The following is a 57671-nucleotide window of genomic DNA, read 5'->3' on the forward strand; positions in this document are numbered from 1 at the left end:
CAACGTTCATCAGCGCTTCCGAACGGCAATCATCCAAAGCGAGAACGGACCTTTCCGCCTGAAGAAGGAACTCGAGGCGATCGGGATTCCCGGCCTCAACGAATTTATCCGCATTTCGCCGCCCCCTGAAGGCTCTCTCAACTTTTTCGAGCCCGGATTCATTCTGGCCGTCAGAGAAATGAAAGAAGAGTTCTGCCCAGATTTGATCGTAATTGATCCATGGACGGCGACCGTTTCCGACGACAAGTCAAAGGATTTCAGAGAGACCATCAACCAACTCAGGTTCGTGATCGGAAACAGTGACAGAAGCCCCGCCATCCTGATCATAGCCCACACACGAAAGCCAAAGAGCGGCGATTTGATTCCACAGGGCAGAAGCTCCATGCACGAGGTCGCAGGGTCCTATGTCCTAACTTCGCACTCACGCTCAGTTTTCAACCTTTTCGCTGCCTACGACGATCCGCAAGACGATCGGGTTATCTTCATCAACTCCAAGAATAACGACGGCGAGATGGCTCCCCGATCGGCATGGCACAGAAAGAACGGCCTCTTTGAACCGTGCCCCAACTTCGACTGGCAAGAGTTCGAGCAGCAGCACGAACGAAAAGGGAGGGCCATGGTAAGCCTATCGGACATTAGAGCGATCTTCGATGGTCCGACAAAGAATATGAGGAAAAGCAAAGCTGTTCCAAAGCTCATGGAACTTACCGGATGTTCAAATTCCGTTGCCTACGAAGCCCTACGGATCGATGGGAAATTCGCCAATCATCTCGAGAAAGTCGGCGATTTCATCTGCCTGAGGCAGCCTTGATTTTTCCGAGTCCGAGCCCCCCTACGGGAACTAGGACTCGGAAAATGAGTCGCTCCGATCTGACGAGGCCCTTCAAAACGTCCCCTAAACGGCATAAGCTATTGACCGATAGGTTCTTGATCGCTATTCACAAACTTGAACAGGAAGCCCCATGAAAATCGCCAAGGCCGTCGAAAGTATCGGAACCATCACTGAACTGAAACGAATTTCGAGCGCTTATGTGATCGATTATCGAAACTTGTCGGATGATGACGTCCGAAAAGCTCTTCTGAAGACTGCACCACAGTACTACTTCGCGACAAATGTTCAGTCGGCTCTCGACAGTCTCTTCTTTCACCAGGACCGGCAACACCGAATACTCTCACGCCTTATCCTAAAGGAAGTCCTGCTTAACGAAGACAATTTCCTAGCGCCCAAAAAGGAAACCGAGGACTCAATAATCAGCTATGAACAGTCGATCGTTGATCGATCAAACGAAGACCTGATTCAAAAGACCAGTCAGCGTTCAAACTCGCTTGAACTCTTCAAGTTCCTGGTAGAAACCGCTTGGGAGAATAACGCTTCGATTTCGATAGATGAAAAAAACCTTCTAGAAAAGGTTCGATCACGCCTCAAAATAACCGAGGGAGAATACCGAATCCTTGAGGCAAAGCTTGGCAAGTTTCCAAAGGAAGGGAACCAACTTCACACGCGATCAGAAATCGAAGAAACAAGGCGTCTGCTCCAGACAAAAGGGATTCTCTTTTCGATTCGCAACACAGACGGAACCGATTTCGACCTTATCCCCGAAGAGATCGCTGAAGTTCTTCGGAGCATTCTGGGAATCCAAATCAAGAGGCACGGATACAGTGAGATGCTTGCCTACAAATTCGTTCGCTCAAAGAAATACTGTCGAGACATTCTCACGAAGTGTGAGATCGATACAGAAAAGAACCTCACCCTTGAAGAGCTACAAAAAGTCATAATCGGGCAAGTTCCGCCAAGCAAGCTTCTCGGAGGTACCTCACCTCGAGACGGGCTAGACATTTCAGACCTCAAGAAATGGTGTTCCGAACTAAATCTCGCGGTTTCAGGGACGAAGCCGGAAATGATAGAACGAATCATCCATTTCTACGATAACCTTCTGCAGAAAGACGATTCAATCGACGACGAACGAGCGCTTTGGTACGAGCATTTCGAACGTTTCGCAGCTCGTGACCTAACATTCCTTCGCGGACAGCAATTGATTGAAAAAGACTTGGAATGCGAATCCCACTTCGAGGACGCGACGGATTTCTTGTTCGAAAAGCGATTGCATCACAAACCTCTAGAACTTATCGGGTCCGCTCATCCGGACGGCATGCTGTCCTATCAAGACAAGATCATCTGCTGGGACAACAAATCGAAAGAGACCCCAGTTCACCTAAAAGATCACCTGAAGCAGTTTGAAGGATACATAAAATCCTCCGAGCGACCCGTGGCTGGCTTCTGGGTAATTGGTCCAGATTTCACCCCTGAATCAAGCCTGCTTGCGATGCAATTCACTGTAGAATCCGGTGTCACTATCACGCTTATCAAGGCAAGCGAACTAAAGAGCATCGCCGAGAGATGGGAGCAGAAATTCGGTTCTTCTTCAGACGAACCATTCCCACTGGGCTATCTAATACAGCCGGGTTACCTAAACTCCGAACTCATTGCCGCATTCTAGGTAGCACAATCTGCCTCTTCCGACTCAAATAATAGCTTCAAAACAGCCGTAGACATTGACTAGAATGACCACACCCGAGGCGCTCGAAAAAATCAATAGAGCAATCGGCACCCTTAAACACCAAATAGAAGCCGACAACACGGCGGGTTTCTATTCAAAGAACCGCCTACTCGAAGACCTATTCCTCCCTATTTTGAGGATCGTACTACACTCTCCTAGTCTTCGTAATCTCAATCAAGAGTCAACGAACTTCCCACACGTGGATCTAGCCGACGATCAGGAAAGGGTCGCTATCCAAGTCACAACCGAGCGAACAGCAAAGAAAGTGACTAGCACCATTGAGGGATTTATTGATTGTAACTATCACAAGCGGTGGAGCCGTTTAGTGTTTCTCGTTCTTTCAAACCCAGACCCCAAATACAATGGTACCTCCAGAAAGAATTGGGCACGATTAATTAGTGGAAAGTTTCAATTTCATCCGGAAACCGATGTCCTTACTCCATCCACACTTTACGCCAATATCGCAGCTCTACTCCCCTCCGAAATCTCACAAATCCAAGAGATCTTCAATCAAAGCATTTTCGGAGAAAATCATATCGATATAAGAGCTCGACTTGAAAGCTCTGCCAATCGCCAACTTAGATATGAAATAGCAACCCGGAAGTATATCCCGGACATCTTTGTCGATACGCCCGCTGTAAAGGAAATTGCCCGCCATTTCACCCATCCCACTCTCTTCTTTCACCGAACCCTCGATTCATTTCGAAGACAAAATATCTTTCACACCCAGGAACTCGCTCGAAAATCTGGTCTCCCAGAAATACAGCTTCCCGATTTCGGCGAATTTGAAAACCTCTCTTCGATTGATGGAGTCGAATTGGCGGCCAAAACTCTCTCGAAGGAGCTTCGCGACCTCCTAGAGCTCTTTGAGAAGTACAAGAAAATTAAGTACAATGCTCCTGATATATTTCCTATTGAAGACCGCTGCCGCAATTTCTACGAACAAAATATCTTCAATCTACAGAACACCGGCAGTAGTTGGGTATATAATCTTAGGGAGTTGCTTGTTGAACTTTCCGTCATAGAAAAGAAAGTGTTCATACTAACCGGACGGGCAGGACAAGGAAAGACAAACTTCGTCTGCGACTTCATCCAGAACTTTCTGATACCTCACGATATTCCCTGCGCATACCTTAGCGGTCGGAGAATCGGCGCCACCTCAGAGAAGGGTATCTCAAGCGAGTTGACGCAAATCACCTTTGGTAGTGCCGCGAAATCATTCTCGGATTGGGCAAGTATCGTAAACAGCTATGCGATTAAGATCAACAAGCCCTTTGTAATCGTTATCGATGGACTGAACGAACATCACCGATTGACCGAATTCGCAGAGCAACTTGAATATTTCATAGATACGATATCCGACTATCCTGCTTTCAGGCTGTTGCTTACCTGTCGATCAGAGTTCTTTCGCCAGCGTTTTGAGCGCCTCACAGAGACTCCGACCGCCGAGAGAGTCTTTTACTTGAGCAAGCGAACGCCAACAGGATGAAGACTTCTTTGAAAAACTGATCTCCGGTTACTTTCGCTACTTCTCAGTTATCGAAGATCGCGTCTCCCAGCACGCGAAAGATTCACTGAGAGGTGACGTACTCCTTCTCCGGTTTTTCTGTGAGGCCTACGGAGCGAGAGACAAAGAGAAGGACTATTCCCAACCAAGGATTTCGAATATTTACCGTGAAGAGATTTTTGAAATTTATCTTGAACGGAAGCTCAAAGCCGCAGGCCCCTATCTTGAGAAGATTACCAAAAGAATTGATCCCCGCGGATCAAGCGCAGAGTTACGCGCTGTTTTAGAACAGATCGTCGGCTCGATGATACAAACCGGAAGCTTCGTAGATATTCCTTTCTCAACTGTCCCAGCGGAGAAGCGAGACGCTCTCTTTGTATTGTTGGATGAAGAGATAATCCTCAGGCGAGATATACCTGACCAAAACGAGGTCTTTCCAGACTCAGACGGCTCGTTGAACTTTACGTTTGATGAGTTTCGGGACTTCCTGATTGCTCAGTATCTTGTCCGAAAGTCCTGGAAGAAGAACGCCTCTGATTTTCAAGCTTTTGTGCAGCTATGCCAGCCCAAAGATTCACAAATCCTCGAGGGTATAAAGAGGTTTCTTTTTTACGCTTCTCGTAAGGCTAATAATCACGAATTTTACCAATACTATCAACATGAACCCTGGTACGCCGATGTCTACAGTGTTGAAGTGTTTAATGTTGATACGTCGTTACTACTTGATGACGACAAAACGCGTGTGACAGATCTACTCAGCGCACTTGAAAAGGAATCGCAGGAGGTAGCACGCAGATTAGCGGTTAGATGGAATTCCAGAGTCTATCCAACGCTTGGCTTAGGACTCTTGATCGACTTCGTTACTTCCTCACCTCCGAGCTTCTACTCCTATTTGCTACTAGAAACTTTTATCGAGAAGGCGCATATTAATGATGGTTCAAGCGTCAAAGCATTTTGTCATTTCATTTCTGATTCTATCCTTCCCGATTTCGACCCCTCTGCCTCCTCAGCTAGTGAATACCTTTTTAAGTTTCTGGTTCTCCTTCTGCCTTGCGGCGGCGGAGAAGATCTGAATAGCGATGCAGGTTTGGTTTACCGCAGTATCCTAGAAAACCATCGAGAGTTTGGGCTTGCATTACTCGAGGGCGCTTTGTCCTATCCTTTTAGTGAGTTACAGCCATATCTTTGGAGATTGTTTTCTGTCGTGGCACCCGAACTTGAATCCGATTGTCCACTGATCGAACGAGCCCGCGAAGAAGAACATCGGCTTCGATCTGAGGAATCAACTACCCGTCGCGAGATCAAACGTTTTCTCTCTCGAATCGGTCGTAAGAAAGTTGATCAGATATGATTATACCGCTTGGTAGCGACGAATCGCAGCGGCGCCCGTATCTCGTTTGCCTGAGTGGACCTGTTGAGATTGCTGAGATGCTCTCACGGGCCAAAGTCAGCGCGGGTTCCTATGCGGGAGCTCTCGTGACCTCATTACACGACGGAATTTTCCGGATGGCTCTCGACTTGCGATATGATTTTCTCCGATACTACTCCGTAGAGTATAGAACGTTTGTCGAGTTCCTACAGAATCGATATACATTTCCGGAAGAGTCTATTCTTCAAGCAGATAGGTTTTTCGCGAAGGAATACCGAATCTACTTCTTTTATCCATATCAATGCTATCTCGAAGAGGAATTTGGCTTTGAACTCCTAAAAAGGATATTTCCGGAGGAATCGAAATGAAAATTCGGGCAGGCTTCGTCACAAACAGTTCTTCCACCTCTTTCTTGATCATTTCCCAGGATGATCTCAATCCCTCAGATTTTCTTTCACTTATGGGCGTCGACAAAGCCTCACCTCTTGTCGACCTCTTCCTTAGGTTGTTTGAGGATTTACTTGAGGGGATATGTTCCAATGTAGACTTTGCCCATGTAGACCCCAATGCTCCTGTGGACAAGTGGTTCTCGCACCGGCCGGAAGGAATGTCTTCTTGGATGATTGAGAAGCTTAAGGACGCCCAACGACGAGGCCTTAAGGCATACTATGGATTCCTAGATAGCGAGTCGGATTCGGTACAGATGTTCTTTTGTACAGACTCATTTGAAGCTGAGAGTGATAAAGTCTATATTAACGCGTTAAATTGCATTTGGTAATGGATTCGGCCCGCTTTATCGTAAAACGTTTTGCCAGCCAAAAGTACACTGCTGTATTCAATCCGAATTCCGGCTTTTTTGCCCGGATTGAAGACGCTAACACGGAAGAACCTTTCTGGTCTCACCACGGGCCTGAGCTCTTGGATATTGCGATCACTAATTGGTGCGACAAAGGCTGCTCATTTTGTTACCGCAAGTCTGATCGACTAGGAACTCACATGGCGTTGTCCGACTTCTATGAGATTCTCAGGCAAGCTAGAGAACTGCACGTCTTCCAGATAGCACTTGGAGGAGGGAATCCCAATCAGCACCCCGATTTTGAGGAGTTCCTGAGGCTATCTCGAGTGGAGTTTGGAATTGTCCCGAATTATACGACAAACGGACGCGGTCTCTCTGGAAGCGTCGTTCAAAGCACCGCGGATTATTGTGGAGCCGTAGCCGTGAGTGCATACCCTCCATACACGGAGACTTCGGAAGCTGTGTCCTTGCTGACGGAGCATGGGATTAGCACGAATATCCACTTTTTGCTGACGAGTAAGTCGATTGATACAGCGATCGAATGGCTGCAAGACCCGCCTGAATTTTTAGAGAAAGCGAATGCGATTGTCTTCCTTAACTACAAACCTATCGGTAGAAATCCAGATACGAACTTGCTTTTGAATCGGAGCCCAAAGCTTTCGGAGTTCTTTGAGTCGGCGACCAGCAAGCGCTATCCGTTTAGGATAGGTTTTGATACTTGCTGTATTACGGGTCTAGCACGGCTTGGAAAATCTCCCGAAGTGTGCCTAGAAGGCTGCGATGCCGGTCGATTTTCGTTATTCATTTCTGAGACGCTGGAGGTCTACCCATGTTCTTTTATGGTTGAGACACAGAACAAGGGAGTTTCGCTTAGAAATAGCTCCATGGCGGATATCTGGCGGCAACACAGATCTCTTGTAGAATTCCGTAGTAAGCACAGGGGATCTGGATGTTCGACTTGCTCGACACCGAAACTCTGCCTCTCCGGGTGTCCTCTTTTTCCGGAAATGAACCTTTGTCCTGAGAATTGTTGCAATAGTTGAGCGTGAATTGCCTTGCTTCTGACTATCTGATTTGGCGATCGCCCCGGTCCATTTTTGGGGGAGCGCCTCAAGCCTCATTGTTTCGGATTCATTTTGTGGTGGCGGAATTCGTACTTTCAAGAAAGGTCGTCGGTCGTACTAAGTAACCCGGAGAGTAACCCAACCGAGAAATTTGGGCTAATTCAGGATGATTCCAGAAGTAACAGATTCCCAGCAAATCGTTGATCGACATAACGCAACGAACTTGGGTAAACTCAGGAATATTCCGGAAAGACAGCTGGTTCAAATTAGGAAACCGCGGTTCTATCCATTGAACTATGGGGACTTCCGATTTGGGCTGAACGAAAGGACATTTCGAATCATCCGCCGTCTCGGGTCAAGAGCGAGAATTCTGGTGAAGGGATGGAAGAACCACCTAAAGGGAGAGTTCACGGATACGTCCAGTTCAACTCACCGACGAGGGTGCTCAGAAAGAGGCCATTCACCAAATGGCAAATACCTATCCGTCGGAATGAAACTCCGCAACTGATCGCCTATCGAACCCCTACTCCAGAGCCGCCAATTCGTCGCGGAGCATCTGTACGAGCGGCCGAACGGTATCCGCTGAGAAGTCAAACTTACATCCTGCTGCTTCGAACAGTTCGGGCAACGGACGTGAACCACCTAGTGCTAAAGCGTCGCGATACCGCCCCACTGCGTCGACACGATCTTTCCTTGAATTCGCCCACACCTGCATAGCGCCGAGTTGTGCGATTCCGTATTCCACACCGTAAAACGGATAGGAAAATATGTGCAACATACGATGCCAAGCAAACCGCCTCACACCTTCGCAGCCATCCCAAGAAACATCGCCGCCAAATCGTTTTGCGATACGGATCCACGCATTGCCGCGTTGTTTCTGCGTGTGATTCTTGTGTGTATAGACCCAATGCTGAAACGCATCGATCCTAGCAACTACAGGTAATATCGCGACTATGGACTGAAGATTTCTGATCTGCGCGCGTTTTGCATCGGCCTCCCCGTAAAATGCATCAAGGTAATCGCCGCCGAGAAGTTCCATTGCCATTGAAGCAACCTCACAGAATTCGATCGGTACTTGCCTATATTTGTAAATGTCCTCGCCACGGGCGGCCAGGACGTGAAAGGCGTGACCGGCTTCGTGCAATAGCGTGCTCACGTCACGCTGCATCCCGACTGCGTTCATGAAGATGAACGGCATACGCGCCTCGCTCAAGGTTGATTGATAGCCACCCGGCCTCTTCCGTTTCCGACTTTCGAGGTCCAGCGTTTTTCTCTCACGCATCAGCCGGAAATATTCCCCTAGCTCTTCATCGACCTTATCGAATATCTTCTGAGCGCCATCGAGCAATTCGTTGACAGTCTCAAACGGTCGCAACGGCACCTGATTCAACGGATCAACGGACATGTCCCAAGGGCGCATTGTTTCTAGGCCCAATTGCTCCTTCCGCTTCGCCTGCAAATCCTTCAACAGTGGAACGAATTCACCTTCTACCGCATCGTGAAACGCTTCGCAATCTTCAGGCGTGTAGTCGAAGCGTCGACGCAATTTAAAGGCGTAATCGCGGAAATTGCGAAACCCTGCGTTCGCCGCAATTTCCTGCCGTAGCCGAATCAGGTTGTCGAATATGTCCTCGAATTCTTCCTTCTCTTGCAAGGAACGTTTTGCTGTCAACTCCCAAGCCTCCTGTCGAACCACCCGATCCGGTTCCTCTAGAAAGCGAGCCATTTGCATCACTGTTCTTTCCTCACCCCGAAACTCAACCGTAAGAGCGCTCAGATTCTTCTGATACTGTTGACTCTGTTTTGACTCCTCTGTTTCCAGCGGCACATTCTCTTCTCGAAATAGTTCCACCGATTGAACAATATCGCGATCATAGACGAAGTATCGCTTCCGCGGTAATTCGCTTCGGCTCGGGTGATTAAGAAATGCCTTTTGGAGCCGGAATTGCCGCGACTTCAGCTGTGGCTCGATTTCAACTAGGAAGTGCAGATAGGCTTTCTCGGCATCTGTATCGTCCGTGTGGCAACTCATCGCGATGTAGCGAATAGTCGATTCCTGAGCCAATGCCGCGGACAGTTCGCCCGTGTCGAGAATCCACTGTTCCAGTGCGGCCACGTCGCTGGCGTCACTGAGGCGCTGTTCCAGTTGGTCGAATAACGGTTCGATCTGTGACCATTGACCCAGGTCAACGTCGCTGGGAACGAATTCTCTGGGCTTGAACGGATCCAGTTTCCCAAACGGCAACAGACTCATGTAGTCTAGGCTGTCAAGAATTCGAGAGAAGCGGAAGATCATTCTGTCCCACCGTTCGCATCTACTGAGATTGAGAACCTTCCGAAAACCGATCCCCATCTTGCATCAGAATCCTCTCAGATTGATTCGGTTTGGAAGTCAGAATCCGGACCTTAGGACTGCTATCGGTTTTCGATTGGTATTCAGGAACTAATTGCCGCGAAAAATTCGTTTGGATTCGACGATCTACTTCGAGCGGAATCGGCGTCGTTGCTTCCAGAGTGTAACCGACAGAGTAACCCAGCCGAGAAATTTGGGACAATTCAGGATGATTCCAGAAATAACAGATTCCCAGCAAATCGTTGATCGACATACCGCAGCGAACTCAGGTAGACTCAGGAACATTCCGGAAAAACAGCTGGTCCAAATTAGGAAACCGCGGTTCTATCCATTGAACTATGGGGACCCTGCCATCCAAGAGGAAGGGGCATTTCTGGGGAATCCCGGGTCTTCAGTCAAGGTTGGGGTCGGTGGCTTCTCAACCGAACGACGGTCGGGTCCGTTTGGGCTTCAGACAGTGAACCAACATCTGTAGACGATCCGATCCAAACCCGCTGTATGCCAAAATCCTGGGGCCGGCCCCTCTATGCCGTCCTTCCAATCGTCACGAAGGTTCCTGAAGCCGCGCACAAAGAAGCCATCGGATAACCTGTCCCCCGAAAGCTGGACATCGCAATTGTTAGTCTGGCCAAGTTCGATCGGGCACCTAGAAAGGCGTCCGAAAGCATCCAAAGGACCCGGCAGGTGAAATTGGGTCAATACGGAGAGGTAAAGTCACTCTCCTGATTGTCGTGAGGCAGTGCACTCCACGCCCATTCCGGAAGATCACGCAGTTGCTCCTCAGTCCCCTAGCAACACCCATGCGCAACCACTCCTCAACCACTTCTTCAAGACGGAGTGACGACTCTCGATGCGGGCTTGGCGAACCGTCTGGCAACACGCGAGAGCACTAAATAGGGTCAGCGTTTTACTTTTGCGTATTGACCCCTTTCCGCCGCCCAGAATTGCAGCCTGTGAGCCTAGCAAAGGAATTCATGGCTAGTTCAGCTTCGAACCATTTGGTCATTCGATAGTTACGCAGTTACGAGCAGTCCCCAACTTTGATGAATTCGTAGCCAACTTGCTCTAAAATGCGAGCCCAGACCTAAACAAACCTAAAAAAAACAGGCTTTATTTTTAAATAGTCGTCGCAATTTTGTACTAATTTGTTTTTCTTTTTCACAAATTAAAAAAATCAGGTGATTTTTTTGAAATTGTCGGAGAAACTAAAAGCAGATGATTTTTCTGTCGTACGAATCTGAATGAAAGCCACAGACCTGAAAGAAACAGCTGCTGGAAAGGCTGTGCAGACAATCCGCGGATTTCTGGCATTTGTACCAGCCCAATTGCCCCCAAACCTTAGCTTCGACGCCGAAACCGTGATGCGGCTCTCAGAGGCTGATACCGCACTTGCTGAGTTATCGGGACTGGGGCGAATCTTGCCAAATCCACACCTGCTTATCGCCCCCTTGATTCGCCGAGAAGCGGTTCTCTCCTCAAGAATCGAAGGAACCCAAACGAGTTTCGAACAGCTACTCGAAGCGGAGGCCAGTGATGAAAATCCCAAACCGGACGACAAGAACACAGATTTGCGCGAAGTTCGCAATTACGTCCTCGCATTGGAGTATGGCCTAAAACGCCTACCCGAGCTTCCTTTGTCACTACGTATGGTCAGGGAGTTGCATGAAAAACTGATGCAAAACGTCAGAGGTGACACGGCGACCCCTGGACAATTCAGGCGGGATCAGAACTGGATTGGCGCCCCAGGAAGCACACCTGCTTCGGCCCGTTACGTTCCACCACCGGCAGATGAAATGGACACGCTGCTGAACAACTGGGAAAGCTACCTGCACGATCGCGACACTTTACCAGTGCTGGTCCAATGTGCGATTATGCATCAACAGTTTGAAGCGCTTCACCCTTTTCTTGACGGAAACGGACGAGTCGGACGGTTGCTCATTACCTTGTTCTTGGTCGAGCGAGGTCGGTTGAGTCAACCATTGTTGTATCTGTCGGACTTCTTCGAGCGGAATCGCACGGCATACTACGATCAACTGCTTAGGGTCAGCACAGAAGGCGCTTGGATCGACTGGATCAGATACTTTCTGGTAGGCGTAAGGGACACTTCAATCGATTCATCGACCCGCGCCAAAAGACTTCTCGAAATGCGCGAAAACTTGAGGCAGGAAGTCCCCGAAGCCTCGCTGCTTGTCGATCAACTGTTCGTCAACCCATTTACCACAAACCAACGCGCCGCCAAGGCCATGGGAGTGACCGTTCCTACAGCTACGAAAGCCATAAAGAAGCTCGAATCAATCGGGTACCTTGTCGAGACATCAGGCCGGCAGTGGGGGAAGACCTACCTCGCTAAGCAGATTATGGATGCCCTAAACGAGCCCGTGCGAAAGGACTGATAGATCTAGCACGAGATTATTTCGTGCCGACGCTAGAGTGTAATCATGAGTGTCACCCTATAGCAAAACTCCAGGTGACTCCGGGGAATGTGAGAGGCCCGTTTTTGGTCGCGGAGTCGCGGATACTGAACTAAGGACTATGGCTGACTCCTCGGGATGGCTCAGGCCGATTGGGCAGCACCAGTTTAGGAAACCGCGGTTCTATCCATTGAACTATGGGGACCCTGCCTCTTGCGGGCGTAGCGGACATTTCGGGCCAATCCGGATCTTGGGTCAAGATCCGGATTGGCCAATAGACACGGCGGAACGTCTTCAGCCAGATAACGACTCAAGCCCGGACAGGAAAACACGGTCCCGCTCATCAGGGTAATCAAAACCAAGGGCCGCCCCCTTTGTTCCCTGCGCGGGCTTGCAGAGCCCGACGCAGTCTGCAAGAAACCACCCTGCAGAATGCCCCGGTTCCGGTCTTCCTCCGGTCTCCCGTCGCCCGGGCCTTCCAGAAAGCCAACATCAACCGGCGGAAACTGTCTGACTCTCTCCGGGCCAACTGATCGGGTCCAACCAGGCCCTCTCCGTTTTGAACATCGGTGGGCAGGATAAAGGCCTATGCCGGAAATACTCAGAGCCCCTGAACTCTCCGCAGATGACATCCCCGAACTGGATGCTCTGTTCAGGATCTGTTTCGGTGGCATGGCGTTCACAGCCGGTCCACCCGCCGACCTCAGGGCCATCCACAGGGTCGGCTCACGGATCGCTGCTTATGCTGCCGTCTCCCTTCGGCGAATAGCTCTGCAAGGATGTCAACGCGAGACGGCTATCCTCGGTCTGGTGTGTGTTGATCCGCAATTCCGCGGCAGGAAATTGGGCCATGAGGTCATTGCTGCACTGCAGGCAGCCATTCCCCTGCCCTTCATGCTCAACTGCGGAGCGCCTCTGGTCAGTTACTACAATGCCATCGGATATCGCAAGATATCAGACCGGGCTTCCTATACCCGATCGGGCGGCGTGGTGATCGACAATGATCCAGTCATGCTCAATCCGAACGGTCAGCAAGCCGCAGCCGTCATGCAATCAGCCCCCGTCTACCTTGGTAGGGACTTTTGAGAATCTGAAGGCGATCCAACAGGACGCGAGCCACTCAGCTTTGACGCGGAGGTCACCACTTGGCGTGCCTTCGAAATGCTCCGCCGGAAGATTGCCCGGGGAGGCATGCCGATTGCGATGCTGCCTGCGCCGGCGTTTCGGCGATCTCGGCAGGAGAGCATCGACTTATGACGATTGGCCCTTTTCCTGAATCCTATGAAGCAATGGCAACTCGGCCGGCAACCCGGCTGGCAAAACCTTCAGCTCGTCGAATGCCCTGAGCCCTCGCCCGGCCCGGGCGAGGTGTTGGTGCGGCTGCGGGCAGCGAGCCTGAACTACCGCGACCTGATTGTGGCAAATGAGCAGGAACGGTTCACGCCCGGCCGCGTGCCCCTGTCCGACGGCGCGGGCGAAGTCGCGGCTGTCGGCGCGGGCGTCACCCAATGGAGAGTCGGCGACCGGGTGGCCGGGACCTTTTTCCGCGACTGGCAGGGCGGTCGTTTCTCGATGAGCTATCACCAGGCGGCGCTGGGCGGTTCGGTGGACGGCGTGCTGCGCGAGGTGGCGGTTCTTCCACAGCACGGTCTGGTCCGGCTGCCCATCGACTACAGCTACGAGGAAGGGGCGTGTCTGCCGTGCGCCGGGTTGACTGCGTGGACAGCGCTGATGACAAGGGGACAATTTCAGCCGGGTGACACTGCGCTGCTTCTTGGAACAGGCGGCGTTTCAATCTGGGGACTGCAGATCGTTGTCGCTGCCGGTGGACGCGCCATCATCACCTCCTCCAGCGACGAAAAACTCAAACGCGCCGCCACGCTCGGAGCGTGGGCGACGGTGAACTACCGGACCCATCCCGATTGGGAAAAGGAAATCCACCGCCTCACCGCAAAGCGCGGCGTGGACCATGTGCTGGAAGTTGGCGGACCACAAACGCTGGGCCAGTCGCTCGCCTGCGTTGCCGCCGGTGGTCACGTCGGACAAATCGGTGTGCTGACCGGTTTCGACGCCGCGCCCACCACGCTGTTCCCGCTCGTCGCCAAGAATGCCACCATGAGCGGCATTTACGTCGGCTCGCGGGAAGCCTTTGATCAGTTCATCCGCTTTCTCGAGGCCACGCGGATCAAACCCGTCATGGACCGCGTATTCGATTTCGCCGACGCCCGGGCCGCCTACGAACACATGAAGAGCGGCGCACACTTCGGGAAGGTCGTGATTGCCGTCCAATGATGTCCGGGAGGGGAACCTTGCATGCGAATCGAAAGAGCACGGCCAATCGAAAACGGCAACGGGGTCGTTTCCTTGCGGGCCCTTCGCGCAGAATTGTCCTGGATCGACAGGCAGCGCCGGTTCCTGGAGGCTACGGATGAAACTCCAAATGCCCGATCATACAACCCAGACCCAATGACTTCCACCGCACCCAAGACATGAACCTGCGACCAATCATCACCTTACTGGCAGCGATTGCTGGAGGATCGTTCGCCCTTGCCGAGGCCCCCGCCATTTCCGCTTACAAGGCGGAACTCATTGCGTTGGACAAAGTCTGGATCGACGCTGAGGTTAACCGCGATCCGGCTGCGCTGGAGCAGATCCTGGACGAACAATTCCTCGCCACGTTCCCATCGGGCAAAACCATCGACCGATCCGCCTATATCGACTGGATCATGACGAGTGAGATCGAGCCCTTCGAGGTGACCCAGGACGAAATCCGGCTGCATGGAGACACGGCCCTGGTAATCGACAGCACCCTCGATCGTCTGACGAAATTCACCTACGTTGCGGTCAGAAAAGAAGGAAAATGGCGGGTGATCTCGGAGACCTTTACCCATTCGTCACCGCCAGAGTGACTGGTGTGAGCGGCGGTCTCCCGAGAACGGAGCGATCCCCTTGACTCGTCGAAAGTGAGCCGGAGCCCATCCCTGGACCCAAGGCCGCCCCTGCCATCGAGCCGGCGATGTCTTCCATTCTGAAGGCTGTCCTGCCCGGGACCGTGATTCATAGACAAAAAGCGTCCTGCCCCCCTTCGGCCGGACCTCGGATTCGAACGGGATCACCAGGAATCCGGCCGTCAGTTGCAAGACTTGCGGCATCACGCAGGCTGACAGGTGACCTGCAATCCAGCCGTGCCGGATGCCGCTTCCGTTCACCGGCCCCTACCGGAGGAGGATTCTATCCGGAAACCCGACGTCCCCGGGCGATGCGTCAACCCCGGGGCGGCGCTACGCGCCACGCAAGGAGGACCGAAAAGGGGTCAATACGCAGAGGTAGAATCGCGACAGAGAAGGTTGATACGCAACGTTGAGACCCGGGCCCACGAAGTCATATCTTTCTCGGACTGACGGGTTCAAGGATAGGTGAGCCGTAAAAACCTACGCCAATAGCCCTTTTGAAACAGACGAATCTGGTGCGCAGCTCAACCCGGACGGTCCTCCGGCGGGTTCACCGAATCGGCTTTCCACAGCATTGATCAACGGCCGCTTCCACCCTACGATGTGGCATAGCTGTCACGGAGATTACGATTTTGCATCGCGGATGGGAACCATGAAAAATGTCCGCTACAAGGGAAACGCTGTCTCTTTCACCGAGTACGGCAGGCCGAGCGGATTCCCTGTAATTATCCAGCATGGCTTGATCGCCAGCATCGAGGACGGCCACCTGTTCCAACCTCTGGTTGACGCCGGCTTGAGACTTCTTTGTGTGGCCCGTCCCGGATACGGAAGCTCGACTGCATTTGCCCTTCGCAACATTGCTGAGTGGGCTGCGGTGACCGAGTTCCTTGTCACTGCGCTCTCTATGAAGCACTTCGACATTCTTGCCATGTCATCAGGCGCTCCCTACGGATATGCCATCGCGAACGGCCTCCGGTCCAGAACAAGGAATCTCTTCATCTTCAGCGGCACGCCCGCACTCTACAACGAAGAGGTCCGGGCCATCTGGCCGTATCCTCTCGACGGCGACCGCACACTACCGGAATTGCAGCAACTGGCCCATGAGCTGTTCTTCCCGGGTGTGTCGGAAGACACCACGGTGGCCAAAGACGTCCGCGACTCCATGAGGAACAATTGCTTCGGTCCGGCACTGGACCTCTTCTACGTGGACAGGACTGGGGGTTTTCGCTGTCGAGCATCGAGGTCCCGGTCACCATGCGGCATAGCCGGGAAGACCACGAGGTGCCGTATGCGTCAGCAGAGATAACCGCCGGGTTGCTTCGCGACTGCGAACTGAAACCCGACCACGGAGGGCACTTCTCTGCCGAGGATCTGGAACGCTTCATCCGCAACAGAATGCTGCCACTCTGCTGAGTCGGCCCACCATGGTCGGATACGCGGGTGACTCCGGGGAAAAAGGGAGCGAAATAAAACCCGCAAGGGGCCGTCAACGCGAAATATTGAGTTCCGCTCTTTCTGACTCTACTGATATTCTGATCGACCGATCTTCGCGGACCGAACCGGACGCTTCAAGCGAATGGGATCCGCTACTTTGGGAAAAATGCGCCACTCCCTGCGATGTTTTCAGAAGAGCGCCAATCCGGCTTCCAATTCAATTGAGCGGTGCCTTCGCCGGGATCGGTATCATCCGCTTGGATATTGAGCCGGAAACTCGGCCAGGGACCTCCGGCCAGATCTTCGAGCGCCGCCAGGGGGGTTGGAAATCTCCGCCGCATGGCCGTTCTCATTCTCGCGGCAGGCATAGCGAGTGCCCTCAGGCGTCAAGGAAGGGGTCACTCGATTCTCAAGGTCCGCGGTATGGACCCATCAGACCATGAAGTCTGGACGTGTCAATTTGACCCTTTTACGATTGACCCCTTTCACAAAAACCTGCTCAACGGAAGACAGAAAATGAAACCACCCCTACCCCTACTTCTCGCGCTCAGCACCGGAGCCCTCTCCCTCTTCATGACGGGCTGCACCTGCAAGGATTCAGCAGACTCCGAGGCGCTTCTGGCGGCAGACCTGCAGTTCCATGAAGACCTGGCCATGTATGTGACTACCTGGGACCAGATCCTCAACGAGGGGAGAATCGACCTCATCGATGAGGATCATTTCACCCCAGGTATCACCTTGGTCGCCAGCCCGGAGAACATTGTCGGGATCGAGGCCTTCAAGGAATACTACCAGAACTTTCTGACAGGCTTCTCAGACATCGAGTTCACCGTCGATGACGCTTTCGGGCAGGGCGACAAGATAGTCAAACATTGGACGTTCAAGGGAATCCATACAGGGGATTTCTTTGGCATTCCGGCCACCGGGAATCCGGTCATCCTTGAAGGTGTGACCCTGGTGAGGATGAAGGACGGCAGGATCGACCGTGAGCAGGACTTTTTCGACAATCTCGAATTTCTGCAGCAACTTGGGATTATCCCAAGAGAGTAGAACTGAAGAGAAGGAAACCGGCGGGCTCCTGAAGGGGTCACCTCTGCCTCTATCTTCAGTCCATGAAGCGGGGAGAAACTGAAAACTGAACGCCGCCTCAACTTCGCCGTGCTCCTCCTCCATTGCTCAAGATAACTCCGGCTATCCCTGTTGCTCATGTGTTCTGTTGCCACTGATGCCTTCGTCGCCGACGACGGCCCTGTTTACGAGCTGAGAAGCTATACGGCGCTTCCTGGCAAGTTGCCCGATGTCATCGCCCTGAGTCCGATTGCCCGCGCTCTTTTTGCAAAATACGGCGTGGTCGGTGTTGGCTACTTTGTCCCGGTGGAACAGAAGAACGGGGACAGGTTCGTTTACATCCTGAAGCATGCCAGCCGGGAGGCTGCCGCCGCTTCCTGGAAGGCGTTTCGGGCTGATCCGGAGTGGATCGCCGCCCAAGTGGCGAGCGGTTGGCCCGAGAATGTCATCAATGCGTGGGAGTCGACCTTCCTCGCCGCCACGGACTACTCGCCCGCGGAGATTCCCGCCCTGAGTGCCAGCCACGTCTATGAGCTCCGCACCTACACCTGCAATGAGGGCAAGCTCGACGACCTCGACGCCCGTTTCCGCGATCACACGATGAAGCTGTTTTCGAAGCACGGCATGACCAACGTCCTCTACACGCACCCGACGGATGAAGACAAAGGGGCCGGGCGCACGCTCGTGTATCTGCTTGCCCATGACAGCGTGGACGCCGCCAAGGCCTCCTTCGATGCCTTCCGCCAGGACCCCGACTGGGTCACGGCCCGGAACGCCTCCGAGGCCAACGGAAAGCTCCTGGTCGACGGTGGAGTGAAGACTGTCTTCCTTGAGCCGTTGCCCTTTTCGCCGCTGCAGTAGAGCCCTCTGAAAGGGGTCACTGTTCCATAGTCCATCTTCCCGGCGGATTTCGACTGTTGATCATGACCCCCGTTTCACGATCTTCTTGTTGCTCATGTTTGATTCTCCGAAAGAAGACTCTTCCATGTTCGAGAAGACACCCATGCCGGGTGCACTCAGGACGGCTACCGGCCAAGCGGACCAACAAGGGATGCGTGAGTGCTTGACCTGCGTTGATGGCCTGAACCAATAGGAGGTAAAGGATGACGAGAACACTGATCCACAACGGCACGCTCATTGATGGCCGAGGCGGGAATCCATTGCCGAACGCAGCCGTCCTCATCGAGGAGGGTCGGATTGTTGCAGTGGACGATGTCGAGTCCCTGAAACTGAAGGACGATCCGGATAATAAGATCGATGCGAGAGGTGGGTTCATCCTGCCGGGCCTGATAGACACGCACGTGCATCTTACCCTCGAGGACTTCAACCTCGCCCGAGCGATGGCAACGCCTTTCTCACTGCGGTTCTACAATTCAGTGATCTACATGCGCCGGACGCTCGATGCCGGTATCACCTCTGTCCGGGATGCGGCCGGTGCCGACGCGGGTCTGAAGCAGGCGGTTGAAACAGGGGTCGTCGCGGGCCCCCGCGTGCAGATCAGCACAGCGGCGTTGACCATAACCGGAGGACACGTGGATTTCTGGATGAGGTCGGGCAACGAGTTCCAACTCCTTCCGGCCTACCCGGGGTTTCCCGATGGTCGCTGCGACGGGGTAGATGGCGTGCGCAAAAAGGTTCGCGAAGTGCTGCGTGCGGGTGCGGATGTCGTCAAAATCTGCACCACCGGCGGCGTCATGAGCCCAACCGATCATCCTGACTTCACCCAGTTTTCCCCAGAGGAGATCGAGGTGGTTGTGCAGGAGGCCGCCTACCGTCGCGGCACCAAGGTCATGGCCCATGCACAGGGCGTTGAGGGCATCAAGAACGCGGTGCGGGCGGGGGTTCACTCCATTGAACACGGAGTCTATCTTGATAATGAGGCGATCCAGCTCATGCTCCAACACGGCACCTTCCTGGTGCCGACCCTGCTGGCGCCACTCGCCGTGATCGAGACTGGAGAACAGCGTGGAATGCCCGATCACGCCATCCACAAGGCCCGTGAGGTTCTCAACGCCCATAAAGACAGCATCAGTCGCGCGCACAAAGCCGGCGTCAGGATCGCCATGGGAACCGACGCCGGTGTCATGCCCCATGGCACCAACCTGCGCGAACTGGGCCTGATGGTCGACGTGGGTATGACGCCAATGGAGGCGATTGTCGCCACGACCAGGACCGCAGCCGAATGCCTCGGTTGGCAAGACCGGGTCGGTACGGTGGAGGTCGGCAAGCTGGCGGATATCGTCATCGCAAAGAAGGATCCGCTGCAGGACATTCGCTCACTTGAGGATCAGGACAATATCGTGTTGGTGATGAAAGGCGGAGACGTGGTGAAAGACAGAGGCACCCATCCCCGCTGAATGCGGCCCGGAGCACCTGTCCTGACAAGACGCCCAATTCAGGCTCCAAAAACATCCGGGGGCGTCCCAAAAATCAAAGATCAAGGGGCTGTTGCCCAAAGCAGGACGAGCCTTGTTGTGGAGGCCCGGGAGTCTCCGGCAGGGCGCTTGGATCGGTGAATCCCTGAAGGGCTTTGCCGATCCAAGGAACGCGGCTGGGAACCCGTGCAACCGCAACCCTATCGGGCTGAGGCCATCCTGATTGGGTCAACAGCCCCTCAAGGACCGACCCTTTCACCCGCTTCAATGACCCGGACAATCGATGGACTCGACTTCGGTTCGTCTTGGCTCAAGACATGAATTTGCGAACCATTTTTGCGGCAATGGCAATGATTACCGGCGGATCGCTTTCCTCTTCCAAGATTCCCCCTGCTTCCGGAGCCGAGGCGGAACTTATCGCCCTGGACAAAGCGTGGATCGACGCCGAAGTGAACCGTGACCAGGCCACACTGGAGCAAATCCTGGACGAGCGGTTCCTCGCGACGTTCTCTTCCGGCAAGACCATCGATCGGACCGCCTACATCGCCTGGATCATGGAGAGTGAGATCGAGCCGTTCGAGGTGCTCCACGACGAGATCCGGGTGCATGGCGACACGGCACTTGTCATCGACAGTACCCTCGATCGTCTGACGAAACTCACATATGTCGCGGTCAAGAAGGAAGGACAATGGCGCGTGATCTCGCAGACCTTTACCCATTCGGCGCCACCAGAGTGAGTGGTGCGAGCAACGGGTGCATCCTGAAAGGGTCACCACTTCAGAATACACTTCAGTCAGTCGGAATACCGGCCCAAACGGGGATCAACAGCCCGACCCGGTATAAGCTATTGAGAAATCGACGCATCGAATGCCCAAACATACCGTAATCAATCCCGGTGATCTGAATTGGAGGAAATCCAATCTGATGATGGTTCCCAACGCGGACTTCCTCGAGCGGACCGGAAGCGCGAACCTGGGGGCACGTTTGTGGAAGCTGCCACCGAGGAGTGCCAACACCCTGCACAATCACATCACTGCCGAAGAGTTCTACTTTGTCCTCGAAGGCGTCGGTCGAATCCGGATCGACGGCGAGGTCTTGACCATCGAGAAGCACGGCGGCGTTCATGTGATGCCCGATCAGCTCCGCCAGATCTTCAACGACTCCGATTCGGAGGTTCTGTGGCTGATCATCGGCGGGCCGGAGAAGGAACTTGCGAAAGGTGAAGTATTCGACCCGGGCAAGTTCTACCCGACCGACCCGAAGGCGTTGCCGCAAGAGCTGGATGGATACGTCTGGCCACCCGAAGAAGGCTGAACGGGCCAAGGAAGGTTGACGCCTCTCGAACCGGGGTTCTTGCCCCGGAATCGACTTTGCCGCGGGCATTAATTCTTCATCCCTGATTGATATTGATACGGGTCACCCTACTTGACAATATGGGTGTATGGGTCTATTGTCGCGAGATGAAGACGACCCTGGATATCTCGGACAACCTCCTTCTTCGCGCGAAGGCATTGGCTCGAAGGAGAGGGACCACCCTGCGGAGCCTGACTGAGCAGGGATTGACCCGTATCCTCGACGAGGAGCCCAACCAAACATCTGCAAAGATCCAACCGGTGACCTTCAGGGGCAGGGGGCTGTCTCCTGAGTTCGAGGGCGCCGGTTGGCAACGGATTCGTGACGCCGCCTACGAAGAGTGCTGAACCATGATCGCCGTTGACACCAATATCCTGATCTATGCGCTGCGCGAGGATTCGTCGTTCCACGATTCGGCACTGGGCAGCCTGGTCGGTCTCGTCCGATCCGGAGACCGTTGGTCGATCCCCTGGCCCTGCGTGCACGAATTCATCTCGATTGCCACGCACCCGCGCATCTATTCCCCTCCCACCCCGCTCAAGATCAGCCTGAATGCCCTTGACGCCTGGTTGGGTTCAACCAATTGCGAGCTCCTCGCGGAAGGACCCGGTTACTGGGATACTCTCCAGCAAATTGCAGAAAAGGCAGACTGCCGGGGATCGATGATCCACGATGCGCGGATCGCGGCCCTCTGCCTACATCATGGGGTCGACGAGTTGTGGAGTGTCGATCGGGATTTCTCCCGCTTCCCCACGCTCAAGCTGCACAATCCTCTGCAATCATGACCGGATCAGAGTGAGCCCGAAACCTCCCTCTCGGAATCCGAAGCAATATGAGGTCTGAATGGCACTTGAGGGAACTTGAACCCGGCGACCAGGATTTCCTGTGGGAAATGCTTTATGTCGCATTGTGGGATGCTCCGGGCATGCCAAGGAGACCACGCAGTATCCTGAAAGACCCGAGGATAATGCGCCTTGTTGAGAACTGGGGGCGACCGGACGACTTCGGGCTGGTGACCGTCGATCGGAATTCCGGCGAACATGCCGGAGCCATCTGGTCCCGACTGGACAGATTCGATGGTCTCGAAGACTACGGCTGCAGCTATCCCTGCCTTGGTATTGCGGTAGCTGAGCCCTATCAGGGCAGCGGCGTGGGAACCCTCCTGATGAGCCGGTTTATCGAAGATCTGCGGGATCGGGTAAGCGGACTCAGATTGGGGGTCAATCCGGAGAACTCCCGCGCCCTGCGGCTTTATGAGAAATCCGGCTTCGTCCAGTATGCCGTCGGAGCTGGCGATTACCCCCAGATGAAGCTGACGTTCAGGCAGTCATGACGGGGCCATCCTGGCGCAGCTGGTCAGCCAGCGATCTCCTGTGCCTGCCCTCCCAATGCATGATGACCTCCTGGAGCAACTCTGACGGAGTCAAGTCTCTGCGGATCGAACGGTGAAACCGAGCCCGTGATCGCAAGTTGCACGGAGCTTGGATACTGAAAGAAGCACCCCAGCTCATGCATCTATCTGCCCTGACCGACTTCCCGGATGATGCCCTCAAGATCTATCATCCGAGCACCATGCGCCTGATGATGGCCCGGCTGAAGAAAGCCGGGGTGTCCCGGGTCTACATGCAGTACTACGGCAATCGCGACTACGGGCATTTCTGGGACCACCACGCACCGACTTTTCGAGGCACGGTGGAAACCGCCAACAACATGCCCGAGTTCAGCCGGTTTTTTGTGGAGGCCGCAAGGGCCAATGGCCTGGAACCCGTCGCGGTGATGCGTCCGCAGGAACAGGGAGTCTGGCTGACCTTTTCGCCCTATTACGAGGAAGCCCGGGTCCACCCGGGCATACCCCACACCGGCGGGAAGATCATGGTCGCATCGAAGTTCCTGCTGGAAAATCCGGACCTCAGAATCAAGCGAAGGACCTGGGACATCGACCGGGATGCGGTCAACAAGACGATCGCCTCCATCAGACTCTACAAGCAGAACCGGATTCCCAGCCGCATCCGGAAGGAAGACATCACCCTCTATGTCTCTCCCGACAATGCCAACTACAGCAAGTATGATGGGGATTTCAGCGTGGCTCGTTCGATTGAGATCGCGGCGAAAGACGTCATCACTTCGACATTTGAGATCGATTACCCCACGGTAACGATCACCCGGACCGGTGACCCCATCGAGGTCATCATCCTGAACGGTTTGTCGATTGACGAAAGGTATGTTGCGGTGGCCGTCAGCTGCGAAGGCCCGGTAGAAAAAGACGTGTCATTCACGAACACGCCGATGAATGCCATCGCGATCTTCGATGAGAACGGAGACAGGATCTGTTCTTCGCCCGGTTCAGCGGTCTGGAAGACGCCCACCGGGGAACCTCACCTGAAAGCAGGTTTCAATTTCGATGACGGCTTCGGGGAACACTGGCCGGTAACCCTGGACCCGACCGGGTCCACAGGCAACATTGCCGTCGCCAAAGGGAAGGACGAATATGCTCACGCGGCTCTGTGCGTCTGTGAGCCCAAGGTCCAAGCCTATTGGCTCGAGTGGCTGGAAAGGGCGCTGGATGACGGCTATGACATGATCGGCAACCGCATCGAGTGCCACTCTGTCCATGTGGACGAGCCCTTCGCCTACGGCTACAACGACTGCATCAAGGCGGAGTATTTCAGGCGCTATGGTCCGTGCAGTGAGGAGGAGATGGAACTCTCCGGGATCTCGAAGATCCGTGGCGACGCCTATACTGACCTTTTCAAGGAAGGCGCCCGACGGGTTCGAATGAGGGGCAGGAAGGTCTATCTCACCCTCAATCTGGAGATGCTTTTCAACCCGGTACCCTTCGCCCGTCACTGCGCCTATCCGATGAATGTCGAGTGGCAATGGGAGCGTTGGCTTGAGGAGATCAGGCCGGACGAAATCAATATCCGCATTTACCTCACCTCGATACGGTTCCTGCTCGAGGACCCCCAATGCAGGCACTTCATCGAGACTGCGCAGAAGTATGGCGTGCCGCTGACTCTTGAGAGATACGGCTACTGGGACTTCGCCGCCGAATTCGAGACGATCCGAAAGACGGGAATCTTCTCCCGGATGACTCTCTATGAGACCAACGACGTTATTCAGAGCGATGGCCAGGGAGGGATCGTCGAGGTCAAACCCGAGTTGCTTGAGAAGCTCGCGACCTTGGCGGAACAACCCGATTGATGAGTTGGCATCCTCAGGCAAGATCCCCGCGGCAAGAATCTTCGAACGACTCCAGTTGGGGAACGGTGATCGATCCGGTGTTGAACCTCGCCTCCAATCGAGACTTCGCCAGCATTCCCTAGCCGCTGTCTTTCGCGAACTGGAAAAGGAAACATGGAACCATGAGGCTGCAATTATTGGGAACAGCCGGCGGCGACTTTCGCCGCGTCGATGATCTCGAGGACGGTTTCGGGCATCTGCCGCGGGTTCGGGAACTGGGTGGAAGGAATCTGCGCCGGCCCGCCCAGGCCGTCATCTTTCCGGATGTCCTGATCGACTATCACGATGGCAACCAGCTGGAAAAGTTCGGCATCGCACCGCAGTCGATCCGGCACCTCTTTCTCACTCACAACCACTGGGATCACTTCAGGCCGACCCGCATCCTGGAGTTTGCCGACGCCCTCCCGCATCAGCTCCAGGTTTACGGGGAGCACGGCGTGATTGAAGCATTGAAGTTCGCGGATACCTACCACCTTGACCGCGGGACCGGCAGATTCACCGTCCGTGAGTCACGCTCCAACATCGGCTACCACAAACTGGTCCCGCACCGGAAATGTACCGTCGGGGACACCGCGGTCACCGCCGTCCATGCCAATCACAATATCGACAAATCCGAGAACATGATCATGGACAACCTGAGCCTCAACTATGTGTTTGAGCGCGACGGGAAAACGATCTTCTACGGATTGGATTCGTCCTACCCGCTGCCCCTCACGGTGGACTACCTCCGTCGGTTCCGCGTCGATGTGGCGATCATGGATGCCACCTTCGGACGGAAGCCCATCGACGTTGTCCTGTCCGGTCACCTGAATTTCGATATGCTGGGGGAGACGATCCGGCAATTCCGGGAGGCCGGGATCTTTCATAAGGAGACACGGGTAATCGCGTCCCATATTTCCCTCGCCTTTGTTGAACCGCACGACGATCTGGAAGGCGAGGTCGCCGAATTGGGCTTCGCTCTCGGTTTCGATGGCATGGAGCTGGAGATGTGACGGGTTCGACCCGGAGCGGCGTTGATTCATCTCTGCCTCACCGGGGATACCCCGGACTGATTCAGCCATAGGCGCCAATCCCATGGAGGCCGAGGAGGCGCCTGCGCCGGGGGTTGGCGCGGGCAATGATCTCCTCGGGCATGCGGTAATTGATGAAGGGATAGAACCGTTGGGCGATATAGCGTCTCGCGTAGGGCGCCTGGATGACCCAGCGGATACGGCCGTTGGACGTATTGGGACCACCCTGGTGCCAGATCTGGTCATTCCAGAGCACGGCCGTGCCGGCCTTGCCGCACGCCTTGACCCGGTGCCGACCTTCATAAACCGGAATACCGTCGGCGTCATTGTCGTCAGGTCCGGGTTGACGGCCCGCCCGATGACTTCCGGGAATGAACTCCGTGGGCCCAAGCTCCTCATCCACATCACAAAGGTAGTAGTTGAGGTTGATGTTCAGGGTTGGCGTCGGGATGCGGGGATCCCATGGCACATCGGCCGGTCTTGGAAAACGCACTTCATCGTCCACGTGCCAGAAAGTGATGGTCTTGCCCGGAGAGGTGCGCAGGGCACTGTTGGCGATGAGGTGACAATTCTCCCCGAGGATCGCCTCGATGAGTGGAATGATGTTGGGGTGATCGACGAGCGCTTCGAATTCGGGCCCTCGTTCAAACATCTTCGGCCGCCAGATCTCCTGCATGCCGTAAAGGTCCGCTTCCGGGCAGTGTTCACTGAAGGCACGTTCGACTCCGGCTTTCAGTGCGGCAACCTCCGTCGGTGACAAAACATCCGGCAGGACCAGGAAACCATCACGTTCGAATTGCGACAGCAGCGCTACTGTGGGCTCGATGACATTCATGAGGGCGGTGGGCGAAGAAGCTTCGCGCGGGGAGGGGTGCAGACGGAAGACTCGGGGTGAGACTTCACCGAACTGGATCACTAGGAAACCGGCCGTCAGTTGCAAGACTCGCGGCATCACGCAGGCTGACAGGTGACCTGCAATCCGCCCGCGCTGGGTGCCGTTTCCTTTCAGCGGGCAAACACGTTCCCCTCCGGTGCAAGACCAACAAAGGTCAAAGTGAACGGATCGCGTTCGATGGAAACGACTTGAATGAGGAAATCCTCAATGCCGGCCGATTCGGCCCTCGGAACTCAGAAGATCACGGATCGCCGAAATCATGACGACGCCCTCCGGACTATTCCCCGTTGTCAGCTGACCGATGACCTGCTGAATGAAAGTCTCATCAATGGGGCCGGGAAGATCGTCGACCCATTTCCTCAACGAATCGAGGAGGGCCGCGTGGGTGTGCTTCCACTGGAAATCCGGACCTTCGTTGCCGTCGTAAACGTAGCGATGGCGCAACCACCAACGGATGACGGATTCGACGGCAGAAGCCAACCCGGCGGTAGCCCGGCTGGAATCCGCAGGATCCGTTGACGCGAGGCGCAGGACGCCGATCCGTGCGTCGACAAACAAGGCAAGGATTTCCAAGTAGGTCCCACTCCCTCCCGGCAGACTACGGGCCACCTCGGAGCGCAACCCGCTGCGACGCAATCGACCGGCCAGGTCGGACGGGACATGATCGAAGTCGGCTCGGGCGATGGTCCAGGCGGGCAGGAGCAGGTCCGCATCGCCTCCCAGAAACGCCGCCAGGGCACGCAGCACATCCTCGTCGGATCGGTCAAGCCAACCGGGATCTTCGGCGCAACGCGCGAAGTAAAACAGATTGTGAAGGGCGGTCAGGGGTTGTTGGGCATTGCCCATGATTCCCCTCACGCGGGGAGAGAGCGGTTGTTCCTGACGGATGACCCTGCGGATATCGTCAAACTGGATCACGAAAGCGGGCGGGGTTGGCTCGAACTCGATGATTTCGTAGGTCAGCAGCGTGGAACGATCCAGCAACCCGGCCTCTTCGGTCATTTCGAAGTTGATACGACCGTTGGCATGCCCCTCCCGGATGCTTCGGCCCGGCAACAATTCCCATGGTTCTCCGGGCGGATTGTTCTTCAGGGAGGCGAGAAAAGGTCGGACAAGCTTTCTGAGATCCGGCTTCCAAACCCCCTCGTTTTCCCAATCGGCACCCCAGCCGCTCCATACCCACGGAATGATCTTGGGGCTCTCCCCCGGGCGGGTTTCCTCCAGGATCCGGCGAACCTGACCGAGCATGGCCATGAAATCCTCGGGCTTTGCGCCGGGGTATCCTCCCGGATCCCCGTCGATGAAGACATAGCCGTCCGCATTGTTCAGGCAGACCATCACTTCCCTGAGATGATTCATGCAGACCCTGCGCTCATCCGGGTCATCTAGAAGAAATCGCCGCATGTGCGGATAAAAGACGCGATCGCGACACGGCTGGGCGCGAACCGCATCAGTGCAGGTCAGATTCGCACAGAGGACCAGCCAGCATTCCAGACCAAGGTCATGGGCTTCGTCGACAATGCGCCGAAATCCCAAGAGATAATCGCGATCCGGATTGGAAATCGGCGGCGGGACAATCTCGGCCATGGGCCAGATCATGACACGGTCGAGTCCCAGTTCGCGAAGAACGCGAAACATCCCGACATAGTCCTCCAGTTTCCAGCTGCGGACAGCGAACGGGTAGGCATACTGCCAGCTGGCATGCAGGTAGAAGCCCCGGTGAGTGAAGGTGATCATGGGAAGGATAAGCGACGTTCTTCCCTGAGTCTGTCGAAACCCCCAGCCGATTCACAGTACAATCGCGTAGTCCACCTGAAGGGGTCATTGCTTGACTCTTGACAAATGAGAGCTGGCTTCTCGGGCATTGCTCCAGACCGTGCCAATGGAACCACCCGATAAGATTGCGGAGAACGATCAGGATTCAGCGTTCCTGAATTTCCGGGTCTCGATCGCCTCGATCGGAGAGTCTTGTTCGCCGCCGCCAAAGGGCATCAGTGATTCGACGTAGACCTCGGTCAGAGACTCGATATCATCCTGAGGGAAGTCGCTCATCGCCCGCAGGACGGTCAGGTAAAGCATGCCTTTGCGAACGCCTTCGATCGCAGTCTTGAGGAGTGGCTTGAAGATCGTCAGGGCACTCCGCAGCGCCATGCGCTGCATGAATCCCATGTCCGACTCCTTGATCAACGTCGGAACGACCTGCTTCATGGCCTCGCTGAACGCACTCCTGGGCGGCAGATAAAAGACCCAGTCAAACCGGACGAGTTCGTCTTTTTCCAGGTCCTCCGGCGCGAGAGATCTGAGTTTGGGCTCGAGCCGTTCAGGGTCGAATTCCTCCGCCCAGGCCATCTGATACAACTTGGACCCGATACCTTCCAGGGGCAGAGGAATCGCGTTTACGACCATCTCAAAATCGATATCCGGTCCATCGCCCGAGCCCGTCTCAATATCAACGCCTTCCTCCCAATCCTGGAGCATGTGGGTCAGGCCCGATGAAAGATCTGCCACTTCGGGGTTGAGCTGACCACCGTCGGCCATGGCCAGGAATTGCCGGTAGACTGTCACGGGATGCGGCTCCCCTTTCCTCCCAACGATCACGAGTCCATGACCCGTGGTCCTGTCCATCGTCTCGTAGGCCACGCCAATGACTTCCTTGGCGAACTGTTCGGCATAGCGCCGATCCGACCTCGTCCGGGCATGGATGGAGATCTCCAGCTGTTCACCGTTCACCACAAAGGGCGCCAGTTCGACGTAGGGAAGGAAACTCGAAGTCGCCTCGTCCGATGCGCCCGCGACGCCGACGGACCCCGCCAAGGTCAACAAGAGACCGCACAGGCCACCACGAAAGCGGGTGCCTCTGGGAAGGAGTCCATGGGCCAGTTCGCGTGGTCTGGGATCGGAATTCATGTGGTTGGGAGGGGAAGCTGCCGTTGAACGACGTCCGATGGCATACCGCGGCAAACCGGAAAAGGTTTCAGAATTCGGCAACTTTCAGTCGAACGAGCCCGAATACCGATCCATGATCGGGGCTGAACGGCTTCACGATCAAGCCGTCACCCCGGACTGAAGCTCTCTTTCGCCTGGGAAAAACCGGCGACGAAACCGCAGGGCCACGTGGACAAGACCGATCAAAACCGGAACCTCAACGAGCGGACCGACCACCGCGGCGAAGGCGACACCGGAGTTCAAGCCGAAGACGGCGATGGCGACAGCGATAGCCAGCTCAAAATTGTTCCCCGCCGAGGTAAAGGCGAGGGTCGTCGATCTCGGGTAGTCGGCTCCCAGACTCTTGGCCATGAAGAAACTGATGAAGAACATGAGCCCGAAATAGATGGTCAGGGGGATGGCAATGCGCAGCACATCGAGCGGGAGTTGAACGATCGCATCGCCTTTGAACATGAACATCATGACGATGGTGAAGAGCAGCGCGCCGAGGGTAAGCGGGGAGATACGCGGAATAAACCTATCCTGATACCATGCTTCACCCTTGAGGCGGACGAGCACAATGCGGCTCAGAATCCCTCCTGTGAACGGGATACCGAGATAGATCATGACACTCCAGAAAACGTCAGCCATCTCGATCTGGACGACTTTTCCCTCGAGTCCGAAATAGGGCGGCAGGACCGTGATGAAGACCCACGCGAAGACGCTGTAGAAAAGAATCTGTGCGATGCTGTTGAGCGCGACCAGCCCGGCGGCGTACTCCCGACTGCCCTTGGCAAGTTCGTTCCAGACCAGCACCATCGCGATACAACGGGCGATCCCCACCAGGATCAAACCAACCATGTAGTCGGGGTGATCCCGAAGCAGGAACACCGCGAGGAGAAACATGAGCACCGGCCCGACGACCCAGTTCTGAATCAACGACAATCCCAGGATACGTGTATCCTTGAACACGGCGGGCAATTGGGAGTAACGCACCTTGGCCAAGGGCGGATACATCATGAGAATGAGCCCGATCGCGATGGGCACGTTGGTCGTACCCACGGTCATTGGAGCGAAGAACGCCTCCGGGTCAGAAATGACGAGGCTCCCCAGCGCCACTCCGGTTCCCATGGCGACGAAAATCCACACCGTCAGGTATCGATCAAGAAACGACATTCTGAGGGCGAGGGACTCTTTCATCGAAACAGGATTTCTTTGATCAAGATCGCCGGAAGCAGTCCGGTTGGGAGCTGTGGCCGACCCGCCTTTGGGCATTCCCGCTCGGGTTTCTCATTCAGCCTTCCCGATGCCGGACCTCAAAGCGTCCCGCCGCCCATTGGCATAGGCCTCGAAAGCGCGGCGGATCTCGTCGCGAACCCGCCGGAAAACGGAGAGCTTCTCTTCGTCCGTCCCGGTGGCATGCGCCGGATCGTCGAACGGCCAATGGTGCCGGTTGACTTGTCCCGGAAACACCGGGCAGGCCTGATCGGCGCGTCCACAGACCGTGATCACCGTCTCGATCTTATGACCGAGGAATTCATTCATGTGTTTTGAGTGATGAGCCGAGATGTCGATCCCGATCTCCTTCATCACCGCGATCGCATGAGGATGGACATGGCCGGCGGGATTTGATCCTGCGCTGGCGACCTCGAACAGGTCACCGGCAACCGCGCGCAGAATACCCTCTCCCATGTGCGAGCGACAGGAGTTGCCCGTGCAGAGAACAAGAATCGTGGGTTTCCCGGGATTCATCGTTTGTTGCCTCTGAAGAGAGAGGCAAGACGCGCATCGTTCCGCAATGACAAAGAATCCACAAAATCGTGTATCCGGACCAGTTCCTGGATAGGGCCATCGGTCAGGGCCATGGGAAACAAGACTTTCCTTGTGAATGGTGAAGCCCCATGATGAACCTGATGAAGGACAAACCCGCTTTCCGTCTTCTCACACTGTTTTTGATGGCCGCCCTCACCTGTGGTGCCGCCTGCCGCGGGGAACCTGCCGCAAACGCGACTGAGCCGGTCCCTGTTATCGCTCCGGCGACCCCGGAGGAACCCGTATTGCACTGGCGCGATGTCACCACCTGGGGCGTCGAGGGTCGGGCCTGGACCGACCTTGAACGCGAACGCTGGTTTGACCGATTCCCTGCCGTGGCCGACGGAAAGGTGACCGAGAAAGTCTGGAATCTCAGTCGGGACAGCACCGGGATGATGGTGCGATTCAAGACCGATGCCTCCATGATCTGGGTCGACTACACCCTGCACAGGGAGAAGTTGAACGGATCGAACATGACGCCCGTCGGGGCAAGCGGACTCGACCTCTATGCGCGCGACGAGAACCGGCAATGGCGCTGGGTGGGGGTGGCCCGACCCGGCGGGGAGGTGGTCCGCCAGATGATCATTGAGGGACTGGCCCCGGACTTCCGCGAGTACGCGCTTTATCTGCCACTCTACAATGGCGTCGAGAACCTTTCGATCGGCGTGCCACCCGAAGCGGAATTTCACCCGATGCCGCCTCGCGAGATTGCCCCGATCGTCTTCTACGGCACCTCCATCACCCAAGGCGCCAGTGCATCCCGGCCCGGCATGGTGCATACCGCCATTCTCGGCCGTCGGTTCGACCGGCCGGTGGTCAATCTCGGGTTCTCCGGCAATGGCCGGATGGATGCCGAAGTCGGAGAATTGCTCGTCCTTATCGACGCGGCCGTCTACGTGATTGATTGCCTGCCCAATATGGGGCCGGATTCGGTCCGGGAAAAGTGCATTCCCCTGGTGGAACAACTGCGTGCCGCGCGGCCGGACACGCCGATCATCCTGGTGGAGGATCGGCGTTATACGAACTCATGGATCAGGCCGGACAAGGATCGATTCCACACCAACAATCACGCCGCCCTCCGAGAGTGTTTTGAGAAACTGCAGGCCGGGGGCGTGACGGGGTTGTTCTATATTCCGGGTGATGACCTCCTGGGCGATGACGCCGAGGGCGCCACCGACGGCTCCCATCCGAACGACCTCGGTTTCGTGCGCCAGGCGGCCATCTTCGAGCCGGTCCTGAGAGAGGCACTCGCCGGGCGCTGAACGAATCCCCCGCCACGGCCCATCGGAGGATCGAAAAAGAGCACTCGGCGCGCTCGCCACGGGCCGGGCGAAACGGGTATTCCCTTCCCACCCGCCATGATCCCGACCCCGATCAATACCGCCGAAGCCATCTTTGAGGCCTTCTTCGATGAGAACCTGAGTGGTCTGCCCGAATGGACGATCCACGAAGGGGGAGCCGACGGCCTGTTCGTCCGGCAAACCTGGGCGACGGTGGCCTACGACTGGCAGCGTCCGCCGGAGGACCCGGCCCTTCCCGCCCTCGGCATGAGCCGCCGCTATGATATCGACTGCGCGGACTACGATGTATTGGTATTCTCGCTCGTCACACCGCCAGGCGCGCGGGTCGCGCTGATCGCGCAGACCGATGCCGGCGAGCGGAGGATGTTCAGCACCCCTTTCGAGACACCCAAGCGCGAACTGGACCTCCCGCTCGAAGGCGCCCAACGCCTGCTCGGATTGACCCTGGAGATCCATCCGGACCGCAGCGGGACGACCGGCAGCGCCTGCGGTTGGCTCAACTGGATCGGCCTGCAGCATGAGGCCACGCTCCAGCGTTATCTCCGGCAGTTCGAGCGATTCGATGAACGATGGGAAGGCTACCTGAAGCCCATCTCGTTCGAACCCACTTTTGAGCCGGTTTATAATCTGATCCTGACCCGCGAAGATCTGGCTGAAGCCCGTGCCGACGTCGCCCGGGCAGGTGGCCCGGAATCATCCCCACTCTGGGAATTGGCCGAGGACGCCAGGAAACTCGTTCCGGAGAGGATGATGAGCGACTATGTGAATTTCTGGAACGACACGCGTTTCAATCGAGTCCGGGATACCGGCAAGCTGCTCCTGACCCATGGCGCGAACGCCGCTCAGGCCTCGGTCCTCTTCCGCGATCCCCGACTCGGCTGGCTTGCCGCCCGCTACGCCATCTGCCTGGCTCACTGCACGCGTTGGGATCCCTCCTTCCTCAGCTGGATGACCGGCTGCGCCTGGGAACACCGCGCCTTTGTGCCGAGCCTCGTCATGGCGGACTGTGCGCTCATCCTCGATCTCTGTGGGGAATGGTTCACCGACTACGGCCGGCAGGTCATCCTCCGGCGCCTTGCCGAGGAGGGCACCGGCACCAACAACTACACCGCATGGCGGTGGGAGTATATCTTCTGGTGCAATCAGGCGGCGTGGTTCATGCCGGGCCGCATGCTGGCCTACCTTGTGCTCGAGCGAACCATGCCACTCCAGTGGCTGCCCCATCCCAAACCGGGCAAATCCCGGGTCGCGCCCTATACCGACCTCGCGGTGGCCGAACTCCAGGACAACCTCGCAAAGATTCTTCTCCCGGACGGCGGCTATACCGAGGGTCCGGGCTACTTCACCTTCACCGCCCGCCAGGCTCTCTTCACCTTCTACACCTATGCGCGCGCCCGCGGTCTTGATCCGAAGTCCCTGATCCCTGGAGCCTTCCAAGCCACCGCGCTCATGGCCGAGACACTCGTCAGCACCGCCGACGACTCGCAGATGATCCTGATCTGCGATACCCAGTGCATCCCGCAGGAGGGTGCGGCGTTCCTGGCCTGGCTAATGCCCGATTCTCACTGGGTCACGATATTCAGAAAATCAGTCGCCCGGACCGGTGGCCGGCCCATGACCCTGCTCGCCCAGAAATTCGCCCGCGAGATTCCTGAGAAAGGGCCGGGATTCCAGCCGCTGACCTTCATGCCGGCGATCGGCCAGATGGCTTCGCACCGTCGTTTGGGCAACGAGTGGGTGAAGCTGTTCCTGATGGGAAATCAATCGGGCGCCTCCCACACTCACGAGGACAAGGGGTCCTTCGTACTCGAGTTTGCCGGCGACAGTTTTGCCAGGGATTTCGGCATCTGCGATTACAGCAATCCGCTGGCCGACATGATGAAACACTGCCAGCGCCACAACATGCTCGTGCCCCTCACGACCTCCGGCATCCGCCCGAAACCCGGCAACCCGATCTTCAAGGACATCACGCCGCACGGCCACGGCGACGAAACCTCGTTCCATGCCACCATGGATCTGACCGCCGGATGGGAGGGTTGGTTCACCCGCTGGACGCGCACCTGGGATTCCGAGACTCCGTCCCACCTGACGATCACCGATGACTGGGCGATCGAGAACGGTGAAGGGGTGGTCTTCCACTGGACAACCCCATTGCCCATCACACTCGACGCAGCCCACCGCCGCGCGATCATCCAAGGCCGCCGTGGTCGCGTCATCCTGTCCTGGCCCGAAGGAATCAACGCCCTCAACGAGGAACTGCCCCTTGAGGAGCCCTCGAGGAAAGCGGTGCTCCGGGAACGCATGGAAGCCTATCTCGTGACCACTCCACTGCCGGAGACCCAGCCACGCCTTTCCCTCACCCAGCCCGGCCGTTCCGGCACCCTCACGGTTCACGTCAGACTCGAGCCACTCAATCCATGAGAACGGCCACCAGACTTTCTCTTCCGGGTTTACTCACGGTCGGTTTCATGATGTCCCTGCACGCCAGCGATATGTGTTCTCCTCTTCTTCGATTGACCGGCGACTGGCAGATTGAAGTCCGGGTCCCGCAGGGGGATCAGGCGACACCGATGGTTTGCGTTGTTGAAGTGCCGCCGGCTGCGATGATCGAGGTCACCGGCGAGCGATACGCAGCCCTGCCCCTCTTCGACCCGGCTGCGGGCGGCTGGGCAATGGGCGCGGCCCTGCGCGGGGTGAGGGCCCAGGAATGCACGACCAAGCATCTCCTTGATCCTGAATCATTCGTCCTGAAAGCGGGTTCGGATCCCGAATCCATGGTCTTCGAGGACGGCCTCGATTATGCCATCGACCGTGAATGGGGAACGTTCGGGCGTCTCGAGGGCGGCAGGATAGCGCCGAATCAGCCGGTCCATGCCAGCTACCGGCACGGCCTTCTGCGGCTCGACTCCATCATCCGGCTGCCCGACGGAAACATCGCGCTCCGACCGGGAGAGGCACGCTCCTCGAATCCACGGGCACCCGCTCTGGCGGCCGGCGAAACACGCCTGGCCAACCTGTGGCTTCCCGGACGTATCCAGAGACTGGATCCCGATCACCTCTTTCCCATTTCCGAATCCTCTTTTCCCGAACCACCCCCTTCCTCCCCCACCACTGCGGAAAAGTACCTGCCCAAAACGCTGGCCAAGTTGCAGGCGGGCGGGGATATCCGGATACTGGCCTGGGGTGACAGCGTCACGGACGCCGGCTATCTGGGCCACCCCGAGACCGAACGCTGGCAGGTCCAGTTCGTGGATCGCCTGCGACGGATCTACCCGCGGGCCAGGATTTCACTGACCAGCGCAGCATGGGGTGGCCGAACCACCGTCAGTTTTCTGGAAGAACCGCCGGGGAGTGAACACAATTACCAGGAGACCGTGCTCGCGGTACGGCCCGATCTGGTCGTCTCCGAATTCGTCAACGATGCCGGACTCGATCCGGCAGGACTCGATGAACGTTACGGCAGGATCCTGGATGATTTTCGTGGAATCGGTGCGGAATGGATCATTCTCACGCCTCATTATGTCCGTCCCGATTGGATGGATCTGACGAAAGAGACGGGAATCGACGACGATCCCCGCCCCTACGTGAAGGCGCTGCGCACCTTTGCCGCGGGAAACAACGTCGCCCTGGCCGATGCCTCGCTGCGCTACGGACGCCTCTGGCGCCAGGGATTGCCCGTAACGTCCCTGATGATGAATTCCATCAACCACCCCGACGAACGCGGCATGCGTATCTTCGCCGATAGTCTGATCGCCCTCTTTGGCGCTGAATAGCCCTATGGGGTCACTGCTTGACCCGTGACAAAACCGATCGGTAGGCCTGTGTTTCCGTCTGGCCGCTCATCCGGAACCGCCTGACGAACTGACTGACCGAGGCGGGTCTGCCCATCCCAAGCCGGGCGGCAAGCCATTCGTTCGTTGCAGTCGTCGCGGATCGCATGGCGCAGGCGAGGAGCACTTTGGCCCCGTCCGACTTCCGCACCGGCAGCTGCGCCAGATTCAATTTCAACTCACCGGCACCCCGTTTCAGGGCGGCCTCCCATTGCTTCTCGCGGACAGCCGACAGGATCAGAGATTCCGGGCCGCCGTGTTCGCTGCGAAACTCCGTGACGCGCCTGGCGTAGTCATCGCTCATCGACTCCTCGAAGCGGTCCGAGCCGTGGCACCATCCCGTGCACATCTCGGAGAATCGCATATTCTTCTGCGAGGGCAGGTCCGTCGCGAGAAAGGCCAGATAGTCCTGGTACTTGCGCCAGCCGTGGCGCGTGTCCTTCAGGTTGCCGCTCGCGGCCAGCAGGGTTGAGGGCTCCAGTGCCCCGGGGCGTTTTCCCGTGACATACCTGCGCAGACTCGACCATCGGTAATCCGCCGCTCGGTCCGGGGCGCACAGGCCGGCTCGAACCGGGTTAAGATGAATATAGTGGGCGACTTGTGCCAGAGCGTGACCGGGTTCGACGATCAGGCTCTTGAAGCGTCCCTGAAAGGGGCGCCCGACCTGACCGAAGAATCGATTGAAACGGGTGGCGAAGGTCCCCTGCAACCACTTCATGCCCGCACTGAGATTCGGTTCGGGTGTCTCCAGTGCCAGGTGAAAATGGTTGTCCATGATCACATAGGCGTGCAGCCGCCATCCGTGGCGTTCACAGGCTTCGAACACGGTCGTCTCAAAGCTGGCGGCAGTACCCTCGGACGTGAAAATCCGCTGCCGGTAGTTCCCGCGGTTGATGACGTGATAACAGGCACCGGGGAATTGCATTCGAAGCTTCCTGGCCATGCGGGATCGGAGCCGGCAGGCATCCGTTTGTCAAGAGTCAAGCAATGACCCCATATCAGCCAACGGTGAGGAGGCGCGCCTATCGTGGGCTTCGGGTGATGTTGGCGGGATTGAAGGGGGCGTTGTAGTCGACCGTCTCATCGCGGGCACGGACCACGTAACCGCACCGCCGGATGATCTCTGCGCTCGGCAGGAAGGCATCATTGGTCTGTTCCAGGAGATGATTCAGTTGTTCTTCGAGCCGGGCCTGGACTTCCGCGTGTGAAGACCGGTTGACGAGATTGTCCATCTGGTAGGGATCCGCCTCATTGTCGTAGAGAAGCCATGGACCGTTCAGGTCGCGGCAATAGGTGTAGCGGGCGGTGCGCACACCGCGGTATTCCCGACCTCCCACGTCGCGGGTCCATTGGCCGAAGGGAGTGATACAGAGCGTCAGAGCGGCGTGATCCTCCTCCGGCGCTTCAGTTCCGAGAATGATGGCTGATCGGTCAATTCCCTCGACTTCGTCCGGGATGTCGACTTCAGCCAGCCCCAACAGCGTCGGCATGATATCCGGCGTGTTCAGCGGCATGGCGATCTCACGTGGGCGGCGACCCAGTTTTTCCGGCCAACGAAGGAGAAAGGGAACCCGCAGCGACTCTTCCCAGGGCTGCTGCTTCTTCATCGCGCCCCTGGAGTGCATCATGTCGCCATGGTCAGAGGTGTAGACGAGGATGGTGTTTTCGGCCAGACCGGTTTCCTCGAGCGTCTGCAGAAGATCACCCATACAGTCGTCGAGTGCGGTCATGTGGGCGTAATACCCGCGATAGTCAATGGGGGCCTGTTCGCGCGACCCGGGGGGCACGTTCGGCCGCAAGGTCAATTCGCGATTTGCATAGATATCCCGATAGGTCTCCGGGGCGGTGTGGTAAGGCGCGTGGGGTGGCCCCCACGACAGAAAAAGGGCAAACGGCGCCCCGGATCCGGCGGCGACATGATGGGTCAGGAACTCCCGGGCGTTTGTCGTCTGGGCAATCGCGTCGTAGCCCTCCCAATAGAGCCGGTCCGGGGTGTCGGCGAAATAGGTGGAGTGGTTGTAGTCATGGGTGCATTCAAGCGTCCGCCAGTACTGAAAGCCCTGACGCCGCTCGGGCGGGGTGAAAGCCTCCCGTCCCTGTCCGTCGATGTGCCATTTGCCGATCCAGCCGGTTGTGTAGCCGGCGTCATTGAGGCAATGGGCGATGCTCCGGTGATCCGTCGCCAGGGAGAGGTCGTTGAGAAAGAGACCGTGGGTCAGCGGGTACTTCCCAGTGACCAGGCAGGCGCGGTGCGGGCAGCAGACCGGGATGCCGGAAACGGCATTCGAGAAGTTCACGCACTCCCGCGAAAGCCGGTCGATATTCGGGGTCTGGACATCCGGGTTTCCAGTGTAGCCATGATCACATTCGCGCCACTGATCGGAGAAGACATAAAGGATATTCGGTTTCATGTTCGATGGGCTGTCGACCGCCGGGCGATTCCTCGAAAATGCAGGTTGGAGCGATGCACCGAGGGCGGCAACCGCGGTCGACTTGAGGAAGTTCCGTCTGGTGACCATGGAGTTGTGCAATCCTCGATACCTCGCCATCGAAAGGCAAACAATTGCCGGGTCGGGAAGCGCTTGAGCATCGGATTGCCGATGAATGCCTCGGGCCCGAGGTGGCCCGCCAGCCGAACAACCGCCGGGGTCTGTCAAGAGTCAAGCAATGACCCCCTTGGAAGCAAACGGAAGGTGTTCAGAATCCTATGGAGGCGCCGCCATCCACCGGGATGCACTGTCCGGTGATGAATTTGGCGGCGTCGGAGCAGAGGAAGGCGGCCGTCATGCCGATATCCGAGGGCTCACCCATCCGTTTCATCGGGGTTCGTGAAAGGACTTTCTCCTTTCGTGCCGGATCACCGGCAAAGGCCCAGTCCGTCATGGGCGTGGAGATCCATCCCGGAGCGATGGCATTCACGCGGACCCCGGACTCCGACCATTCCGCGGCCAATGCCCGGGTGAGTCCGATCACCGCGGTCTTGGCTGCGGTATAGCCCACGATCTGCGGGACTCCCATGTACGATGCCATCGACGCAATGAAGAGTATGTTCCCGTGTCCGGCTTCAATCATGAGCCGTCCCACCTCGCGAGTCAGCGAAAAGGCCGATTTCACATGAGTATCCATCAACTGGTCAAACTCGTCGTCCGTGACTTCAAGAGCCGGTTTCTTGAGACTCTGGCCGGCATTGTTGACCAGGATGGAAAGTACGCCCCATTTCGAGGTGACCGCGTCGACCATTCGGGTCCGGTCTCCGGCCTTCGTCACGTCGCCGACCACATAGGTGGAGTTCTCCCCGAGTCTCTTTACGGCCTCGTCCAGAACCGACTCACGGCGACCACTGATGCAGACCCGGGCTCCCGCCTCGATGAAGGCCCGCGCGATGGAGAACCCCAGCCCCGAACCGCCACCGGTCACCAGGGCGTTTTCTCCCGAGAGACCGGGTGTGTGTGTCCTCTCCATCGTCATCCGACGCGGATTTCCCGAAAGGCTTCCTCCGAAGGCTCACTGCCTGCTCCGGGCGCCTCCGGTGGAAGGTAATGGCCATCCCTCACCTGGGCTGGGTGTTTCATCCAATCCCGCAGCCAGGGGATGTATTCAAGGAGGTGGCAGGACGGGTGGGCGAAGCAAAGGTGTTGGTGCACCTGGCACATGTCGCCGACATGCGGCACGACCGGGAGCCCGCTGCAATGGGCGAGCTCCGCCACGCGCCACCACTCGGTGATCCCCGCCAGTCGCACGACATCCGGTTGCACATAGTGGACGGCGCCCGCCTGGATGAAGTCGCGGAACTGGACCGCCATGTAGAGCTGTTCCCCAAGGGCAATCGGAGTGGCAATGGTCTCGGCCAGACGCCGGTGACCGGCGACATCATCAAAGGCCATGGGCTCTTCAATCCACACGATATCGAAGTCCACCAGTCGGGTGCCAGTCTGGATCGCCTGGGGCAACGACCACCGGCCATTGGCATCGACCATGATCCGGATATCCGGTCCCAGGGCTTTCCTGACCGCTTCGATCCGCCTGATATCTTCATTGGCATTCACCCCGCCGACCTTCAGCTTCACGGCCCGGTATCCCTCCGTCTCCACCATGCGCCGGCAATCACTCACCAGCTCCTGCATCGACCAGTTGAGCCACCCCCCGTCGGTGTTGTAGGCCTCAACGCGCTTCTCGGCGTTTCCACCCATCAGCTTCCAGAGAGGCACTTCAGCCTCCTTCGCCTTGAGGTCCCAGAGAGCGATGTCGATCGCCCCAAGGGCCAGATGGGTGAGGCCACTCCGCCCCACCCAATAGATGTCGCTCTTGCGGTAGAGTTTTTCCCAGAGCGCGCGAACCTCGCGCGGGTCCGACCCGATCAGCAAAGGCCCGAAACTCTGAACGATGCAATCGACAATCAACCGGTCCGTCGGCAGATGGGCATGGGTCCCCGAGTAGCCGTAGCCGACCAGTCCCGTGTCGGTGTGGATGGCCACGCCGGGCGCACCCCAATGCGTGATCGAGTGGGTGCTGTCCGCGATGCCGCCGCGGGTCACCGGAGCGTGCAGAATGAACGGTTCGAGCCTGGTTATCTTCATGTGGGGAAGGCTACGGTCAGAACGGGGGAGCCGAATGCAACGGAGCGGCCGGATGAAACCGCGTCCGCATTCGGAATTCAACGGACATTGGCGGCGGATCACCAGATGAAAAGAAGCGCTTTCTCGAAGAAGCCCGGGGAAATGGGTATTCCCTCCCGTCGATACGCGAATCCCCACGACCGTCATCTCCCGGTTGATCCGAAGGGTCGAACCACCCATGGTGAACACCATGACTCGATCCACCCGATTTCTCGCGGCCGCCCTGTCGCTCGGCCTGCCTGCCATCCTCCTCTTCCCTTTCACCCTGTCGGCTGAAGTCGTCACCTACCCGTCTCCCGATTTCCGCGACATGTCCGGACGCTTCGCCGTCAGCCTCATCCAGGAGGATCGCGTCAACGAATCATTTGTCTACCAGAGCCAGAACAAATTCGTCGGCGTCCACCAGCCAATGGGGGAATCCAACCACTGGACGACCTTCTCCTTCGATGGCCGGGTCGAAGTAGTGGTGCGGGTCCCGATCGGCACGAACCTGATGGAGGCCCGGGTTCTGCCGGAAGCCTACGGAATCGAGTCCGTGATCAAGGATGGCGAAATCCGCTTCACCCTCGATCAACCGCGCCAGGTCGCCGTGATCATCAACCGGGATCGCAGGAACCCGCTCTTCGTCTTCGCCAAGGAACTGGAAAGGGATCTACCGGATTTCACGGCCGCCAACGTCATCGATTTTTCGAAAAACCCGGTGATCCACAACGATCCCGAGAAGGCCAACATCCTTTACTTTCCTCCGGGTGAATACGATCTGGTCGAAATGGGTTATTCCCTGCACGCGGGTTTCCCGCTCGATGCCGGCGATACCGTTTATATCTCGGGCGGCGCCGTGGTGCACGGCACGTTTTCATCGACCGGCGAACGCGTTACAGTGAGGGGCCGGGGAGTCATCTCCGGCGCGAAGTGGATGTGGGTCCGCCGCCGCTACGCCGATGCCGACATCCCATGGGACTTCGGACGTTTCCGGGAAATCGCCGTCTACCTGCACGGCGGCGGTGGCAACCTGGTCGAGGGCATCACCTTCACCGATCCGGTTCATTTCTGCATCAGCGTGGGCGACGACTCGACGGTGCGCGGCGTCCAGTGTTTCGGCTGGTGGTACACGACGGACGGGGTGGCGGCCGGCGATCGATCGGTCGTCGAGGACTGCTTCTTCAAAGTCAATGACGACATCGTCAAGGTCTACTCGGACGACATGACGGTACGGCGCTGCCTGATCTGGCAGCAGACCAACGGCGCGCCCTTTCAATTCACGTGGAATCTGCGGAATCCCGTTTCCGGCGTGCGGGTCAAGGATTGCATCATCATGGCCAGCGAAGTGACCCGGGAGCGGGAACTGGAGGGCAACCGGTCCGTCGTCAATGCCCGGAATAACAAGGGTGCCGACATCTCGGACTTCGTCTTCGAGGATATCCGCGTCGAGGGCGACATCTACCGCGTGCTCGGACTCAACATCGGGGAATCGGGATCCATCTCCGACATCACGCTGCGCAATTTCGAAGTAACCGGACGTATCCGCTATTTCAACTACCTGAACGCAAGCAAAGGAAGCATCTCGAACATCCGTCTGGAAAACATCGTGGTGGACGGCCGGAGGATGGAGAACTTCGACGACTTCATCCTGGTAGAGCGCGGCAATGTCTCCAACGTGACGATCGAGTGATCACCGGCCGCCGGCCGGCTCGGTACCGTCATAGGGTGGTTGCGCTCCCGACTTCGAGGCGACCCAGGACCCCAGCGCAGACGCCCGGGAAAGCGCCTCGACCGGATCGAAACCCTCCCGACTGAGCGACGCGATCATCGAGGCCATGAAGGCGTCGCCTGCGCCGACCGTATCCTTCACCTCAACCGGATGGCTCCGTCCCGTGCTGATCCGGCCATGGCCGAGCAGCAGAGCCGGCCGCTCCGCGCGGGTCACACAGAGTAGATTCACCCCGAGGGCTTCGGCCAGGTCGCGCATGCGCCGCTCCACTTCCGCAGACGGTGAGCCCGCCGCCGCCGCGAGTGCGGCCAGTTCCTCCTCGTTCATTTTCACAAAGTCGGCCATCGCGGCGATCTCCATCACGACCCCGATTGAATTGTGGGGCGGGCGCAGGTTGGCGTCGAAGCACTTCATGCCTTCATAGCCGGCAAAGGCGCGGCGGATCTGGTCTCGGTTATAGGGGCTGCGCAGGCCGACCGAGGGCACCATGAGGGGACAGGTCGCTCCCGCGATCGCTGCCTCGGGAATTTCGATGAAGTCCCAGGCCACCGGTGCCGGCAATTCGTAGCTGGCGTCGCCCTTCTCGTCGAGAGTCACATTGGCCCGGCCGGTCGGCACGTCGTCAAGCCGCCGGATCCAGCGCGGATCACATTGCCAGTCCTCCACCAGCACCCGCAAGGCTTCATCGCCCAACGGGTCGCGACCCACGCTCGAAAGGATTCCGGTCCTCAATCCGAGCCGGTTGAGGTGGTAGGCCACATTGAGCGTCGCACCGCCGAGAAACCTTCCATCCGGGAAACAATCCCAAAGGATTTCACACGCCACCAAGCATTCCGGATAATAATTCATGACACCGTTCCGAGGCTAAGGACCAGGGACCAGGGAGGACGACAAGAAAACGGAGGAATTCGACCGGGGGATGCCATTTGCCAAATCGAAGCACCTTATGAAGACTCTTCCGGGCCGCGAAAGACGGGATCTCCTCAATCCACCCGTGAAGCAGCAAGACCCTTCTCGACCAGATTGCGTGCCATCGGGAGCCCCATGGCCCCCAGCCCCAGAAAGCCGATACGCGGATTCGTGGGACTCAACCATCCCGGGGAAGCGCGGATGCTCAAGCCCTGAATTTCCCGGTGTTTCTTCGCCTTCGGTACTCCCCGGACGCCGGGGGAAATCAAACAAACCAGAGAGCCACCGCGGCCACCGCGAACAGCACAAAAAAGAGAAAGATGAGGTATCCCGACTCGAGGATGAAGGCGGTCAGGATGGCCTTCACCCATCCGAACTGGAAGATTCTCCGGAATGCAAAGACGGGATAGACGACCAGCCAGCCGAACACTCCCAGTTCGACACCGGAAGCCAGTCTACTGGACAGAAGGCCCAGAAGAAGAGTCATTCCGAATCCCAGGAGAATCCAGAGAAAGAGAAACGACTGAAGGTGAAGGGCGATGACCAGGTGCTCAAGATAGACAAGGGGCTGCCTCCAGAACATCACCCGGAGAAAGAGGGCCAGCAGGGGAACCCCGATCAGAAAAAGCCGGGGAAGCCATACCATGAACTGCTCACGAACCGCCGCCGGGTCATCCAGTTTGGAAACGATCCACTCCGCCAGAGCCCCCCTTGGCGGGTGTTCGCCACCCTCAGTGACCTCTACCGGCGCTTCGTCCAACAGGATAATGTCTGTTTCATCCGAGGATTGTCCGATCAGGAGGAAGAAACAAAGGCTGACGAACAGGTAGAGCCGAAGCGGAGGGATCTGACTGGCCCGGGCGCCGTCCAGGAAACGCCTGGTCAGAAATCCGGGTCGAAAGAGGAGGGCAAAGAGTCCCCGGGGCACCTTGCCATCCAGATTCAGGAAGGTGGAGGTCACCTCCGAAACCAGCCCGCGCCAGTCCCGGCGAAAGTCGAGATCGCGCTGACCACATTGACCACAATAGGCGCCGGTCAGATCGGATCCACAATTGCGGCAGCGGGGAAAGTCAGGTCGGGGGGTGTCCATTGATCGATCCATGGGAAAATGCGCAACCCGCCGGTTCAGGCAAGTCTGGCGGCCGTATGCCGCACGAAGCAACGACCTGGGGATTCCCTTCACCGGCCGGGACCGGCGGCGATTCCTTCTCTCCCGGGATCCAATCGAAGGCAAAGCACTTGACATTACGAATCGTAGTATTACGATTCGTATTAATGAGTGACCGCTCGCATCTCTCCACTCTGAGCACCTCCATTCTCTGCCAACTCCTCGACCGACCCCAGACCGGCTACGCGCTGAAGCGGAGTTTCGAGGACACGCCCATGGGGCATTTCAGTTCGAGCCCCGGCGCACTCTATCCTGCACTTCAGCGGATGGAGAAGGCCGGCTGGATCGCCGGTCGGATCGCCAACCCGAAGGCGCTCCGATCGCGACGAATCTACCGGATCACCGGGAGGGGGAAGGATACGTTGAAAGTCTCCTTCATGGAGCCCATCACGAGGGACAATATCATCCATGACATGGACCTGCTCCTCCTCCGGTTCGCCTTCATGACACCCCTGCTCGGGCGACGTGCCACCCTTTCCTACCTCGAAAAACTCGCCGGTCACCTGAAGACCTACGTCGCCGAGCTGAACGAGGCGGCCAGGCAGTTGACCGACAGGCCGCCGGAGGGTGCACTCGCGCTCCAACACGGGATCGACGGCTACCGGACATCCCTTCAGTGGGCGGAATCCACCCTGCTGAAACTCACCAGAATCCACCAGAAGGAGAAAAAACCATGAAACACCACCACCCTGCCCGGGCTTTGCTTGCCCTTTTGAGCGCATCATCAATGGCCATCGCCCAAGGGTCCGACGCGACCGACCTGTCGACCCCGCGAGCGGTCGGCACCCATCCCTACGAGTTCGTGACCGCCTACCTCAGTTACGCACCCGACGGCTCCCGCCTGGGTGCGGAGGAGACCCGCATGGAGTGCGACGTGACCATCCGCGCCGACCACCGGCAACAATTGACCTGCCGCCGTTTCGAGCTGAAGGACAAGGACGGGGTCACCAGACGCATTCCCGCTCTCGAAGGTTGGGAGAATGTCATGGACGAACAGGCCGCCGAGGTTCTGGGCATCGCGCACGCCGATTTTCAGGGCCTGACGACCGATGACGGGCAGCCCCTCAGTCCGGACCTTGCCTACCGCGTCTACAACACGTTCGTCGATTTCTACGCATTCAACAACATCTTTGCCCAACCGGTGTCCGCAGAGACCGGACGCAGCATCGCCGATCTCACGTCGATGGGTGTGGAAATCGAGCATTACTCGGCCTATTCGGAGCCTCCGGTCGATCTGGGTGATTCGGTGAAGAAGGGATCCTATTTCAAAAACGGCCGGGTGACGCTGGAATGGCTTGGAAACGGCACCGTGAAGACGCAGCCCTGCGCCATTGTGTCCTTCGACAGCGGCGAATCGTCGTTCCAGATGCTGATGGAGCCCGCCCCGGGTTACGCCATGGAAGTCAAGGGCGGGTCGCACTATTGGGGAACCCTATTCATCAATCTCGACGATTACTGGGTTGAAAAGGCGACCTTCAGGGAATTCGTCACGACCCGGATGGTCATGGGCGAAGACCCGCCGATGTCCGCCCTGATCCAGCGGATGGGAACGATCCGGCGGGTTCGGTAGTCGAAGCGGGCCAGGGCAGGATGGGCCCCTGCGCCACGCAGGTGAAGAAACTCCGGTCTGGGAGACGACGCATCGGGATCTGTTTTCCGGATGCGTCCGCCCCTCAAGGTCCCGGGCGGCGCATGATAATATCCCGGGTTAGGCGGACTACTGATTTGTCCGCCCCGGGTTTCCTTCTCGCGATCCCGGGAAAAGTGCAGAACGAATTGCCCTGGTCCCAGCCGCAATGTAGCCTGCTGGAAAAGAGGGTCTCCCGCCCCTACCCCGACCGCCGGGGCGGACACCATCACGATGAGAGTCCTGCTGCTTTACCCGGAGTTCCCGGATACTTTCTGGAGTTTCAAGCACGTCTTGAAATTCATCCGGAAGCGCGCGGCCCTGCCTCCCCTGGGCCTGCTCACGATTGCCCCGATGCTGCCCGAAAACTGGGAGAAGCGTCTGATCGACGTCAACGTGACCCCCATGACGGACAAGGATCTTGCGTGGGCGGACATCGTCCTGATCAGCGCCATGATCGCCCAAAGGGACTCCGCAGCGGAGCTGATCGCACGTTGCCGGGCCGCTGGAAAAATCCTCGTGGCCGGGGGTCCTCTCTTCACCGTCGAATACAACCAGTTCCCCGACGTCGACCACTTCGTGCTGAACGAAGCGGAGGTCACCCTGCCGGGATTCCTGGAAGACTTCGCCAGGGGCGAGGCCCGCAGGGTCTACCAGACCGACACCCTGCCTGAAGTGAGCATGACCCCTGCGCCAGACTGGGGACTGGCGGACCTGAAACGCTATGCCTCCATGAGTATCCAGTACTCGCGCGGTTGTCCCTTCGACTGCGAATTCTGCAGTGTGACCGCCATGTTCGGACACCGTCCCCGCGTCAAATCCCCGGCACAGGTACTGGCGGAGTTGGACGGACTCTGGAGCGCGGGCTGGCGGGGAACCGTCTTTTTCGTCGACGACAATTTCATCGGCAACAAACGCTCCCTCCGCGAGGATCTGCTGCCGGCCCTGATTCAATGGCGAAAAGGCAGACGAGGCTTCACCTTTTACACCGAAGCATCGATCAACCTGGCCGACGACCCGGGGCTGATGGAGCAGATGGTGGCGGCCGGCTTCGACCAGGTCTTCATCGGCATCGAAACACCGGAGGAAGCCAGTCTGGCCGAATGCAACAAGCGTCAGAACCGAAGCCGTGATCTCATCGCCGACATCAAGCGCATCCAACGTGCCGGGCTTCAGGTCCAGGGCGGCTTCATCGTGGGATTCGACAACGATCCGCCGTCCATTTTCCAGCGCCAGATCGAGTTCATCCAGGCAAGCGGGATTGTCACCGCCATGGTCGGAATCCTGCAGGCAATCCCCGGAACCAAGCTATATGACCGCCTCTTGCAGCAGGGTCGACTCCTTGGCAACACGACGGGCGACAACGTGGATGGCACGACGAACTTTGTTTCCCGGATGAACGTCGACACACTCCGCGACGGATACCGCCGACTGATGGACCATATCTATGCACCGGGTCCCTATTACCGGCGCATCCGCACCTTTCTGAGGGAGTTTCAGCCCTCACCTCTTCCCGGCGGGATGAAGTGGCGAAACTTCCGCGCCTTCATGCAGGCCAACATCCGGCTCGGAGTGATCGGTCGCGAGCGGTTTCACTATTGGGGACTTCTCATCTGGACCTTCTTTCGCCGACCCCGCCTGCTGACAACGGCCGTAACGCTTTCGATCTACGGTTTCCACTTCCGGCGCTGCTGCGCCGGACTGGAAGCCTGAGGGGTTGCCCTGCAATCAGGGAGTCCAGATGGTGAAGGCAATGTGCTGGTTGGGCCGCTCCGGGGTGGCGATGTAGTAGCAGACGAAAATCCGGCCGTCGGGGAGCAGAATCGCCTTGGGGTAACCGAGGTCGTAGGTCAATCCGTCGTCGCGCAGAATGATCTCATGGCCCCAGGTCTTGCCCTCGTCGCTGCTGACCTTGGCGCGGATGCCAAAGGGCGGTCCCCGAAAACCATACATAACCGCCACCCGGCCATCGGGCAGACGGACCAACGCCGGCGGGTTGCCGTTGTGATGGGTGGTGTCGGTGAAAGCGACCGTGCTCTGCTTGCTCCAGCTGCGACCGTTGTCATCGGAATACTCGGCCTCGATGAAGTTCATATCGAGGCGCCCCAGATCTTCATCCTCGTGGGCATCCACCCGGCGTCGAACAGCCGAGAGCAGCCGGTGGTCCTCGAGTCGGACGGTCGAGGGCATGACAGACCGGACACCGTAGGGATAACCGGTCATCCAGCCCTGAAACTGCCAGGTCAGGCCGCCATTGTCGGTGCGCGCTGAAAAGGCCCGATCCTGCAGGCCGGCCTGAACCGACGGCTCCTTGGCGGAAAGAAAAACCAGGAGGGTGTTTTCATCGTCAACCAGATAATCGGTGCGTGAGGTCAGGGGATTCTTCAATCCAAAATCGGGAAACGCGAAAGGACCCATCCAATTCCGGCCGCGATCTTCGGAATACCAGAAACGATCGTTGCGGCTGCGGAAGGCGAAGTCCGGGTTTGAGAAGTCCATCGGCTTGTCCAAGGAGGCGAACTCGCTTCGACTGAAAGCATCCGTCGGACCATTTTCCCAAGTCTTGCCGCCGTCCCGGCTTCGGGCAAAGAAGGAGTAGCTCGGCTTGCTGCGATCGTAGGAATGTTGTTCCGGATAGAAGTGGTAGGTCGCTTCACTGTGGAGAATGAGAATCTCATTCCCCCAGTGCCAGATGGCGCCATTGGCCGGCCAGGCGGCAAAGCGACCTTCCTTGTGGTAGACAATGCCGCTTTCCATTTCCAGGCCCTGAACCAGGGATCCCAAAATGGAGAAGGCGGCGACAACAAGGGGCAAACGGGGATTCATGACAAAAACCATATCTTCACCAGGATCAGATGCAAGACAGGCAATGGCGTCCCGGCTTTAGGGGTGGCACCGCGTTTCAGCAAATGCAGTTCGCCCGCCGGTCCGCATCAGCCCGCCAATTCGCCCCGGAACTCCCTCGCTAACATTCCAGTCCGGGAAAGGGGTCGAACCTCTCCTCCATCCACTGATCCAACCTGTCCCTGCACTGCTGCTTCCTGGCGGCATACTCCGCTTCATAGGCCAGGTTCCGGGTTTCACCGGGATCCGCCTCCAGATCAAAGAGCTGCTCCCGGTCCGTCCCGGTGGAGAAGCGCCCGTATTTGAAGCGGGCGTCGCGAATCATGCGTCCGTAAACGCCGCCGGTCACTCCGTATTCGGGGGCAAGGTCGGCCTCACTGACGACAAAGTCATGGCCTTTCGCACCCGGTTGGCCTTCGAGAACCGGCCGCAGGCTGCGGCCAGTCAGACCCTCCGGGATCGGGAGGCCCGCGTAATCCAGGACTGTCGGGAAGAAGTCGAGATTCATGCTGACCAGGTTCCGGGTGTCGACACTGCCGGCAAGGTTGCAGGAAGGCGGCCGGATGATGAAGGGAACCCGCGCCACTTCCTCATAGAAGAGTGTCTTCTGGTTCCAGCGGTGTGAGGCTGCCCCGTCCCCGTGATCACTGCTGAAAAGGATCACGGTATTGCGGTCCTGGCCACTGCGCTGCAATTCACTTAGGATCTGACCGATCCCGGTGTCGACCTGCTCCACCAGACGGTAATAGGCCCACAGGTACTGCCGCCAGAGATCCTCACCCCAATCCACGGTCGGGTAGAGAGACGGAGCCAGGCGCTGGGCGTCGCGGATGACGCTCGGCTCCGGCCGCGGAATCTCGAAATTCCCCGGCAGCGGCGGACAGGCCTCGGCTGCGGGAGCTGCGGGAATCGGGCCGTTGGGCAGGCGGCCACCCATTCCCGCCGTGATCCGGGCCCACTCGCAGATATCGTGAGGGTTGACGAAGCCGGCCACGAGAAAGAAGGGATTCGCCCGCTCCTGCCGCAGGAATTCGATGGCCGCTCCGGGCACATCCGGGTCGACTCCGTTCGGCCGGGCATGCCGCACATGGTCGAACCCATGCCATTCCCGGTCGTCCGCACTGCGCGGGATATGCCATTTGCCGACGTAACCCGTGTCATACCCTGCGGCCCTCAGCAGCGGAGCCAGGGGCGGGCGATCAACGGGATGGTCATCGGTATTGAAGGTCACCCCGTTTTCATGAGGCATGGTCCCGGTCAGCCAGCTGGTCCGTGAGGGCACACAGATCGGGTCCGTGCAGTAGGCCCGTTCGAAACGGATCCCCCCGTCCGACAGCCAATCCATGGCCGGCGTCCGCAAATGCGGGTTGCCCGCACAACTCATGGCCCGGGAGCCCTGCTGATCCGTCCAGATGAAGAGGATATTGGGCCGCGGCTTGGTCATGACGACCACCAGCACAAACCCGGCGGTCGAACCTGCAAGGAAAACCGTTCGATCGGAAAGCGTATTCTTGGATTCCCGGACAGAGTCGATACGGTCAACTCCGTGACTCCGCGTGAAGTCTTTCTCGCCACTCTTGAACGTCGCCCACCGGACGGACGGGTCCCCCATTTTGAATTGGAGTTCTTTTTGACCATGGAAGCCTTTGGTCGGATTCATCCCTCGCAGAGGCGCTTTGACCAGTGGCTGCAGATGAGTGAAGCCGAGAGGGACCTCCACCGGAAGGATCTCGGCGATCTTTATGTGACGACCCTGCGGCGTTTCGACCTTTCAGGGATGATCTTCAATGAACCGAAGCAATGGAGGGACGAAGACATCCGCGCCTCACTTGACCATGCCCGGGCCATGGACCGGGGCGAACACGCCTTCTGTCTGCATGGCGACGCCACCTTCGGGGTGCCTGATGGCGAGCACATGATGGAATTCGTCATGGATCTGGCGGACCATCCCCGGAAGATGAAGGATCTGGCCGCCCGCCGGGTCGACGAGAGACTCAAGCGCTCAGAGGCGATCCGGGGATGGGGGACGGTCGACGTCCTCGTGCTCTGCGCCGACTACTGCTTCAACCAGGGGCCTTTCCTCTCCCCGGCAATGTTCGATGAGTTTGTCACGCCCTATCTGACGCGCCTGATCCGGGGATCCAGGGAACTGGGGTTCCACGTGATCAAGCACACCGACGGCAATATCATGCCGATCCTCGACAGCCTGCTCGAGGGCGAACCCCACGCCCTGCACAGCCTCGATCCACAGGGGCAGGTGGATCTGGCCGAGGTCAAACGGCGGGTCGGCCACCGTGTCTGCCTGATCGGCAATGTCAGCTGTGCCGCCCTCCAGACGGGAACCGACGACGAGGTGGTCGCCGACGCCCGCCGCGCCCTGCGCGACGGCATGCCCGGCGGCGGCTACGTCTTCGGCACCAGCAACTGCATCTATACCGGGATGGCCCTCGAGCGCTACGAACTGATGCTCAAGGTCTGGCGCGAGGAAGGGGTGTATTGATGGCAGATGGCAGATGGCAGATGGCAGATGGCAGATGTAATGGAATGTTTGTTACAGGCAAACAAAACGTAGCATGGACGGGTTTGTTTTGGGGTTGAAAACAAAACGTAGCAAACTACGGTTTGTTTGAAGAACCGGTGACTATACTGACTTCCCTATCACTGGGCCCTGTAGCCGCTCCAGTCCCTTGGGGCGATCCGCGACGGCACACGGCAAGGGACTGCCGTGACTGCAACTCGGCAGGTTAACAAGCGGACAGGAATTCGCCACCACAGTCTGCCACGAGCCTGCCGAATGGCTCTGTTGCGGTGGTCACCTGCCCCGGGGGAGCGGCGACAGAGCGCCGCTGCTGCACCTATTCCACCCAGTTCGGATTCGGCCTGGGAATAACGGCTTCGACCGAATCCTTCCACTCGTCCAGCATCGCCTTGAGACGGCGGCTGACCTCGGGTTCCGTCCCGGCGCGGTTGACCGACTCGCCGATATCCTCGCGCAGGTTGTAGAGTTCGAGCCGGCCGTCCTCGAAATACTCGATAAGTTTCCAGTCGCCCGCCCGGACCGAGCAACCCGGCGTATCACCCTGATTGCTGTAGTGGGGGTAATGCCAGTAGATGGCCTCGCGGTCGACCTCGCCTGATCCATTCAGCAGTGGCATCAGACTGATCCCGTCATTGTGCAGGTCGGGCCGCAAGGACAGTCCCGCCGCCTCGAGGAAGGTGGGGAAGAAGTCGGTGCTGGTGACGGGCGTGGCGCAAATCGACCCGGCTTCGACCCGACCGGGCCAGCGCACGATGAGCGGTTCCCGGGTTCCCCCCTCATACATCCATCCCTTGCCCTCGTGAAGCGGGGCATTGCAGGTCGGCGAACCTTCGGCTGTGGCCAGTCCCCCGTTGTCCGAGGTGAAGACAACGAGCGTGTTTTCGGCGAGACCCGCCGACTGGAGGGCATCGAGCAATCGTCCGATATTCGTATCCAGATTTTCCACCATGGCCGCGTAGACCGGATCGGACTGGAGAAGGCGGCGGACGATGCGTTGATCGCGTTTGTGGGCGACAGGAAAGAAATCGCCCTCCTCGAAGGTCTTTTCCGTATCGAGTCCCAGGCGTCTTGCCTTTTCCCGGTACTTCTCCACCAGGGCCTCCGGCGCCTGGATCGGGGTGTGGACGGCGTAGTGCCAGAGATTGAGAAAAAACGGCCGTGCCGGATCCCGCTCCGCAATCAGGCGGACCGCTTCGTCGGTCAATCGGTCGGTCAGGTATTCACCCTCCGCTCCATCCTCGAGACCGGGGATGGCGTAAGGGCTGAAATAGCCCTTCTTCGGCGATCCCCAATCACACCCCCCGATATTGACGTCAAATCCGTGTCTATCCGGCCAGGTCTGAGGGGGACCCAGGTGCCACTTGCCCACATGCCAGGTCTGGTAACCGGCATCGCGCAGAACGGTAGCGCTGGTCACTTCGCTGAGCGGAAGAGCGTGGTGGTAGGGGACATCCTGCAACCTGCCCACGGTGTGACCACCGATCCACTGGGTGACCCCGAGACGGGCCGGGTAGCGCCCGGTCAGGCAACTGGCCCGGGTGGGCGAGCAGACCGGACAGGACGCGTAGGCGTCGGTGAAGGTCATCCCCTCCGCGGCCATGCGGTCGAGGTTGGGCGTTTCATAGAACCCGCTGCCATAGGTCCCGAGGTCCTTCCATCCCATGTCGTCAATCAGGATGAAGACGATGTTCGGCATGCTTGGCGCAGGGGGCGGGGGCAGATCAACCATGGCAGCGAAACAAACCCAGAAGACAGGAGATGGCGAGGACAAGTCGCCGCAAAGGGATCAACGGCAGGAGGGGTCATCGAACGATCAAGCGATTCTTCGTTCGACTCCTCGTGAGCGTTTTCCACCATGAGATTTGAGAAACGCCACAGGACCGCCTGCGTGCGATGTCTCTGCAGAATCCCCACCGTCCATGTCCGAATCCAAACGCCCCAACATCATCGTCTTCTTCACCGACCAGCAGCGGCATGACACCACGGGTGTCGGCGGTTCGCCATTGGGCCTGACGCCCAACTTCGACCGGATGGCGATGGAAGGCACGCACATCGCAAACAGCTTCACCTGCCAGCCGGTCTGCGGGCCGGCCCGGTCCTGCCTGCAGACCGGACTCTACGCCACCCAGACCGGGGTCTGGAGGAACGGGTTCGCCTTGAAGGATGGATTGAAGACACTGGCCGATCATTTCAACGAGGCCGGCTACGATACCGGTTATATCGGAAAATGGCACCTTATGCCGCACCAACACCACGGCCCGGTTCCGCGGGAGGGTCAGGGGGGCTACCAGAGCTGGCTGGGGGCCAACCTCCTCGAATTCGTCTCGGACGCCTACGACTGCAATCTCTGGGATGAGAACGGGAAACCCCACAAGCTTCCCGGCTACCGGGTTGATGCCCAGACCGATGCGGCCATCCGCTATATCGCCAGGGAACGCGAGAATCCCTACTTCCTCTTTGTCTCCTACCTCGAACCACACCACCAGAATCACTCCGACAATTACCCGGCCCCCCCCGGTTATGAAGAGACATACGCAGGGGCGAGACTTCCACCCGATCTGGCGGCGATGGGCGGCTCATCACCGCAGCATTGGCCGGGTTACTGCGGGATGGTCAAGCGTCTGGATGAGGCGCTCGGTCGCCTCATCGATGCCCTGCGCAGTCTCGATCAATTGGAGAACACGATCATTCTCTTCACCTCCGATCACGGCAATCATTTCAAAACCCGCAATGCCGAGTACAAGCGTTCGTGTCATGAGGCCTCGATTCACGTCCCCACCGCAATTCGGGGACCTGGATTCCAGGGAGGCGGTCGCATTGAGAGGTTGGTCAGTCTGATCGATCTGCCCCCCACCCTCCTCGATGCCGCCGGGATCGAGGTGCCGCCGGAAATGCAGGGGCAGTCTGTGCTCAGTCTGCTGAAGGGCGATCCATCCGTGACCTGGCCGGAGGAAGTTTTTGTTCAGATCAGCGAGAGCCACACCGGTCGCTGTGTGCGCACCGCCCGCTGGAAATACAGCGTCCGATCTCCGGAAACGGGCGATGACGGCAAGCCGGTCTCCAAGCCGGGATCCGAGGTCTACGAGGACGATTTCCTCTATGATCTTCAGTCCGACCCCTGGGAGCAGACCAACCTGATCGGGATGCCGCCCTTCCGGGAGGTGGTGGCGGACATGCGTCATAGGCTGGTTCGCAGGATGGTCTCGGCCGGCGAGGAGGAGCCCCGCTTCATCGACGCGCCCGAAGCCTATGCCTTCCAGCGCAAGCCGCACTTCGCCGGAGGTTCGGGGGTGGCCTGACCGAGCACATGATGACCACCGTCGCAGAACTCAGCGAGATCCACCAGGTCGGCAGCAACACGGTGGAACGGCGGATCACCCGCCACAGCTGTCCCCAGATCTGGGAACGGGGCATTTCCATGGCCGGCATCTCCGAGGCCGGGGAGGATTTCCGCTTCGTCCGCAGTCACCCCCATTTCACCCAGATCCTCGTGGCGACGGCCGGGGTCGGGCAGGCCCTCGTCGACGGGGCATGGGTCCGGCTGACCAAGGGATGGGCCTATGTGACTCCCCCCGACCATCTGCATGCCTACCATACCGACCCGGAGACCGGATTCTGGGAAGTGGCCTGGATTATCATCCCAAAATCGAGCCCGGCCCCGCCGGCCCGACCACCGGACAAGCCACGGATCATCGAGACCGACGGTGACGTTTTCCGCGCCGCCATCTTCGGTCTCTTCAGCGAAAACCTCGGGAATGCCGATCCCGCCATGATGGAGTCGTGGGCCGATCTCGCCCGCGCCCTGACCGCCCGGGTGGCGGGAGCGACTCCGCGCGATGAAGTCATCGATCTGTTCTGGAAACGGGTGGCCGGGCGCCTCGCCCACCCGTGGTGCCTGTCAGAAATGGCGGGAACCCTCGGCTGCAGTGAAGAACACCTGCGACGCCTTTGCCAGCGACGCTACGGCTGCAGCCCGATGCGGCGTCTCCTGTGCCTGCGGATGCAGCATGCTGCCAGCCTGCTTTCGGTGACCCAGTTGACTGTCGCAGCCATCGGCGAGCAGGTCGGCTACGAGAACGAATTCGCTTTCTCCAACGCTTTCAAACGCTGGAGCCGCGGAACGGCGCCGTCGATCTACCGCAAGCAGATCGGAAACGCCTGACCCGGCGCTTTCCCGGGGTTGCATCCGCCGATCCCAACCGCACTATTCCGAGCGATGGAATACACCGAACTGGGTCGAACCGGACTGCAGATCAGCGTGGCCGGACTCGGTTGCGGCGGCCACAGCCGGCTGGGGCTGGCCCACGGACGGAGCGAAAATGAGGCCGCCGACGTGGTTCGATGCGCGGTCGACCACGGCGTCAACCTGATCGACACGGCACGCTATTACGGGACTGAAGCGGCGGTGGGTGCGGCCGCCCGTGACCGCAACCGCGCATCGCTCGTCCTTTGCACCAAGATTCCCATCCGACGTGAAGGCGGATTGATCGATCCCGACCGGATCCGCAGCGATCTCGAGGAAAGCCTGAAGCAACTGAAGACGGACGTGGTTGACGTTCTTTACCTGCACGGTGTCGCGGAGACCGATTATGCCTTCGCGGTTTCAGAGTGCCTGCCAGTGATGGAGGGCCTTCGCCAGTCCGGCAAGGTCCGCTTTATCGGTGTGACCGAGTCCTTTTCCGTCGACCAGACTCACGCCATGCTCACCCGGGCCACCCGCGACCCCTGCTGGGATGTCGTCATGGTGGGGTTCAACATCCTCAACCAGACCGCCCGACAGACCATCCTTCCCCAAGCCCGGGAGGGCCGGATCGGCACGACCTTGATGTTCGCCGTGCGCCGCGCGTTGAGCCGGCCCGCTGCCCTCCGGGACGTGGTTCGGCGGCTGGTTTCCCAGGGACACGACCAACTGGCCGAGCTGGATCCGGACAACCCGCTCGACTTTCTCCTGCGGCCGGGAGGGGCCGCGACCGTGACGGAGGCGGCGTACCGCTTCTGCCGTCATGAGCCCGGGGTGGATTGCGTGCTTTTCGGAACCGGAAATCTCGATCACATCCCGGAGAACATCGCCTCGATCCTGGGACCACCCCTCCCCACCGAAGATACCGCACGACTGAGGGAACTGTTCGGGAGCATCGACTCGGAGTCGGGGAACTGACCCGAAACCCAGACCCGCCTGATTCGGGCTGCCGAAGAATTCCCCGCAATCGCTTTGACCGTCAACCTAACTTGTAATTGAAAGAAGCGCGGGTCGCGCAGAAAACCAAGGACACCGCGAAAGCCCGGATCCTCCCACCCATTCCAAACCCAATGCCCATCAAGATCGCCATGATCGGAGCCGGTTCGATCGGCTTCACCCGCCGCCTGATGCAGGATGTGCTCTGTGTTCCCGAACTGGCCGACACGGAATTTGCCTTCACCGATCTTTCGAAGGCCAATCTCGACATGGTGACCACGCTTTGCCGGCGGGACATCAAGGCGAACAGACTTCCCGCCAGAGTCACCGCCACCACCAATCGCCGCAAGGCGCTCGAGGGTGCGGACTACGTTCTTTCCATGATCCGCCAGGGAGGCCTGGAGGCCTTCCAGACCGACATCGACATCCCGCTCAAGTACGGGATTGATCAATGTGTCGGGGATACCATCTGCGCGGGCGGCATCATGTATGCCCAACGCGGCATCCCGGCCCTGCTGGATTTCTGCAGGGACATCCGCGAGGTGGCCAAGCCCGGCGCGCTCTTCCTGAACTACGCCAATCCGATGGCGATGAATACCTGGGCCTGCAACCAGTACGGAGGTGTTCAGACGATCGGCCTCTGTCACGGAGTGCAGGGCGCGCACTGGCAGATTACCCGCTGCATCGAGCGCTGGGCCAGGAAGAAGGGAATGCTGGCCGATGACGCCAAACTGCACCGGCGCGAGGTCGACGTCGTCGCGGCCGGCCTCAATCACCAGACCTGGTTCATCCGGGTCGAGTGGAACGGCATTGATTTCATCCCCATGCT

The 57671-nt window shown here is 58.0% G+C and carries 48 protein-coding genes (2 of these 48 only partly in view); 32 read left to right on the forward strand and 16 right to left on the reverse strand.

Translation table 11 applies throughout. The annotated features are described in order from the left end of the window. The 4 genes from R3F07_15925 to R3F07_15940 form a co-directional block, all read left to right on the forward strand. Positions 1-811, forward strand: partial view of an AAA family ATPase gene (locus R3F07_15925; GenBank protein MEZ5277869.1) — the 3' portion only. 269 nt of this gene lie to the left of the window's left edge; the window shows 811 of its 1080 coding nt (coding positions 270-1080); its start codon lies off the left edge, out of view; the stop codon is at positions 809-811. Positions 812-962: 151 nt separating this feature from the next. Further along, positions 963-2498, forward strand: coding sequence for an SAP domain-containing protein (locus R3F07_15930; GenBank protein MEZ5277870.1), 1536 nt, complete (start codon positions 963-965; stop codon positions 2496-2498). Positions 2499-2562: 64 nt separating this feature from the next. Continuing rightward, the gene (locus R3F07_15935) at positions 2563-4047 is read left to right on the forward strand and encodes an SMEK domain-containing protein (GenBank protein MEZ5277871.1); all 1485 of its coding nucleotides are present in this window, start codon (positions 2563-2565) and stop codon (positions 4045-4047) included. Between the two features lie 322 nt (positions 4048-4369). Then, complete coding sequence (locus R3F07_15940; protein MEZ5277872.1) at positions 4370-5416, forward strand: hypothetical protein; 1047 nt, start codon at positions 4370-4372, stop codon at positions 5414-5416. A 255-nt stretch (positions 5417-5671) separates the two neighbouring features. On the opposite strand, the gene R3F07_15945 is transcribed toward R3F07_15940, so the two are convergent. After that, the gene (locus tag R3F07_15945) at positions 5672-5854 is read right to left on the reverse strand and encodes a hypothetical protein (GenBank protein ID MEZ5277873.1); all 183 of its coding nucleotides are present in this window, start codon (positions 5852-5854) and stop codon (positions 5672-5674) included. A gap of 357 nt (positions 5855-6211) precedes the next feature. On the opposite strand from R3F07_15945, the gene R3F07_15950 reads away from it, so the two are divergent. Continuing rightward, positions 6212-7273, forward strand: a complete 1062-nt coding sequence (locus R3F07_15950; GenBank protein ID MEZ5277874.1) for a radical SAM protein — start codon at positions 6212-6214, stop codon at positions 7271-7273. A 544-nt stretch (positions 7274-7817) separates the two neighbouring features. Here R3F07_15950 and R3F07_15955 read toward each other — a convergent pair. Beyond that, positions 7818-9590 (reverse strand): M3 family oligoendopeptidase, encoded by a 1773-nt coding sequence (locus R3F07_15955; protein MEZ5277875.1) that lies wholly within the window; start codon positions 9588-9590, stop codon positions 7818-7820. Positions 9591-10888: 1298 nt separating this feature from the next. Here R3F07_15955 and R3F07_15960 point away from each other — a divergent pair. The 15 genes from R3F07_15960 (at position 10889) to R3F07_16030 (ending at position 25471) form a co-directional block, all read left to right on the forward strand. Then, positions 10889-12040, forward strand: coding sequence for a Fic family protein (locus R3F07_15960; protein ID MEZ5277876.1), 1152 nt, complete (start codon positions 10889-10891; stop codon positions 12038-12040). Between the two features lie 606 nt (positions 12041-12646). Beyond that, entirely contained in the window at positions 12647-13144 is a 498-nt protein-coding gene (locus tag R3F07_15965) for a hypothetical protein (protein ID MEZ5277877.1), read from the forward strand. Between the two features lie 195 nt (positions 13145-13339). Beyond that, the gene (locus R3F07_15970) at positions 13340-14350 is read left to right on the forward strand and encodes an NAD(P)-dependent alcohol dehydrogenase (GenBank protein MEZ5277878.1); all 1011 of its coding nucleotides are present in this window, start codon (positions 13340-13342) and stop codon (positions 14348-14350) included. Between the two features lie 197 nt (positions 14351-14547). Next, positions 14548-14967 carry a nuclear transport factor 2 family protein gene (locus tag R3F07_15975; GenBank protein MEZ5277879.1) on the forward strand — a complete coding sequence of 140 codons (420 nt, stop codon included), beginning with the start codon at positions 14548-14550 and terminating at the stop codon, positions 14965-14967. Positions 14968-15652: 685 nt separating this feature from the next. After that, positions 15653-16315, forward strand: coding sequence for a hypothetical protein (locus R3F07_15980; protein ID MEZ5277880.1), 663 nt, complete (start codon positions 15653-15655; stop codon positions 16313-16315). A gap of 644 nt (positions 16316-16959) precedes the next feature. Next, positions 16960-17493 (forward strand): ester cyclase, encoded by a 534-nt coding sequence (locus R3F07_15985; protein ID MEZ5277881.1) that lies wholly within the window; start codon positions 16960-16962, stop codon positions 17491-17493. Between the two features lie 156 nt (positions 17494-17649). Beyond that, on the forward strand, positions 17650-18372 hold the full coding sequence (locus tag R3F07_15990) for an NIPSNAP family protein (protein ID MEZ5277882.1): 723 nt from the start codon (positions 17650-17652) through the stop codon (positions 18370-18372). Positions 18373-18614: 242 nt separating this feature from the next. After that, complete coding sequence (locus R3F07_15995; GenBank protein ID MEZ5277883.1) at positions 18615-19868, forward strand: amidohydrolase family protein; 1254 nt, start codon at positions 18615-18617, stop codon at positions 19866-19868. A gap of 335 nt (positions 19869-20203) precedes the next feature. Beyond that, positions 20204-20623 carry a nuclear transport factor 2 family protein gene (locus tag R3F07_16000; GenBank protein ID MEZ5277884.1) on the forward strand — a complete coding sequence of 140 codons (420 nt, stop codon included), beginning with the start codon at positions 20204-20206 and terminating at the stop codon, positions 20621-20623. Positions 20624-20753: 130 nt separating this feature from the next. After that, positions 20754-21200, forward strand: coding sequence for a cupin domain-containing protein (locus R3F07_16005; protein MEZ5277885.1), 447 nt, complete (start codon positions 20754-20756; stop codon positions 21198-21200). A gap of 146 nt (positions 21201-21346) precedes the next feature. Beyond that, positions 21347-21586: a hypothetical protein gene (locus tag R3F07_16010; protein ID MEZ5277886.1), complete on the forward strand. Its 240-nt coding sequence runs from the start codon at positions 21347-21349 to the stop codon at positions 21584-21586. Positions 21587-21589: 3 nt separating this feature from the next. Continuing rightward, positions 21590-22024: a TA system VapC family ribonuclease toxin gene (locus R3F07_16015; GenBank protein ID MEZ5277887.1), complete on the forward strand. Its 435-nt coding sequence runs from the start codon at positions 21590-21592 to the stop codon at positions 22022-22024. A gap of 47 nt (positions 22025-22071) precedes the next feature. Next, complete coding sequence (locus R3F07_16020) at positions 22072-22572, forward strand: GNAT family N-acetyltransferase (GenBank protein ID MEZ5277888.1); 501 nt, start codon at positions 22072-22074, stop codon at positions 22570-22572. Positions 22573-22748: 176 nt separating this feature from the next. Continuing rightward, the gene (locus tag R3F07_16025; protein ID MEZ5277889.1) at positions 22749-24440 is read left to right on the forward strand and encodes a hypothetical protein; all 1692 of its coding nucleotides are present in this window, start codon (positions 22749-22751) and stop codon (positions 24438-24440) included. Positions 24441-24601: 161 nt separating this feature from the next. Next, complete coding sequence (locus tag R3F07_16030) at positions 24602-25471, forward strand: MBL fold metallo-hydrolase (GenBank protein ID MEZ5277890.1); 870 nt, start codon at positions 24602-24604, stop codon at positions 25469-25471. A gap of 61 nt (positions 25472-25532) precedes the next feature. Here R3F07_16030 and R3F07_16035 read toward each other — a convergent pair whose 3' ends face one another. The 5 genes from R3F07_16035 to R3F07_16055 form a co-directional block, all read right to left on the reverse strand. Beyond that, the gene (locus tag R3F07_16035) at positions 25533-26441 is read right to left on the reverse strand and encodes a phytanoyl-CoA dioxygenase family protein (protein ID MEZ5277891.1); all 909 of its coding nucleotides are present in this window, start codon (positions 26439-26441) and stop codon (positions 25533-25535) included. A gap of 147 nt (positions 26442-26588) precedes the next feature. Next, positions 26589-28121, reverse strand: a complete 1533-nt coding sequence (locus tag R3F07_16040) for a hypothetical protein (GenBank protein ID MEZ5277892.1) — start codon at positions 28119-28121, stop codon at positions 26589-26591. A gap of 177 nt (positions 28122-28298) precedes the next feature. Then, entirely contained in the window at positions 28299-29291 is a 993-nt protein-coding gene (locus R3F07_16045; protein MEZ5277893.1) for a hypothetical protein, read from the reverse strand. Positions 29292-29429: 138 nt separating this feature from the next. Then, positions 29430-30509 carry an ACR3 family arsenite efflux transporter gene (gene arsB / locus R3F07_16050; GenBank protein MEZ5277894.1) on the reverse strand — a complete coding sequence of 360 codons (1080 nt, stop codon included), beginning with the start codon at positions 30507-30509 and terminating at the stop codon, positions 29430-29432. Between the two features lie 90 nt (positions 30510-30599). Beyond that, a complete protein-coding gene (locus R3F07_16055; GenBank protein MEZ5277895.1) occupies positions 30600-31061 on the reverse strand; it encodes an arsenate reductase ArsC in 462 nt (153 codons plus the stop codon). 161 nt (positions 31062-31222) lie between these two features. Between R3F07_16055 and R3F07_16060 the strand changes: the two genes are divergently transcribed. The 3 genes from R3F07_16060 (at position 31223) to R3F07_16070 (ending at position 36195) form a co-directional block, all read left to right on the forward strand. Then, positions 31223-32383: an SGNH/GDSL hydrolase family protein gene (locus tag R3F07_16060; protein ID MEZ5277896.1), complete on the forward strand. Its 1161-nt coding sequence runs from the start codon at positions 31223-31225 to the stop codon at positions 32381-32383. Between the two features lie 96 nt (positions 32384-32479). Beyond that, positions 32480-34843 (forward strand): heparinase II/III family protein, encoded by a 2364-nt coding sequence (locus R3F07_16065; GenBank protein MEZ5277897.1) that lies wholly within the window; start codon positions 32480-32482, stop codon positions 34841-34843. Beyond that, positions 34840-36195, forward strand: coding sequence for an SGNH/GDSL hydrolase family protein (locus R3F07_16070; GenBank protein ID MEZ5277898.1), 1356 nt, complete (start codon positions 34840-34842; stop codon positions 36193-36195). The genes R3F07_16065 and R3F07_16070 overlap by 4 nt, the downstream gene beginning before the upstream one ends. Before the next feature lie 10 nt (positions 36196-36205). Here R3F07_16070 and R3F07_16075 read toward each other — a convergent pair whose 3' ends face one another. From R3F07_16075 to R3F07_16090, 4 genes are all read right to left on the reverse strand, one after another. After that, positions 36206-37195: a transposase gene (locus tag R3F07_16075; GenBank protein ID MEZ5277899.1), complete on the reverse strand. Its 990-nt coding sequence runs from the start codon at positions 37193-37195 to the stop codon at positions 36206-36208. A 79-nt stretch (positions 37196-37274) separates the two neighbouring features. Next, entirely contained in the window at positions 37275-38771 is a 1497-nt protein-coding gene (locus tag R3F07_16080; GenBank protein ID MEZ5277900.1) for a sulfatase-like hydrolase/transferase, read from the reverse strand. Positions 38772-38949: 178 nt separating this feature from the next. After that, entirely contained in the window at positions 38950-39714 is a 765-nt protein-coding gene (locus R3F07_16085) for an SDR family oxidoreductase (protein MEZ5277901.1), read from the reverse strand. 2 nt (positions 39715-39716) lie between these two features. After that, complete coding sequence (locus R3F07_16090; GenBank protein MEZ5277902.1) at positions 39717-40829, reverse strand: mandelate racemase/muconate lactonizing enzyme family protein; 1113 nt, start codon at positions 40827-40829, stop codon at positions 39717-39719. Positions 40830-41058: 229 nt separating this feature from the next. Here R3F07_16090 and R3F07_16095 point away from each other — a divergent pair, with 229 nt between their 5' ends. After that, positions 41059-42540 carry a hypothetical protein gene (locus R3F07_16095; GenBank protein MEZ5277903.1) on the forward strand — a complete coding sequence of 494 codons (1482 nt, stop codon included), beginning with the start codon at positions 41059-41061 and terminating at the stop codon, positions 42538-42540. Here the strand turns inward: R3F07_16095 and R3F07_16100 are convergent, their stop codons facing one another. Both R3F07_16100 and R3F07_16105 read right to left on the reverse strand, forming a co-directional pair. After that, positions 42541-43428 carry a PfkB family carbohydrate kinase gene (locus tag R3F07_16100; protein ID MEZ5277904.1) on the reverse strand — a complete coding sequence of 296 codons (888 nt, stop codon included), beginning with the start codon at positions 43426-43428 and terminating at the stop codon, positions 42541-42543. A gap of 325 nt (positions 43429-43753) precedes the next feature. Continuing rightward, positions 43754-44578, reverse strand: a complete 825-nt coding sequence (locus tag R3F07_16105) for a DUF3667 domain-containing protein (protein ID MEZ5277905.1) — start codon at positions 44576-44578, stop codon at positions 43754-43756. 185 nt (positions 44579-44763) lie between these two features. Here R3F07_16105 and R3F07_16110 point away from each other — a divergent pair, with 185 nt between their 5' ends. The 3 genes from R3F07_16110 to R3F07_16120 all read left to right on the forward strand — a co-directional run bounded on the left by R3F07_16110 (position 44764) and on the right by R3F07_16120 (position 47996). Next, positions 44764-45333 (forward strand): PadR family transcriptional regulator, encoded by a 570-nt coding sequence (locus R3F07_16110; protein ID MEZ5277906.1) that lies wholly within the window; start codon positions 44764-44766, stop codon positions 45331-45333. Next, entirely contained in the window at positions 45330-46226 is an 897-nt protein-coding gene (locus R3F07_16115) for a hypothetical protein (GenBank protein ID MEZ5277907.1), read from the forward strand. Before R3F07_16110 ends, R3F07_16115 begins: the two co-directional genes overlap by 4 nt. A gap of 291 nt (positions 46227-46517) precedes the next feature. Further along, entirely contained in the window at positions 46518-47996 is a 1479-nt protein-coding gene (locus R3F07_16120) for a B12-binding domain-containing radical SAM protein (GenBank protein MEZ5277908.1), read from the forward strand. Positions 47997-48011: 15 nt separating this feature from the next. Here R3F07_16120 and R3F07_16125 read toward each other — a convergent pair whose 3' ends face one another. Continuing rightward, positions 48012-49109, reverse strand: a complete 1098-nt coding sequence (locus tag R3F07_16125) for a sialidase family protein (protein MEZ5277909.1) — start codon at positions 49107-49109, stop codon at positions 48012-48014. 139 nt (positions 49110-49248) lie between these two features. Beyond that, positions 49249-50739 carry a sulfatase-like hydrolase/transferase gene (locus tag R3F07_16130; GenBank protein ID MEZ5277910.1) on the reverse strand — a complete coding sequence of 497 codons (1491 nt, stop codon included), beginning with the start codon at positions 50737-50739 and terminating at the stop codon, positions 49249-49251. Positions 50740-50763: 24 nt separating this feature from the next. Here R3F07_16130 and R3F07_16135 point away from each other — a divergent pair, with 24 nt between their 5' ends. Next, positions 50764-51627, forward strand: a complete 864-nt coding sequence (locus R3F07_16135) for a uroporphyrinogen decarboxylase family protein (protein MEZ5277911.1) — start codon at positions 50764-50766, stop codon at positions 51625-51627. A gap of 355 nt (positions 51628-51982) precedes the next feature. Here R3F07_16135 and R3F07_16140 read toward each other — a convergent pair whose 3' ends face one another. Continuing rightward, positions 51983-53362, reverse strand: coding sequence for a sulfatase (locus R3F07_16140; protein MEZ5277912.1), 1380 nt, complete (start codon positions 53360-53362; stop codon positions 51983-51985). Positions 53363-53585: 223 nt separating this feature from the next. Here R3F07_16140 and R3F07_16145 point away from each other — a divergent pair, with 223 nt between their 5' ends. From R3F07_16145 to R3F07_16160, 4 genes are all read left to right on the forward strand, one after another. Beyond that, positions 53586-54965, forward strand: a complete 1380-nt coding sequence (locus R3F07_16145) for a sulfatase-like hydrolase/transferase (GenBank protein ID MEZ5277913.1) — start codon at positions 53586-53588, stop codon at positions 54963-54965. Positions 54966-54973: 8 nt separating this feature from the next. Beyond that, positions 54974-55828: an AraC family transcriptional regulator gene (locus R3F07_16150; GenBank protein ID MEZ5277914.1), complete on the forward strand. Its 855-nt coding sequence runs from the start codon at positions 54974-54976 to the stop codon at positions 55826-55828. A 54-nt stretch (positions 55829-55882) separates the two neighbouring features. Then, positions 55883-56824, forward strand: a complete 942-nt coding sequence (locus tag R3F07_16155; protein ID MEZ5277915.1) for an aldo/keto reductase — start codon at positions 55883-55885, stop codon at positions 56822-56824. A 152-nt stretch (positions 56825-56976) separates the two neighbouring features. Next, positions 56977-57671: the beginning of an alpha-glucosidase/alpha-galactosidase gene (locus tag R3F07_16160; GenBank protein ID MEZ5277916.1), read on the forward strand. It continues 901 nt past the right edge of the window; the window shows 695 of its 1596 coding nt (coding positions 1-695); it begins with the start codon at positions 56977-56979; its stop codon lies beyond the right edge, outside the window.

Source organism: Opitutaceae bacterium, from assembly GCA_041395105.1.
Lineage (GTDB): Bacteria > Verrucomicrobiota > Verrucomicrobiia > Opitutales > Opitutaceae > B12-G4.

Coding starts and splice junctions, on each gene's coding strand:
- R3F07_15930 (MEZ5277870.1), top strand. CDS start 963: ATGAAAATCGCCAAGGCCGTCGAAAGTATCGGAACCATCACTGAACTG.
- R3F07_15935 (MEZ5277871.1), top strand. CDS start 2,563: ATGACCACACCCGAGGCGCTCGAAAAAATCAATAGAGCAATCGGCACC.
- R3F07_15940 (MEZ5277872.1), top strand. CDS start 4,370: ATGATACAAACCGGAAGCTTCGTAGATATTCCTTTCTCAACTGTCCCA.
- R3F07_15945 (MEZ5277873.1), bottom strand. CDS start 5,854: ATGATCAAGAAAGAGGTGGAAGAACTGTTTGTGACGAAGCCTGCCCGA.
- R3F07_15950 (MEZ5277874.1), top strand. CDS start 6,212: ATGGATTCGGCCCGCTTTATCGTAAAACGTTTTGCCAGCCAAAAGTAC.
- R3F07_15955 (MEZ5277875.1), bottom strand. CDS start 9,590: ATGATCTTCCGCTTCTCTCGAATTCTTGACAGCCTAGACTACATGAGT.
- R3F07_15960 (MEZ5277876.1), top strand. CDS start 10,889: ATGAAAGCCACAGACCTGAAAGAAACAGCTGCTGGAAAGGCTGTGCAG.
- R3F07_15965 (MEZ5277877.1), top strand. CDS start 12,647: ATGCCGGAAATACTCAGAGCCCCTGAACTCTCCGCAGATGACATCCCC.
- R3F07_15970 (MEZ5277878.1), top strand. CDS start 13,340: ATGAAGCAATGGCAACTCGGCCGGCAACCCGGCTGGCAAAACCTTCAG.
- R3F07_15975 (MEZ5277879.1), top strand. CDS start 14,548: ATGAACCTGCGACCAATCATCACCTTACTGGCAGCGATTGCTGGAGGA.
- R3F07_15980 (MEZ5277880.1), top strand. CDS start 15,653: ATGGGAACCATGAAAAATGTCCGCTACAAGGGAAACGCTGTCTCTTTC.
- R3F07_15985 (MEZ5277881.1), top strand. CDS start 16,960: ATGAAACCACCCCTACCCCTACTTCTCGCGCTCAGCACCGGAGCCCTC.
- R3F07_15990 (MEZ5277882.1), top strand. CDS start 17,650: ATGTGTTCTGTTGCCACTGATGCCTTCGTCGCCGACGACGGCCCTGTT.
- R3F07_15995 (MEZ5277883.1), top strand. CDS start 18,615: ATGACGAGAACACTGATCCACAACGGCACGCTCATTGATGGCCGAGGC.
- R3F07_16000 (MEZ5277884.1), top strand. CDS start 20,204: ATGAATTTGCGAACCATTTTTGCGGCAATGGCAATGATTACCGGCGGA.
- R3F07_16005 (MEZ5277885.1), top strand. CDS start 20,754: ATGCCCAAACATACCGTAATCAATCCCGGTGATCTGAATTGGAGGAAA.
- R3F07_16010 (MEZ5277886.1), top strand. CDS start 21,347: ATGAAGACGACCCTGGATATCTCGGACAACCTCCTTCTTCGCGCGAAG.
- R3F07_16015 (MEZ5277887.1), top strand. CDS start 21,590: ATGATCGCCGTTGACACCAATATCCTGATCTATGCGCTGCGCGAGGAT.
- R3F07_16020 (MEZ5277888.1), top strand. CDS start 22,072: ATGAGGTCTGAATGGCACTTGAGGGAACTTGAACCCGGCGACCAGGAT.
- R3F07_16025 (MEZ5277889.1), top strand. CDS start 22,749: ATGCATCTATCTGCCCTGACCGACTTCCCGGATGATGCCCTCAAGATC.
- R3F07_16030 (MEZ5277890.1), top strand. CDS start 24,602: ATGAGGCTGCAATTATTGGGAACAGCCGGCGGCGACTTTCGCCGCGTC.
- R3F07_16035 (MEZ5277891.1), bottom strand. CDS start 26,441: ATGCCGCGAGTCTTGCAACTGACGGCCGGTTTCCTAGTGATCCAGTTC.
- R3F07_16040 (MEZ5277892.1), bottom strand. CDS start 28,121: ATGATCACCTTCACTCACCGGGGCTTCTACCTGCATGCCAGCTGGCAG.
- R3F07_16045 (MEZ5277893.1), bottom strand. CDS start 29,291: ATGAATTCCGATCCCAGACCACGCGAACTGGCCCATGGACTCCTTCCC.
- arsB (MEZ5277894.1), bottom strand. CDS start 30,509: ATGAAAGAGTCCCTCGCCCTCAGAATGTCGTTTCTTGATCGATACCTG.
- R3F07_16055 (MEZ5277895.1), bottom strand. CDS start 31,061: ATGAATCCCGGGAAACCCACGATTCTTGTTCTCTGCACGGGCAACTCC.
- R3F07_16060 (MEZ5277896.1), top strand. CDS start 31,223: ATGAAGGACAAACCCGCTTTCCGTCTTCTCACACTGTTTTTGATGGCC.
- R3F07_16065 (MEZ5277897.1), top strand. CDS start 32,480: ATGATCCCGACCCCGATCAATACCGCCGAAGCCATCTTTGAGGCCTTC.
- R3F07_16070 (MEZ5277898.1), top strand. CDS start 34,840: ATGAGAACGGCCACCAGACTTTCTCTTCCGGGTTTACTCACGGTCGGT.
- R3F07_16075 (MEZ5277899.1), bottom strand. CDS start 37,195: ATGGCCAGGAAGCTTCGAATGCAATTCCCCGGTGCCTGTTATCACGTC.
- R3F07_16080 (MEZ5277900.1), bottom strand. CDS start 38,771: ATGGTCACCAGACGGAACTTCCTCAAGTCGACCGCGGTTGCCGCCCTC.
- R3F07_16085 (MEZ5277901.1), bottom strand. CDS start 39,714: ATGGAGAGGACACACACACCCGGTCTCTCGGGAGAAAACGCCCTGGTG.
- R3F07_16090 (MEZ5277902.1), bottom strand. CDS start 40,829: ATGAAGATAACCAGGCTCGAACCGTTCATTCTGCACGCTCCGGTGACC.
- R3F07_16095 (MEZ5277903.1), top strand. CDS start 41,059: ATGACTCGATCCACCCGATTTCTCGCGGCCGCCCTGTCGCTCGGCCTG.
- R3F07_16100 (MEZ5277904.1), bottom strand. CDS start 43,428: ATGAATTATTATCCGGAATGCTTGGTGGCGTGTGAAATCCTTTGGGAT.
- R3F07_16105 (MEZ5277905.1), bottom strand. CDS start 44,578: ATGGACACCCCCCGACCTGACTTTCCCCGCTGCCGCAATTGTGGATCC.
- R3F07_16110 (MEZ5277906.1), top strand. CDS start 44,764: ATGAGTGACCGCTCGCATCTCTCCACTCTGAGCACCTCCATTCTCTGC.
- R3F07_16115 (MEZ5277907.1), top strand. CDS start 45,330: ATGAAACACCACCACCCTGCCCGGGCTTTGCTTGCCCTTTTGAGCGCA.
- R3F07_16120 (MEZ5277908.1), top strand. CDS start 46,518: ATGAGAGTCCTGCTGCTTTACCCGGAGTTCCCGGATACTTTCTGGAGT.
- R3F07_16125 (MEZ5277909.1), bottom strand. CDS start 49,109: ATGAATCCCCGTTTGCCCCTTGTTGTCGCCGCCTTCTCCATTTTGGGA.
- R3F07_16130 (MEZ5277910.1), bottom strand. CDS start 50,739: ATGGGGGACCCGTCCGTCCGGTGGGCGACGTTCAAGAGTGGCGAGAAA.
- R3F07_16135 (MEZ5277911.1), top strand. CDS start 50,764: ATGGAAGCCTTTGGTCGGATTCATCCCTCGCAGAGGCGCTTTGACCAG.
- R3F07_16140 (MEZ5277912.1), bottom strand. CDS start 53,362: ATGCCGAACATCGTCTTCATCCTGATTGACGACATGGGATGGAAGGAC.
- R3F07_16145 (MEZ5277913.1), top strand. CDS start 53,586: ATGTCCGAATCCAAACGCCCCAACATCATCGTCTTCTTCACCGACCAG.
- R3F07_16150 (MEZ5277914.1), top strand. CDS start 54,974: ATGATGACCACCGTCGCAGAACTCAGCGAGATCCACCAGGTCGGCAGC.
- R3F07_16155 (MEZ5277915.1), top strand. CDS start 55,883: ATGGAATACACCGAACTGGGTCGAACCGGACTGCAGATCAGCGTGGCC.